Raw genomic sequence first — 55,643 nt, 5'->3', positions numbered from 1 at the left:
TTAAATATCTTTGAACCTTATATTCCATCCAATTGCCTTTCATAACGTAAAAAAACACGCATTGAATAGGGTGAAAACTTAGTAAAATGTGCGTCCAACGCATTCATAAACACCTGAAATTCTTTTAATTAACACCAACGTAGGAATAAACAATAATGTTGTTTATTCTACTTATATGTTTATTATTCTAATTTGTTGTTATTCAGTGCTATATACTGTAAATAGTGTCTTTCCTTTTTCAAATCAGTGAACAACTCTTTATCATATCTTGTAGGTTCATTTTGTTTCGTATTCCCGTGGTGGTGGTAACAATCCTTCACTCTGATAAGATGAAGGGCGTAGTGGATGTTGTGGTAAATTGTAAGAGAAACCATGTCAAATTTCATTGAAGACGTATTTTTTGATCTTACATCAAATATACATGAATTTTTTTCGTTTGAAACCACCTACTGACAAATGATAAAAAATCATGTAAAAGCGAAGCGATTCCGACTGAGAATATAAATTTTGTATTTTAATTGAACAAAATTTATGCTTTTTACAGGAGAAATATACTGAAAATAAATAGGATTGTTGCTAGGCTGTGATTGGGCCGGTACTTGGATTTACAGGAAAAGAAAAGAAGTTTGTTTGATTAAAAGCCAATCATTTTTTAAGCACCAAATGTCAAAATACAAATAACAAATAATACTCAATTTTCAATTAGCAAAAATTCAAACTTATTCTCTTAAATTAATGGTATCAATTAAGAAGACTTCTGTATTGGAAATTTAAAAGGCACGAGAGCAATTGCAATAAAACTGCAGCTTTAATCCTTCAGTAGAAAACAAATCTATAGCTTTCTGGAAACTTGCTCGGTTGTGAAACCTTCGATGATGTCGCCCACTTTAAGATCGTTGAAATTATAAACGCCAACTCCGCATTCGTAGCCAGAGGAAACTTCTTTCACATCGTCTTTAAATCGCTTGAGTGACGAAAGATCTCCCGTAAATACCACAACTCCTTCGCGCAACACACGAACCCGTGTTTTTCTTGTGATTTTACCATCAATGACCATACTTCCGGCAATGGTTCCCACCTTGGTTATTTTAAACACATCTCTAACTTCCACATTGCAAACTATTTTTTCAACCTGTGTTGGTTCAAGCATGCCTTCGATTGCGGATTTTAATTCTTCAATGGCATCGTAAATAACCGAATAATGTCGAATATCAATTTGTTCGTTCTCAGCCATTTTTCGGGCTGTTAAAGAAGGTCGTACCTGGAAGCCTAAAATAACAGCATCTGAGGCAGAGGCCAACATCACATCTGATTCTGAAATTTGACCTACTCCTTTGTGAATTACATTCACCTGAACTTCTTCACTACTCAACTTTTGCATGGAGTCGGACAGGGCCTCTACAGAACCATCCACGTCTCCCTTGATAATAATATTCAGCTCTTTAAAGCTTCCAAGGGCAATACGTCTTCCAATTTCGTCCAGTGTAACGTGTTTGGTGGCACGAATTCCCTGCTCACGAATTAAACGTTTTCGCTTGGCAGCAATTTCCTTTGCTTGTTGTTCGCTTTCGGTAACATAAAAAATATCGCCCGATGTAGGTGAGCCATCAAAACCTAATACTTCGATAGGAGTGGAGGGGCCAACGCTATCCAGTCGGCTTCTGTTTTCATCGTAAAGGGCTTTAACTTTTGCATAAAATGCTCCGGCCAAAATAGGATCTCCAACTTTTAAACAACCTTTTTGAACCAACAAGGTGGCTACAATTCCTTTTCCTTTGTCTAAAGAGGCTTCGATTACTGTTCCAATTGCTCTTTTCTTTGGATCGGCCTTTAGTTCAAGCATTTCTGCTTCCAGTAATACTTTTTCTAAAAGCTCATCTATATTAATTCCGTTTTTAGCTGAAATTTCCTGGCTCTGGTATTTACCTCCCCATTCTTCAACTAAAATATTCATTTCCGAAAGTTGTTCTCTAATCCGGTCAGGATTGGCTCCGTCTCGGTCAATTTTGTTAATGGCAAAAACAAGCGGTGCGCCTGCTGCCTGTGCGTGACTAATGGCCTCTTTTGTTTGGGGCATCACAGAATCATCAGCCGAGACAACAATAATTACAATATCGGTTACTTTGGCTCCACGTGCACGCATAGATGTAAATGCTTCATGACCTGGTGTGTCAAGAAAAACGATTTTCTTTCCGTCTTTCATCCGTACTTCATAGGCGCCAATATGCTGGGTAATACCTCCTGCTTCTTTATCGGTAATATGAGACTTGCGAATATGATCGAGTAGTGTTGTTTTACCATGATCAACATGACCCATAATGGTAACTACCGGGGCCCGCTCTTCAACAAATTCTTCATTATCTTCTTCTTCGAGTGCCGGCTCGTCTGTGCTTTCCTGCTTAAAGGTTACGTCAAAATCAAATTCATCAGCCACAAACATGATAGTTTCAGCGTCCAATCTTTGGTTGATATTAACCATCATACCCATGTTCATACAAGAGGTAATAACCTCTGTAACACCAACACTCATTAGGTTTGCTAACTCGTTAACAGTAATAAACTCAATAACTTCCAGTACTTTTTCGACTACTGTATCTTGTTCAATTTGTATTCTCTCTTTTTGATCTCTTCTTTTTTGTTTTTTAAGCTTTGAGCGTGTAACCCCTCCGGCTGTTTGTTTTCCGGTTAGCTTGGCCAGTGTTGCAGATACTTGTTCTTTAATTTTCTTGTCATCTACCTCTGGCTTTCTAGCAGCAACAGGTCTCTTTCCTTTTTGAACTCTAACGGGATCTGGTTTTCCTCCAGCGGGTTTCTCTTTTTTAAGAATCCTTTTGCGTTTTTTAGCTCGCATAGATGAAGGGTCGGTTGTTGATGCCACTGGTTTTCTTCGCTTGCTGGCATTGATAATGTCAACATCAATTTTTCCAACAATGGTAAGTCCGGGCTCTTTGGGCTTATCCCTCTCAACTACTTTCTTTATCTCTGTTTCGGCCTCTTTAACAATTGGCTGATCGGCCTTTTCAGCCTTTATTTCTATTTCGCTTTTTTCTTCAGCTTCTTTTGGCTCTGGTGTTGGTTCTTCTTTGGGCTCTTCAGGCTTTTCTTCTTTCTTTTCTTCCTCTTTCTCTTCTTTTTCTTCTTTCTTCTCTTCAGCCTCAACTGTTTCAATATTCTCCTCAACAGCTTTTTCCTCAACCACTTCGGCCTTTTCTATCACAGGTTCTTCGGCCTTTTCTTCAACTGGGGCTTCTTCCTTAATAATCTCTTTAGGAATCTCTTTGGCAAGCTCTTCCTTTTTCGGCTTATCTTTTTTGCCCAGATCTATTTTTCCGACAACTTTTAGTTCAGCTTCTTCTTTCTTTGGCTTCTCTTCTATTGGTTCAACAAGCTTTTCTTCAACTGGCTCAACCACCTTTATTTCAGGTTTCTCTATTACTTTTTCCGCTTCAGGCTCAATCGGTTTTTCTACGATCTCTTTTTTAGGCTCAGGCGCAACTTTTTTCTCTTCTACAACTTCTTCGGGCTGAGCAATAAGATTTGACTTGATAAGAATTTCTTCTTTTTCCTCCTGCTGAGGAAAATATTGAGCTCTTCGGCTAGAGTCTTCTTTTTTAGCGACCTCAATTTTTTCTTCTGTTTTTTCTTTAGACAACTTGTCTGACTGAAACTTCTCCAATAGCATATCATAGACATCGGCAGAAATCTTGGTGTTCGGATTGCTGTCGACTTCTACATTTTTGCTACCAAGGAACTCAATAATTGTTGTTGTTGCAATATTAAGTTCCTTTGCAACCTTTGATAATCTTTTAGGCGCGCTATTTGACATATTTTTCCTTATTTCTTACTCGAATTCCTTTCTTAGTATGGACACAACCTGTTCAACTGTTTCTTCTTCAAGATCAGTTCTAACAGCAATTTCTTTCTTGGTTAGTGCCAAAACTGATTTTGCAGTATCGCAACCAATTTCTTTTAGCTCATCAATAATCCAGCTATCAATTTCATCGGCAAATTCGTCCAACTCAATATCATATTCTTCATCATCCACATCGCGGAACACATCAATTTCATAACCTGTTAATCGGGCAGCCAGTTTAATGTTTAAACCGTCTTTTCCAATTGCCAAAGAAACCTGATCTGGTTTTAGATATACTGATGCTTTTTTACTTTCTCCTCCCAACGTAATTGTGCCTGTTTTTGCTGGACTCAGGGCACGCGAAATAAGAAGTGAAACATTGTCTGTATAATTTATAATATCAATATTCTCATTTCTTAACTCTCTTACAATGCCATGAATACGGCTTCCTTTCATTCCTACACAAGCACCTACAGGATCTATTCTATCGTCATACGACTCAACTGCAACTTTGGCTCTTTCGCCTGGTTCGCGAACTATTTTGCGAATACTCACCAAACCATCTGCTATTTCAGGTACTTCCAGCTCAAAAAGTCTCTCTAAAAATTCGGGAGATGTTCTGCTTAATATAACTTTAGGATTACCGCCTTTATTTTCAATAGTATGAACAACTGCTCTTACCTGGTCGCCTTTGGCAAAATAATCTTTTGGAATTTGATGATAACGGGGTAATATTAATTCATTGCCATCATCGTCCAATACAAGCATTTCTTTTTTCCAAACCCGATACACTTCACCCGTTACAATTTCATCAATCCTATCTTCATATCTTTTGATGATATCGTTTCTTTCTATTTCAAGTATTTTATTCTGTAAGCTAACCTTTGCATTCTGAATGGCTCTTCTTCCAAATGAAGCAATTTTTATTTCTTCTGATAACTCTTCTCCAACTTCAAAATCTTCTTCAATTTTTAACGCCTGCTTTAATTCCACCTCTTTCAAAGGGTTTTCAACTTCACCATCAGGAACAATGGTTCTGTTATGCCATATTTGAATATCTCCTTTTTCAGCATTAATAATAATGTCGAAGTTTTCGGTGTCCTCATGCATCTTTTCAAGTAAATCCCTAAACACTTCTTCAAGAACTTTTATCATTGTAGCTCTATCAATACTCTTGAGGTCTTTTAAACCAGCAAAGGATTCAATAATTTCGTTTCTGTCCATCTTTTTTGACTTTGTAAATCAATTAAATCTATACAAAAGTTTTACAAAAAAAGGGGACAATGTCCCCTTCCGCAGCCGCAAAGATATTATATTTTTAAATCACAAAGAAATTAATGAAAATCAATTCAGTAAAACCTCTTTTTGCTGTGAATCAAGGTTATTAACAAACCCAATTAATATTAATATTTAATATTTAATTAATAATAATTAATAGTATTAATAAGGATGTTGATAGATTGTAAAATATTAATTTGCTCAATAGATTGTTAAGAGACTATCAAATTAATTGAGAAGGATATTAACAGACCATTTAGTTTAGTATCAGACATATAGTATTAATGAACAATTAGATAGATTAATTAATTGTGGATTAGTTTGGACGAAAAAGCTGTGGGTTAAGCATTATTTAGTGTTGGTATTAATTTTATACAGCTTTAATTTTTATGGACAAACAGTAAGTTATTAAGGTAATTTTAATGAGCCGTTTTATACACATTTAATCCAGAATTTATCGGGTTTTTAGCTTTTCAATTTCATAAGGTGTAAGATATCGCCAGTCACCCCTTTTAAGCTTGGATTTTCCTATCCCAGCAAAGGATATTCTATCCAAATATCGAACCTTGTAATTAATAGATTCAAACATTCTTTTAACAATGTGATATTTGCCGGAATGAAGCACAACTTCGACTTTTTTAAGAAGTGAGCTTTCTAAAATATGAATGGAATCGAAAAAGCATTTTTCATCATCAACCATCACTCCCGACATTAGTTCTTGTAAATCTTCAGGAGAAAGTGGTTTGTCGAGCTGTGCCTGATAGGTTTTCTTAATTTGTTTAGAGGGATGGGTTAATGAATAAGAGAGGTTTCCATCATTGGTAAGAAGCAAAACACCTGTAGTGTTTCTGTCGAGCCTACCTACAGGAAAAATACGCACATCTTTTTCAAGCGAAACATAATCCATTACGGTTTTTCGGTTTTGAGGATCATGGGTTGTTGTTACGGTATCTTTGGGCTTGTTTAGAAGCACATATACTTTATATTCCGATTGTATTTTTTGATTATTAACAGAAACATTATCCTGCGTAGTTACTTTAAAACCAAGCTCTTTAATAACTTTGCCATTGACTTTTACAGATCCATTAGCAATGTGTTCATCGGCCTTACGTCTGGAGCAAATACCACAACTGGCTATATATTTGTTTAATCGAATTTCGGTGTTTGCTTTTTGTTCTTTTTTTGAATTCATTATTAAATGTAATATTAATATGAAATTATAGTTATATTGTTGTAATTGAGTTATATGAGTTTAGGCAAAATTAAATATTTTATTGTTGTAGTAATGCTGATTTCGAATATCAAATTAGCAAAGGCTATTTACATTGAAAGAGTTTGTTTAGACAAAAACAATGACATTACTATTATATGGAGCAAACCCCTTCCTCCATGCGATGCTTTTATACACTATAGAATATATGGTAGAGAAAACAGCAGCAGCGCTTTTTTATTATTGAAAGAAATTGCCGACTATAATATAACTCAACATGTAGAAGTTAATGCAGGAGCGACTTCAAATGAGTGGGACTACTATATAGAGTATAAATATAATTGTGGAGGAGAAAAGAAAGAGACATCTAAAATAGTAGGGGTTGATAAAGAGTCTCCTAAAATAATTCAGATTGATAGCCTCAGCGTAGTAAACGGATTCGCTACTATTGGATGGACAAAAAGCGGATCGACCGACACCAAGGGCTATATTGTTTATTATGTAGATGGAAATGATCAGAATATACAAATTGGTTATTTAAATAGTCGCGACAGCACTTTTTTTATTGACTCCTTAACTGGAGATTCAAAAAGCAAAACAGAGCAGTATCGAATTGTAGCGATAGATAGTTGTGATAATTTTTCTTCCATTTCGTTTGGGCATAAATCCGTTTTTTTGGATGCAAATCAGGATAGCTGTAAACGGGAGATTAGCCTGAGTTGGAGCCATTATTCAGCATGGGGAGAAGCGTTTCGAAGATACGAGATATTGCTAAGCAAAGAAGGAGGAACCTATAAAGTAGTTAGCAGCCTTCCAGGAAATGCATTAAACTTTGTTTTAACAGGATTAGAAAACGAAACCAATTATTCCATTATCATAAGAGCCAGAAACATTAATAAAAGTTTAACGGCAAGCTCTAATGCGAGAAATTTGAAAACCAATTTTGTAGAGAGCCCATCCTATGTTTACCTAAGCAATGTAAATGTTGTGGATGATAAGATTGTCATTGATTGGACTACCGAAGCCTCTAACGATATCATGGAATTCAAAATTTACAAAGGAGAGTTTAGCAGGGCTGCCAGTTTGTATAAAACGATTGCATATAATTCAAATACAGAAAGTTATGTAGATGATAATGTTGATGTAAACAAAACTGTTTATAACTATCAGGTAGCTGTAATCGACCTATGCGGAACTGAGGTTGCCAAGTCAAATACTGCGAAAAATATAGTACTCTTAAAAGACGATAACGATGACGGAAGCATATTAAGCTGGAATAGATATACAGGCTGGAATGCAGGCCTGGAAAAGCAATTATTATATGTGGAGGTTGATGAGGAGTGGAGTGTGGAAGCAGAGTTGGGTAAAGTTGTTAGTAATTTTGCCAGCGGATTAAGGGTTCAGGAAATGAAAGGTTATGAAAAATGCTTTTATATTGAGGATCATGAAAATGACGGCAACATGTATGGTTTCAAGGAAACAAGCAAGTCAAATATTGTCTGTTTAACAGGCGCCTTGCTTGCTTTTTGGCCAAATACATTTACCCCCAGTTCGGGCTATTTGGCAAATGAAATATTTGCACCAAAAGGCATGCTTATTAATTTAGCCGAATCTGAAATGACCATTTACAGTCGGTGGGGTGAAGAAATTTTTTACAGCAAAGGAATTGAGAATGGCTGGGACGGTACTATTAATGGCAACATTGCTCCGGTTGGAACCTATTATTATCATGCAATATTGATGGGAAAGAATGGAGAACATGAAAAGTTTACCTCAACAATTCAACTTTTAAGATAAATGATCAGGCTAATAGGCAAGCAAAATGAAAAGTTGCAGGACAACTTATTGGCTGTAATTAATATGATAGTTAAAAAATATAATAAAAGCTATAAGTATATAAATATCAATTTATTAGATGATGAAGAGTTGTTAAATATAAATACAAAATATTTACACAAAGATGACCTAACCGACACGATTTCTTTTAACTATTCTGAGAATCTGGATATTATTGAAGGCGATCTTTATATCAGTACCGATCGTATAAAGGAAAACGCGCGAAACATTGGAGTTGATGAGGCAAACGAGTTAAATCGCGTGATTATTCATGGTGTATTACATCTTTGCGGTGAAAATGATTATACAAGTCAAGAAAAAACAAACATGACCCATTTAGAGAACAAGTTTCTAGGAATGATGGTTTCACGTGGAACATAGAAATGCTAGATAATTACGACATAATAGTAGTAGGGGGAGGACACGCTGGCGCAGAAGCAGCAGCAGCCGCAGCAAACCTTGGGGCAAAAACGCTTTTGATTACCCTTAATATGCAGAATATTGCACAAATGTCCTGCAATCCGGCAATGGGCGGAGTGGCAAAAGGCCAAGTGGTTAGAGAAATAGATGCCCTTGGAGGGTATTCAGGGATTGTAGCTGACAAGTCTGCAATTCAGTTCAGAATGCTTAACCGCTCAAAAGGGCCAGCAATGTGGAGCCCAAGAACACAAAACGATAGAACATTGTTTACAATCGAATGGAGAAAGATTCTGGAAAGCCTTCCAAATTTGGATTTTTGGCAAGACATGGTTGTTGATGTAATTGTTAAGGGGGATAGGGTAATTGGTGTAAAAACGCAAATGGGTTTGGAAATATTTTCCAAAGCAGTTGTACTTTCCAATGGTACGTTTTTGAATGGAAAAATTCACATTGGAAGCAACCAGCAAAGTGGTGGCCGAATAGGAGAGTTTGCATCTATTGGTCTTTCTGAGAAAATTCATGACTTTGGTTTTGAAATGGGACGAATGAAAACAGGAACCCCTGTTCGTGTTGATGGAAGATCTATTGACTTTTCAAAACTGGAAGAACAGGGTGGTGACGAAAATCCGGGTAAATTTTCATATTCAAACAGCACCTCACCACTGACAAAGCAAAGAAGCTGCTTTATAGCCTATACAAACGAAGAATCACACGATGCCCTCAGAAGTGGATTTGGCGAATCCCCTATGTTTACAGACAGGATAAAAGGGGTCGGACCGCGCTACTGTCCATCAATTGAAGATAAAATTAATCGATTTACCGACAGAAACAGACACCAATTGTTTGTGGAGCCCGAAGGCTGGGATACCATTGAATACTATATTAATGGCTTTTCATCCTCCCTTCCAGACCATATACAGTTGAAAGCACTTAGGCTGGTTGAGGGTTTTGAAAATGCGAAAATATTCAGGCCAGGTTATGCCATTGAATATGACTATTTCGCCCCCACTCAGCTGAAAAACACGCTGGAGTCGAAAATAATTGAGAATTTGTACTTCACGGGGCAAATAAACGGGACAACAGGATATGAAGAAGCTGCCGCACAAGGCTTGATGGCTGGAATAAATGCCGCTTTAAAAATAAAGGATGAGGGCCCTTTTGTTTTAGGCCGGTCGGAAGCATATATTGGCGTATTGATTGATGACCTGGTTACCAAAGGAACAGAAGAGCCATACAGGCTATTTACCTCTAGGGCGGAATTCAGAATCCTACTACGTCAGGATAATGCAGACATAAGGCTAACGAAAAGATCAAATCAGATAGGGCTCGCAAGTAATGATAGCCTCGAAAGGGTTTTGAAAAAGGAAAAAAGTGTCGATAGTATAAAAGCATTTTTTACAGAGCAAGGAGCGTCTTTGGAAGAGCTTAACAGTGCAATAATTAATAGGAACGGAAGCCCACTTAAGCAGAGGGCAAAATTGTTATCAGTTTTGTTGCGCCCTGAGATTGACATTCAAGCAATGAAAGAATCAATTCCCAAGCTTGATGAGTTTTTAGAAGTGTATGATAATGAGGAGATAGCGCAATCTGAAATACAAATGAAGTACAAAACGTATATAGAGAAGGAAAGAGAGTTTGTAGAGAAAGTTGCTCGACTTGAAAATATTAATATCCCCGAAAGGGTTGATTATGAGGGGATTGCATCGTTGTCGAATGAGGCGCGTGAAAAACTAAAGAAGATTCGCCCAGGCTCAATCGGTCAAGCAACTCGAATAAGTGGTGTTTCTCCTGCGGATGTTTCTATTTTACTGGTACATTTGGGTAGATAATTAGATATGATAAAAAGCCACTTTCTATACGTTTTATTTCTTTTCCTACTTGGATCATGCGCAATTCAAAGCAATCCGGGAGGAGGACCTGTTGACAAAAGTCCACCAATCGTTTTGGAAGAAACACCTCCCAATGGTAGTATTTGGTTTACAGAAAAGGAAATAGCAGTTCGAATGAATGAGTATGTAATGCTTAAAAGCGCTGCTCAGGAGCTTATCATAAGCCCTCCTTTAGATGAAACACCTGATGTAAACCTGAAAGGAAAAACAGTGTTAATTAAATTAAAAGAGGAACTTGCCGACAGCACCACTTATACAATTCAATTCGGAAATGCTATAGCAGATATCACTGAGGGAAATGTTTTAAAGGATTATCAGTATGTTTTTTCAACAGGAGGAGAAATCGACTCCTTGGGTCTTACGGGTCACATTTTTGATTCTTATTCAAAAGAGGCAGTTGAAGATATTAAGATATTAATTTATCAGTCAGAAAATGATAGTGGGATTTTTAAAGAAAAACCAAGGTATTTTGCCCGCTCAAACAAGGCTGGTGAGTTTAGGTTTCAGAACATGCGGGCGGGTAAGTATCAGCTTTTTGGTATTGAAGACCTGAACAGAAACTATTATTACGACCCAGGAGAGCGGATTGCTTTTTGGGGACAAGACATTATTCTTCAAAGTGACACTCAAGGCTTTCAGCTACAGTTATTTACTAATAGTGCAGGCAAGCTTAAGCTGATTGGATCGGAAGGAGTAAAGCCCGGAAAGTCAGTGTTTTATTTTAACAAAACCTATAAAGATGGGGAAATTTCTTTGCTCAATCCTCAAGAGGGGGATAGCCTGTTTTTTGCAAGTAATAGTGAAAAAGACACCATTTATGCCTGGACAAACAGAGAAAATCCAGATACCAACCAATTCAGGGTTAAGGTGGGTTATGCAAAATACGACACCATTACAGTTCGATACAAAAACCTCAAAGAGAGCAGCAAGCCCAGCATTGATGTCTTCAAAAGAAACGACTATTATGGTTTAAGCAGCAAAATTTATATAAGAAGCAGCGAGCCCATCATTTTTATTGATACGAGTAGAATTATTATTTATGAGGACAGCAATGTAGTAAGCAAGCGTTTTTCTTTCAAAAGAAATGAAGACAATCCGCTACTTATTAATATTTCCGAGAATTTTGGTCCAGGAAAGAACTATCGTATTTATATCAATAAAAACAGTTTTCGTGGAACATCGGGTAGGAATAACGATTCAATTCTAATTAATTTCATGATAAGGGGCGAAACAGATCTTGGGGCAATTGCCATCAAGCTGATGCCATCAGAATTGCGGAAAGATAAAAGCCTGATTGTAGAGCTTCTTAATTCCAGAAAGAAAACGGTTAGAAGAGAAACGATATTGGGAGATGGCGAAAAAGAGGTTGGTTTTAAAAACCTAGTTCCGGGCAACTATAGCTTTCGTTTTATTCTTGATGCAAACAATAATGGACATTGGGACAGTGGAAATATTGAAGACCGCATCCAACCGGAAGGCGTTTATTATTTAAATCAAAAAGTGGAGTTGAAGGCAAACTGGGAAATTCTGGATCTTAAGTTTTACTTGCCCGAAAATTAGCGATCGGCTTTTAACAAGCGATATAATTTATCAGAAGCCCGAATTGTTTGTTCCATTTTTATGGAAAAGCGATCACCTTTTGTTACACGTGAAACACTTTTGTCGTCAAACCACAAATCCTGAACAACAAACTCGATAACCCCTGTGGTTGGTCCGGTGATAATAATCGTTTCCCCGACACTTAAGACGCCACTCTCTAAAAGAAACTCGGCTACTTTTATTTTTTTAAAGTACTTAACTCCTTTGCCTGCATATTCCTTTCTGTGTGTTGCTTTTGATCCATGGATATTTGTATTCCAATTCGACATTTTGTCTCCCAAGTAATGTCCTTCCCAGAAGCCGCGATTAAAAACCTGACCCAATCTTATCGTTAACTCTTCTGCCAGCTCCTTTGTATATGATCCTGAAGCTATCGCTTCTTCGGCTTGTCGATAGGCAGAAACAACAGTTTTAACATACTCGGGCGAACGACCCCGCCCTTCTATTTTGAGAACAGAAACACCAGCCTCAACAATCTGATCTAAAAACCCAATGGTACACAAATCTTTTGGCGACAAGATGTAATTATTTTCAAGCTTGAGCTCTTCGCCCTTGTCGTCTTTCACCTGAAATTCTCTTCGGCATACCTGATAGCATGCACCCCGATTGGCCGAAGCATGATGCATGTGTTCGCTTAGAAAGCATTTTCCAGAAACAGCCATGCATAAAGCGCCATGACCAAAAACCTCTACACGAATGTGCTTACCCGATGGCCCGCAAATATTTTGTGATGATATTTCTGAGCTGATTGTTTTTATTTGATCAAGACTTAATTCTCTCGCAAGCACAACGACCTCGGCAAAATTCGCATAAAACTTTACAGATTCAATGTTTGAAATATTAATTTGTGTAGAAAGGTGAAGGGCAATGTTTTTTCCATGAACATAATTAATCACCGCTTGATCAGATGCAATAATTGCATCTATGTGATGCGAAATAGCAGCATCGACAATTTCGCGCATAACAGCAAGATCTTCTTCATACATTACGGTATTTAATGTTATGTATGACTTAACCCCATTGTCTCGACAAATTATGGAAATTTCTGCAAGGTCGGCTAGCGTAAAATTCATGCTTGAACGCGAACGCATATTCAGCTTATCAATTCCAAAGTACACAGAATTGGCACCAGCTTGTATGGCGGCTCTTAGTGATTCATACGATCCTGCAGGTGCAAGTATATCCATTGGTGAAATTATTTAGCCCACAAAAGTAGGTGCATTTATCATAAGGATTGGCAAATGCAAAAGAACTCTTAAAGCATTAATACCTATTAATTAATACACCCGCTTGTAAATTAATACTTTAACAAGAATTTATTCGCCATCGAGTAGTTATCACTTCTTAATGTGTAAAAATATAATCCTTCAGGAAAATTGTTGTTTTGAAAAATAACTTCATTCATACCTATAAGTGTTTTAACATCTGTTGAATAAAGTTCGCCACCGTTTACATCAAAAACCCGAAAACACATTTTTTCAGAATAAATACTGCTGAACCGTATTTTGGTCTCATCCGTAAAAGGATTGGGATATGCAACAACTTGGTTGGAATTATCTCTTTCAAAAAAGCCACTTCCGCCTTCGATAATCAGCTTATAACCAGGAACCATATATGGGGCAGGTGTTCCTGCAACAACTGCAATTACTTGTATGCTTAGCGGGTAAACCCCTTTGTCGGTCGAGCTTGGAGTACCCTGAATAACAATACAGCCAGAATCTCCTCCCTTCCAATAAGAGGACGAAGTGTTGGCTGTAACGGTAAAGCCCGCAGGAAGTCCTTCAAATTTGGCAATGCCAATAGAATCGATAGGAATTCTATTTCCAAAAAATAAAGTGTCTTTTGGAACAATAGCAGTCATCACCATTTCATAATATGAACCCACAAAGGCTGTGTCTAAGTTTTGTGTAGTATCTGGAAAAATACCGGGAAATCTTTCATTGGAATCGGGAACACATTGTGCAGACAATTGGATGTTCAGCAACAGGAGTGCAAAAATTGATAAGGCGTATTTAAGATTCATCATTCTATTAGTTTTAGGCAACAATCATTTATTCGAAAATAAGAATAATATTTCAAACATTGTGTTAATTTTATATGTTCAAATGACACACATTGCCAGATTTATATTGATTCTTATCCTAATCGTGTCAAACACTTTTGTTTTTAGCCAGGAATCTGGAGTTGAAGGAACGGTTAGAGATCAACACACACATGAAACATTAACAGGAGTAAATATATATACTACGGCAGATCATGGAGTGGCTTCAAATAGCGAGGGTCATTTTTTTCTACAACTTCCGGCTGGTTCACACGTCTTGCATTTTAGCATTATTGGTTATGAAAAAGCGGAAAAAACCTTTCATGTAATTGATAATCAAAAGCTAAGAATTGAAGTGGAGCTGCAAATTCAAAGCACCTTGTTGGACGAAGTGGTTGTAAGTGCGGGCAAATATGAGCAAAAACATACCGATGTGACTGTTTCGATGGTTGTTGTAAAGCCAAAGGCCATACAAAATAACAATGCGAGTTCATTGGAGAGTGTTATTCAAAAGGTTCCGGGAGTAATGGTGGTTGACAAGCAGCTGAGCATTCGAGGAGGAAGTGGCTACAGCTATGGCGCAGGAAGCAGGGTAATGTTGCTGGTTGACGACCTGCCTATGCTTACAGGAGCATCGGGCGAAGTTGTATGGGACTATATGCCACTTGAAAGTATTGAACAAATAGAAATTATTAAAGGGGCTTCTTCTGCATTATTCGGGTCTTCAGCCCTAAACGGTGTAATTAACATTCGAACAGCATTCCCTAAACAAAAGGCATTAACAAAGCTACAAGTTTCATCTACTTTGTTTGGAAGCCCCAAAAGGAAAGAAATTCAATGGTGGGGCGATACCTTAAAATTTAAAAATAATATTCAATTGTTTCATTCCAGAAAAATTGGAAATCTGGATATGATATTTGGCGCTTATGCGCTAACCAATGATGGCTATCGGCAAAATGATAATGAAAAAAATGTCAGATTTACTTTTGGTTCTCAATATTCTTTCAAAAAAATAAAGGGACTCAAAGTAGGCGTTAAAACCTCTTATATGAGGGAAAAGGGCAATCTCTTTTTGCTATGGAGAGACGGAGATACAGGAGTGTATATGGCTTCCCCCACTTTTAATCAGAATTATCAGCTCAATCGATTTAATATCGATCCCTACTTAAGTTATTTTAACAACAAAAAAGTTAAACAGAGTTTAAAAACGCGCTTTTATCGCATTCAGAATACAAACAATAGCGGGCAAAACAATCTGGACAAGCTTTATTTTGCTGATTATAAGTTTCAGTATTATGCGAATAAAAGTTTGGTGATTACAAGTGGCGTGTCTGCCTATCACATGCAAGCTGAGTCAGAGATTTTTGGAGACACATCACATTTTGGAAATAACTTTAGCGCCTATGCGCAAGTAGACAAAAAATTTGACAGCCTAACCATTTCTTTTGGGGGAAGATGGGATTGGTATCAGATTAATGACGATGAAGCTGAATCGAAGCCTGTATTTCGGGCTGGATTGAATTATCATGTAGCCAAACACACTTTTCTTCGAGCATCTTTTGGGCAGGGCTTTCGCTACCCCACAGTGGCAGAGAAATATACAGTCACACAGGTTGGGAGCTTAAAAATATTTCCTAATGAAAATCTGCATGCCGAAACGGGCTGGTCTTCTGAAATTGGAGCGCTTCAGGCGTTTCGGATTAAAAAATGGACTGGTTTTCTTGATCTGGCCATATTCGCATCGGAGTATAAAAGCATGATTGAGTTCAATTTTGGCCAACATTACCCCGAGGGACTTGTTAATCCAACCTTATGGGATTTTGTTGACTACACTGGTTTTAAGGCATTTAACATAACAAATGCACGAATATATGGGGTGGATATTGCGATTAATGGAAAAGGAAAAATCGGAAAAATACCACTTGACATGGGTTTTGGCTATACCTATACCAATCCGATTGATCTGAACTTTGAAGAAAACATGGCCGGATACTCCAGTACGAAGAATATCTTGAAATATCGATTCTACCATAGTCTTAAAGCATCTATAAGCCTGGAATACAAAGGCTTTGCCTCGGGATTGGATGTTGATTACCATAGCTATATGATTAATATTGACAAAGCCTTCGAAGACTCTATCCGAACACCACCAAACCCAACATATCCTAATGGAATAGGTGTGGGCGTTATTCTGCCTGGGATAAAAAACTATAGAGAAAATCACAACAAAGGAGATTTTGTTTTCGATTTTTATGTGGCCTATGAATTCAAAAAGATTCACAAGCTTTTATTTGTTATAAAAAACATGCTGAATCGTGAGTATATGATACGCCCGGGGGATATTCGTGAACCAATAAATTATGGATTGCAATATTCATTAAAAATATAAAGTGAAAAAAAGGCTTTCTAAACATGTATTAACTTTTTGGGTGATTGCGTTAATAAGCCATGTCGCTTCGGCACAAACGACCACCATCTCGCCTCAACTTCGCAGCCATGTTTTACAAGGTATTGAGTCGGGGCAATATGCCTCTATGTTTATTGCTGTTCAAGATGGCGATAATGAAGAATGCCTGATGGCAAATTCTGAAAACCACTTCCTTAATCGAGAAACAAAAATTGATGTGAGCGAACTTCTTCCCGTTTGGGTTTCTCTTCAAATGGCCGACATGATGGATTTGGGGATACAGCCAGATTTATACATTAATGAATTGCTTGATAAAAATCAAAGAGCGAAGGATAAACAGTTTAAAAAGGCCAAGCTTTTTCATTTGGCCGTGCAATCCTCTGGCCTGTCGGAAGAGAATTCTCAACAGGATGACTATTGCAATAGTTATGAGGAAGAAAATTTGAGTTTCACAAAACGATCAATTGATTTTGTTCCGGGTATGGTTTATAACCAAGGATCAAATGATCTGTATTATTTGTCAAAATTGTTATTGAAAAAATATGGCCTACCATGTGAACTTTATTTCAACGACAATTTATTTCGGAAGGTTTCGCTGACAAATACATTTGTTGTCAATGGAGGAAAAATTCAAAGTGAAGGAGACAATTTCAAAAAGGGAAGCTTTGTTTCGACACCAAACGATTTAATCCAACTCATGAAGATTCAAACAGGGCTGAAGAGTATCGATTTGCAGCCTCATGTGATAGCATTAAGAAAATATCGCAAGGAAACACGTTTTAAAAATGGGCTAATTAGCGCGGGATGGCTTGTATATCAGTCAGATAGCAGCAATTATTATTATAGGTTTGCACAGGCAGAAAAAATGAACATATTTATGGCTTTTGAGCCAAATTCAAAAAAGTCGGTTGTAATTGTTTCAGAAACCAAAGAAAATCTGGCATCAATTGTCTGGCACATTATGTTAAATGAAAAACTAGTTCCAGGCAACACACACATTCCGTGTATCGATATAAGCAAATGTGTTGGCGAATATTCTGCAAATGGAGAAGAATTTATTAGCGTAATTAAGAAAAATGGAAAAATGGTGCTTTACCTTAATGGAGAGGAAGCTCATGTGTGCCACCCCTATAGTGGTACTAATTTTTTATTAAGTACTAAAGCAATCAGTCTTCAGTTTGAGGTAAATGAAAATGATGAGGTGGACGCCTTGTTTTTGAAAGGATACTCTGCAGTTAGATATGTGAGGATAAACTAATTGCTCTCAATTATTTGGAACAGCTCATCAAGCTTGGGAGTCAGGATAATTTCAATTCGCCTGTTTTTAGCCCGAGCCTCTTTGGTATCTTCAGTGGCTATTGGCAGAAACTCACCTCTTCCAGCAGGTGTCAGTCTCACAGGATCAATTTCTCCATGTTTCAACAATATCCGAATGATGGATGTGGCACGCAAAACACTCAAGTCCCAATTATCTTTAATGGAACCACTATTTGACACATAAGGAACATCATCGGTATGGCCTTCAATTAACACATTGATCTCGGTATTGGTTTGGAGCATTTCGGCAAGCTTCTTTAAAGCCTCTTCGCCTTTACTGTCAACCTTAGAGCTTCCAGTAGCAAACAATAGCTTTTCTTCCAGGCTAATATACACCTTGCCATTTTTGATTTCTATTGTAAGACCATTGTTTTCAAAACCCAATAAAGCCGCTGAAACTTTTTTCTTGAGCGCCTCAACCATTTGTTTTTGTTTGTCAAGAATGGACTGTAGTTCTTGTAAGCTTTTCTCCCTTTCAGCCAATACCAAAGCAGTTTCATTCAGTCGCTGTTCTTTTTCTTCCAATATTCTCTGGGTTTCAAGCAATTGTTTCTGAACATTGAATATTTCTGCAGTTGTGCCCTCCAGAGCCCTTTTGCTTGTTTTTTCAAGCAACAAATAAGTACTGTTTAATTGCTTGTAGCGGTCCTTAAGGCTTCGTAACGATTTTCCTTGCTGACTTGTGTCTGCTTTCAACTCCTGTATCTCGTTTTTATATTCACGGATAAGTTTGGTATCAGCTTCGTTTTGCGCTGTTTTGCCCACCAATTCCTTTTCTAACCTTTTATTATCATCATAAGCATCATAATATTTGCCCTCCAAATACAAATATTTTTTCTTTGTTACACAAGAAGTTAAAAGGATTGAAACGATAAAAAGGATACTAACGAGTCTTAAATAGCGCATAAGCTGAATGTTTTAAAGCTCAAATTTAGTTACTTAAACATGTATATGATAGAATAATAATCAACTGGATGTGAGTAATTGAAAACTTATTAGATTTGCAAAAAGAGGGTATATGAGTTTTGTCATACGAACAGCCAATAAGAAAGATATTGACACCATTGTGTTGTTTCAGATTTACATGGCCAGAGAAACTGAAGGTCTGGAGCTAAATGAAGAAATTGTAAAAGAAGGCGTAAAAAATGCTTTTAACACACCCAATCATGGACAGTATTTTATTGCCGAAGACAATGGGGTTGTTGTTGGTTCGTTATTAATTACCTACGAGTGGAGTGATTGGCGAAACGGCACAGTCTGGTGGATACAATCTGTTTATATTCGAAAGGAAAACAGAGGACAAAAAGTGTTTAAGCGGATGTTTGAATTCTTAAAAGAAAAGGTGACAAAGTCTTCAGAAATAAAAGGCCTTCGGCTCTATGTTGATAAGCGAAACACAAGCGCCATCAAGGTTTATCAGGCCATCGGAATGGATAGCAAGCATTACGATATGTTTGAGTGGTTTCCTTTTGAAATTTGTTAAACACAAAAAATGAGGGCTCGAATATTTGTAATTATTTTCTTAATAATAGTCAGCAATCTTATCGTTCAGGCACAAGAGCTACAGCCCAAAAAAATATTTGAAGAGCAAACCAAAACCCACAATGCCCATATTTGTTTTGATGGGAAATACTATTATACTGCACATGGAGGAATTGCTGATGAGGGTGTCGTTAACAAAATCGACAAAAAAGGCCATATTATTGAAAGTTTTGCCCTTGGTTTAGACATGAGGAGCCTATTGTATGATAATTCTAAAAAGTGCTTTTATGTATGCACATTCAACAGAAATATATATCAAATAAACAATTTGAAAAAAGGCAACCTCATTCTACTGCACGAACAACTTTATGAGGACGAAAACACTAGCCTTGGAATTAGCCGCAATGGGAAGTATTTTTATTGCAACTCGAGCGGTTTTGTATTTGTTTATGAGGTTCAAAGTGGAGAGCTGGTCAGTTCCATTAGCAATATTCAATGTGGACGCGAGGCCAATACTGGGGCAGTTTCTATAGCTGTTGGAAATAAATGTTTTTATACACTGGACTCTGAACAGAAAACAATATTTAAGTATAACCTGCAAGGGAGCGAAATGGGGCGTTATAAATATACGGATGGTGATTTTAGCTACTCGTTGTCATTTGCAAATAATTACGTATTTATTGCGAAAGATGGTAATTACAATACAGGTTATTGGTATGGATATAAGCTGAAATAATCTTTCTTAATGCAATAGCAGCCTCCTGCGACTTGAGCAATAAAATAATATTTGCTAACTTGCTATTATCTTTTAGATTATGAAATCATCAATAGAATTATTATGTGTGGGCGTTTTATCATAACAAAAAAAATTGATGAAATCACTGAACGGTTTCATGTGGAAATAGAGGAGGACAAGTACAAGCCAGTTTATAATGCTGCCCCTAGTCAACAACTACCCGTAATTAGCAATTCAGAGCCAGAAAGAATTCGTTTTTTTCGATGGGGTCTTGTTCCGTTTTGGGCTAAAGATCAGTCAATTGGCAACAAAATGATAAATGCAAGATCTGAAACACTTTTGGAAAAACCGGCTTTTCGCAATCTGCTAAAAAGCAAGCGATGTCTGGTAATTTCTGATGGTTTTTATGAATGGCAGAAAACCGAAAAAGGCAAAATACCAACCTGCATTCGCCTGAAAAACAATGAATTATTCTCCATGGCCGGCTTGTGGGATCAGTGGAAAGATACCGAAGGACAAACAATTCACTCGTTTAGTATTATTACCTGTGCACCTAACGAGTTGATGGCTCCAATACACAACCGAATGCCAGTAATTTTGAACAGAGATCAGGAAAAAATATGGCTGGATAATAGTCAGAAATCAGAAGAATTAGTAGACATTCTGAAACCTTATAACAAGGACGATATGAATACCTATGAAGTATCTTCATTGGTAAACTCTCCTCGTAATAATTTTGAGGAGCTAATTCTTCCTGTTTAACATATCGGGGAGATATCAATAGAAAAGAATTAACATGATAAAAACAGCTGTCATTTTTTTAGGAATAACATTCTTATTAGCCATTTCTAGTGGCATTTGGCTTAGCAAAAAAGGACGCCCACCTCATGCCATACTATTTGGAGCACACAAAATAATTTCCCTCGGAGCAATTGTTTGGGGATCTATTATGTTTTTCAGGTATTTTAACGAGACAGCTTTTCAGCTAAATGAAAACGAAATACCTTTGGTGTTAGTCGCATCTATATTGTTTGCGTTGATTTCTGGAGTCTTTCTAAGTTTCGAAAAACCTTGGATTCCTTTTTTCAGATGGACACATCGAATTGCATCATTTCTTATTATCGTATCTGTTGTGTTTCTCTTAATAGCCTAGTTTATATCTATTAGGCTATTCCAACTGCTTCTTATCACAGCAGAAAAGACCAGAGATTACTTTATAATCATCAACTTCTGTAACTTATGCAAGATATGATTAATATCATATGTGGAATTCTTAATATGTTCGACAGATATCTTTGTTAAATGTCTAAATTGCACAAATCTTTTCTAAGTGTAAAAACAACTATGAATCAAAAAGCGCATTATTTTTATATTGCAGTACTTTCTGCCATTGTTTTTTTGACCTTGATCTATTTGGTCTATATTGGAATGAGCTATTATCAAACAACTATTTCTGAAAGGTTTTTTCATTCCGACTATGAAAGTTTAAAGCCAAGTGGAATCATTGGACATGGATTGGGTATTTTTGGCTCAGTTGCAATGATAATTGGTGTTAGTATTTATATGTTGCGTAAAAGATGGCGGAAATTATCTCGTCTTGGCTTATTAAAGCATTGGCTTGAATTCCATATTTTCCTTTGCACATTAGGCCCTATTATGGTTTTGTTTCACACCTCTTTCAAGTTTGGAGGCATTGTTTCGATTAGTTTTTGGAGCATGGTGGCTGTGTTTTTAAGCGGAATAATTGGGCGATTTATATACATTCAAATACCAAGAACAATTGAAGGTCGAGAAATGAGCCTGCACGAAGTATCTGAAATGAAAAACCAAACAAGCAGTATACTGTCAGCTTCTCAGTTTTTAAATGAAGAAAGTAGTCGCATAATCGCCAATTCAACGCAAAAGAAAGTTGAAATATATCGCAAAAACATATTTGTTCGCTACTTCAGTCAAAATCGTTCAGACAGGAAAGCAAGAGCCGAAGTTAGGCGGGTGATACGAAAAAGTAAAATGCCGGCAACTGAAAGGAAAAAGATAATTAAATTGGTCAAAACAGAACTGTCGTTACATAGAAGAATTGAGCGCCTCGACACCATGAAGAACCTTTTTAAGTATTGGCATGTGGCGCACCTTCCTTTTGCACTGGTAATGCTAGCAATTATGATCGTACATGTTGCTGTTACGTTAACTTTTGGATACAGGTGGATATTTTAATAAGATGGAAATACTTTTAGAAAACCTGCTTATATATTCTTTTATTGCTGTTTTTTGTGTTGTTCTTGTTGTTTTTTATTTAAGGAAGCAAAAAAAGGATTCAAGAAAAGTAGAGGAGAAAATTAAGATTGCGAAAGAAGAAGGTTTATTTGAGCCTGTTTCTTTACACCCGGTTGTTGATCCAAACAGTTGTATTCGAACAGGAGCTTGCATTGCCGCCTGTCCGGAAAAGGATATTTTAGGTATTGTAAATGGAAAAGCAACAGTTGTAAATGCGTCCTTATGTATTGGTCACGGTGCCTGTTTCCATGCTTGCCCAACAGAAGCAATTACGCTTTGCATTGGCACTGAAAAAAGAGGTGTGGATTTACCTCATGTTAACCAAACATTTGAAACAAATGTCAAAGGAATTTATATTGCCGGAGAGCTGGGAGGTATGGGGCTTATTAAAAATGCAGTTGAGCAAGGAAAACAAGCCGTTGAAAATATTTCAAAAGCAATTAAGAAAGATCCCAATGCCGACTATGATCTTGTAATTGTTGGAGCAGGACCTGCTGGTATTTCTGCCTCATTAACGGCAAAAAAACTCAAGTTAAATTTCCTCACAATCGATCAAAATACATTGGGAGGAACAGTCTTTACCTTTCCCCGCTCAAAAGTAGTCATGACCTCTCCTATGGAATTGCCTTTGTTTGGGAAAGTAAAGTTATTTGAAACAAGCAAGACAGAATTACTTAATTTGTGGCATCAGGTATTAGAGAAAAACGAAATCAGCATTCGGGAAAATGCCAAAGTTGAGTCTATTTCAAAAGAGAATGGATTTTTCAAAATAGAAACATTAGATGGTCAACAGATCACTACAGCTAATATTTTACTTTCAATTGGGCGAAGGGGAACTCCTCGAAAATTGAATGTTCCGGGTAAAAACACTGAAAAGGTAGCTTATCGTCTTTTGGAACCTGAAGATATCAAAGATAAAGACATATTGGTTGTTGGTGGTGGCGATTCTGCTGTTGAATCAGCACTTTTATTGGCAGATCAAAACAGGGTAACTCTTTCGTATAGAAATGACACATTTAGCAGGATAAAGCCTAAAAACAGAGACCTAATAAAAGCTGCTATTGAGAACAATAAGCTTGATGTTCAATTTAAAACCAATTTAAAAGGCATTGAAAAATCTGAAATTGTACTTGCTTCAGACGATTCAGAAAAGCTTATTAAAAACGACCTGGTCTATATTTTTGCCGGAGGTGAATTGCCAACAGAGTTTTTGAAAAAAGCAGGAATAACGATCACTAAAAAATTCGGAGAGGCCCTGTTAAAGCACGAAAAAAATTAATGAAACATTTCCATTTATATAGCTTGTTATTGCTCCTTTTTGTAGGGTGTAAAATGTCAACACCTATATCCCCGGGAGAACTGGCAGAAGCTCATGCCCATCTGGAAGGAACGGGAAATTGTACAGAATGTCATACCATGGGGAAAAGGGTTTCAAACAACAAATGTCTTGACTGCCATAAAGATATTAACCAACGCATTGAGCAAAAGTCTGGTTATCATGCTTCAAAAGAGGTTACCAGTGAAAAGTGCATTAAATGTCATAGCGACCATCATGGGAAAAACTTTCAAATCATCAAGTTTGATGAAGAGAAATTTGACCACAGTTTAACTGGATATAAGCTGGAAGGTGCTCATGCAAAGAACAAATGTGTCGACTGTCATAAAAAAGAATTTGTTATTGAAGAAAAGGTAAAAGAAAAGAAGAGGAAAACATTTATGGGCTTGGGTCAGGGCTGTCTTGTGTGCCATGACGATTTCCATCAAAAAACACTAGTAGATAATTGTTTGGAATGCCATGTATTTGACGAGTTTACATCAGCTAAAAATTTCAAACACGATCAAACCGAGTTCACTCTTATTGGAAAGCACATTGATGTTGAATGTGTAAAGTGTCACGCTCTTGAAAAACGAAATGGCAAAGATTTTCAAGTATTTTCGGGAGTGGAGTTTGGAAATTGCACCAATTGCCATAAAGATCAACACGATAATAAATTTGGTCAGGATTGTAAGAAATGCCACACAGAAGAGTCTTTTCACATGATTAAAGGGGAGAATGATTTTGATCATAGCAAAACAAATTTTGCTTTACAAGGCAAGCATTTGCATGTTGATTGCAAAACATGCCACAAGGGAGCGTATACCAATCCGTTAAGACACAATTATTGTAAAGATTGCCATGCAGATGAGCATAAAGGACAGTTGGTGAAAAATGGAAAATCGCCTGATTGTAAAGACTGTCATCGTTTGGATGGCTTTCAGACAACTTACTACACCCAAGATCAACATAACAAATCAATTTTCCCTTTAAAAGGTGCGCATATAGCAACTCCTTGTCTAGAATGTCATAAAAAAGGGAAAGACTGGAGTTTCAGAAATATTGGAAAAAGTTGTGTGGACTGTCACGACAATATTCATAAAACCTACATAAGTGAAAAATATTATCCTAAACAGACCTGCACCTCTTGTCACAATGAAAACATGTGGAAAGCAGTAACCTTTGACCATACGAAAACAGAATTTGATCTTTTAGGAGCACATAAAAATCAAAGCTGCAGGGCATGTCATTTTAAGTCTTCTGGTGGAGGAAATTATAATCAACAATTTTCATCATTGTCTACGAATTGTGATCAATGCCACACAGATGTTCATTACAAACAATTTGATAAAAATGATATTACTGATTGTGCCCGTTGTCATGGCTTTGTTAATTGGCAAGCCGGAAAATTTAATCACGATAATACGGCCTTTAAGCTAGACGGGAAACACATAAATGTATCTTGTGCTAAGTGTCATAAAGATGTTCAGAATGGATCGAATACGTATACATTATATAAAATAAAGGATTACAGATGCGAAGATTGTCATTAATTACGCTAATATCAGTATTGGTAATGGTTGTTTTAATTCTAGGATTCAAAACCGAAGAACCAACTCATGGAGAGAACTTTAAAATCAGTTGTACGGTTTGTCATAGCCCTGGTGGGTGGAAGCTGGATAAGGAAATCTATTCCTTTGACCACAACACAACAGCATTGCCATTGGAAGGGCAGCATGTTGAAACTGATTGCAAGCTCTGCCATCCAACCCTGATTTTTGGCGAGGCTGGCGAGGACTGTATGGATTGCCATACAGACATGCATAATGCAAGCCTCGGAACTGATTGTGAAAGATGCCACAGTCCTTTTTCATGGATTGTTAGCAATATTTCTGAAATACACTATCAAAGCCGATTTCCTTTAATGGGAGCCCATGCACTTGCCGATTGTTATGATTGTCATAAATCAGCCTCTTTATTGGATTTTGAGCCATTGGGAATTGAATGTATGGATTGTCATCAACAGGATTATTATTCAACTTCTGAACCGAACCATACTACTGCAGGATTTTCAACTGAATGTTCAGAATGCCATCGAATTGGTGCTTTTGAATGGGGTTCTTCAGGTTTTAATCATGTGTTCTTTCCTTTAACTCAGGGGCACAATTTGCAAGATTGTAATTTGTGTCATGTGGCGGGCAATTATTCAAATATTTCAACCGATTGTTTTAGTTGTCACGAGTCTGATTTTAATGCAACCAACAATCCCAACCACTCAGGATCGGGTTTTAGTACTGATTGCTCACAATGCCATACGACAAATCCCGGATGGAAGCCGGCAACATTTGATCATGATAACAAATATTTTCCAATTTTTAGCGGCAAACATAATGGAGAGTGGAACAGCTGTGTCGACTGCCATACAAATACATCAAATTATCAGGTTTATACCTGCATTGATTGTCATGATCATAATAAATCGGAAATGGATAAAGAGCATGACGAAGAACCTGACTACCTATATAACAGCATAGCCTGTTTTGACTGTCACCCCAGAGGAACTGCCGATTAAGTTTGAAAAAGAATATTATGAAAATTATATTTTCAAGCATTTTATTTCTCCTGTTTTTTTTAGCCGTAAAAGGCCAGAACAAAATAGAATATATAGAAGGGCGCGTTTCCTATATAAGCTCACAGAATGTGTATGTAAAATTCAAAACAACGGATGGAATTTTAGTTGGAGACACTCTTTTTAAAAAAGAAGATCAAATCTTTAAAGCTGTTCTTAAAGTTAATAGTATATCCTCGATTTCATGTGTAGGAGAGTATCTGTTTTCAGGCCAATTGAATATTTCGGATTTGTTATATGCAAAAATATCCATCAAAAAAGAAGAGACCAAACCCCCTGCTGATGTAGTAGGAGACACTATTCTGGCAATTGAATCAAAAAACATACAATCAACAGATGAAAAAAGAAAGCCCAAAAGCAAAATATTGGGTCATGTGAGTGCAGCTTCCTATTCAAGTTTTTCGAGTGAGAATAATTCTGGTTTTATGCGCATGAGATATAGCCTTGCCCTCAAGAAAATGAATATTTCCAAAAGTAAACTATCAGCCGAAACCTATATCAATTTCAGTCATAAAACAGCTGAGTGGAACGAAATTAAAGACAACATTTACAATGGTTTGAAAATTTACAATTTAAACTTACGCTATGATTTTTCAAAAGAAAGCTATTTGCTAATTGGACGAAAAATCAATTCTGAATTATCGAATGTTGGCGCTATTGATGGTCTCCAAATGCAAAAGAATTTTAAAGCTGTTAATGTCGGTGGTTTTATCGGATCCCGTCCTGATTATTCAGACTATAGCTTTAATTTCAATATGATGCAATATGGTGCTTATCTGGCCTGGAAAATAGACAAACCAAAGAATACAATCCGAAACACTTTTGCATTTATTGAGCAACGGAATAATAAAGAAATCGATCGCAGATTTGCCTATCTGCAACATAGAAGTAACTTTAAAAAGTTATACGTTTTTGGCTCATTAGAAGCAGACTTGTACAAAATGCTTAACGGAGAGTCACAAAACACGGTGAGCCTCACGAGTTTTTATTTTAGAACGCGATATCGTTTTACACCAAAACTAAGCCTGTCGGCATCTTATGATGCACGAAAAAACGTGTTGTATTACGAAACATTCAAAAACCTACTCGACAGCATTATTGACTCTGAAGTGCGCCAAGGTTATCGATTAAGGCTGTATTACAGGCCAAGCCAAAAGCTTTCCATGGGTTTCAGCGGGGGTTATCGTTTTCGAAAAACAGATCCACAGCCAGCTTATAATCTGATTGCATTTTTTAATTATTACAAACTTCCACTGTGGGATTTAAACGCCAGTCTAACAGCCACCTATTTGCAAACCACATATATGAGTGCAGGCATTTATGCATTGCGACTTCAAAAAAGCCTTGCAAGCGACAAGCTGTTTTTGGCACTCAACTATCGCTACCTGAATGGTTTGTATAATCGTTATGAACAAAAATTAATTCAAAACTATGTTGAACTTAGCATAGACTGGAAAGTTTATCAAAAGATGTATTTCTCATTGAATTATGAATTAGGTATTAATACCACCTACAACGAGAATCATGTCTATTTCCGTCTGTCCAAAAAGTTTTGATACTGCAGAATTACTTATTGTAATCCTTATTTTTTTGTTCCTGTTATGGTAACCGTTCCATCAACAGGATCTGCAACTCCCGGAATTATTTCAGAATAAGTACCAGTACCCGTTAATGCATCGTCTGTGATGGTTAGCGTCACAGAAAGTGTTACCGTATTGGTATTGCCACCAACGACCACTGGAAACACAAACGCATCAACAATTAGCTTGTCTCCATCAACATCTCCTGTCAGGTTTATTACATGCACTTCAGCAGCACCACCAATATCGATAGTGGTTATAGTGGCCGTAAATGTTGTTCCCTCAACATTAATGTTTGCCGTAGCAGTTACGTCAAATTGACCACCAGAGTTTACAACTGCAGTTATATCCCAGTCACCAGTGGGATTCGTGATTGTTTTGGTGCAATTAATTAAGAAGATTGAAGAAAAGACAAGCAGCGAAAGAAATAATAAAGATTTTTTCATGTGTCTGTTTTTAGTTCTCACATCAAAACTACTTAAATGTAAACAAAATCCCTAAGCCAAATGTCCAAATTAAGCATCTTTAAGCCTAACTCGCGCAGACTTATGTATTTTTGCATGACAAAACAGATCAAATGAAATCTTTTAGAAAAGAACTCTGGTTCGATATTAAAGCAAGAAGAGAGCTAATAAACATTACCCATTATGCACAGCAGTGCATAGATGAAAGTGGTGTACAAGAAGGCTTGATATTAATTAATGCCATGCATATTACAGCCAGTGTTTTTATTAATGATGACGAAGGAGGCTTGCATCAGGATTTTGAGGTTTGGCTCGAAAAACTTGCACCTGAAATGCCCTATTCTCAGTACAAACACAATACGTATGAGGACAATGCAGATGCACATCTGAAAAGGACAATAATGGGTCGCGAAGTTGTTGTGGCCATAACCAATGGTAAGCTAGATTTTGGCCCATGGGAGCAAATATTTTACGGTGAATTTGATGGCAAAAGAAGAAAACGGGTTTTGGTTAAAATAATAGGCGAATGATGAAAGTGATAAAAGGTAAATGGTTATTTGTTTTTGTATTCGTTTACACTGTTTCGAGTGCCCAGGAAACAAAAACAGGAATATGGAAACATGTTGATCCGGGTGTGAATATTGGTTTGAATTATTCAAAATTTAAAACCGATTCTTTTAACATGGAATATGGAAGCATGCCATTAATTGGCCTCTATGCTAAAAAGGATTTGGCACCCCGCTTTGATACACGTTTAGGGTTTAATTTCTCCATGCGGAACTCAAAAGTAAGCAGCCCATATGTCAAGTATAAATACAAATATTTGGACACAGAAATTGATCTGGGATATCGATTAATTGATCCCGTGAGGCTTGAACTTGGTGTTCAGGCAGAATTCATTTTAGAAGCTCTTTTTCAAGAAGGCTCAAACCCCAACAACTCTTACATTCTTCCAGTAGAAAAATTCAAAAAAGAGTTTGAGGTTTTTGCCGGTTTGCATGTTGATGTTCAAAATGATATTTCTCTTGGTTTTCGCTATTATTATCCATTAAATGATGTGAGTTTTTCCAATTTGCAGTTTTTGCTCAGTATTCCTATACGTCAAAATCCATTCGAGAAAAGGGTCAATAAAGAGGAGCAATTGGCTGACAAACAAATTGTAGAACTGCATGAAGGAGCATTATTGGTTAGGCTAAAAACCTATCAGCAAATAATTCAAAGTCTGAAAAAGGACGGTAGACATAGCGAGGCTGAAAGCATGGAATATAAACGAGACGAAGAGAACAGAGAAATAATGGCTTCGTTCAAAAAATACTATACATTTTCGCCTGTATACTTCTTTTATAGCTACGATTCTGAAAAGGTTCGGGCTGGTTTACTTGAAAATATTTTCCTCAACGAAAGTTTTCAAGTCGACTCATCAATAAGTTGCGAGAGCAAGAATATTTATCTCGCAGAAATTGCCTCCCTTCAAGCCGATGATGTTGGAAAAACTTCCACTGGTATTGAGTCTTTACTTATTTTAGACAATCAATTCGTTCAGCTAAAACGGCCATTTCCGTTTTATGTAAAAAGGGATGAATTTTTTCTGGGAAGCCGTACTATACCGGAAATGGTGGGTATAATGAATTTCAATTTACACGAGTACCTTAAGGGAACCATAAGTGAATAGTAGCCCTCAAAATAATAAGGAATCAGGAAATGCAAGTTCAAAATTCCAGACAGCTAATGTGATTTTGGTTGCCTTTAGCCATTTGCTTCATGATATTTTCAACTCGTTTTTAGCGCCCATTGTACCATTGCTTATTACAAAATTTGACCTTAGCTATGCAAAGGTTGGATTGTTGGGCTCGTTGCAATCAATTCCCGCCTTATTAAACCCAATAATTGGGTCTTTTGCAGATAAAATTAAAATGAGGTATATCGTGATTGTAACACCGGCAATCACAGCCAGCGCTATGAGTCTTATTGGCTTAGCCCCATCTTATAACTTATTAGTTGTTTTGATTTTAACAGCTGGTTTGAGCTCAACATTCTACCATATTCCTACCCCTGTGATGATGAAAAAAGTTTCTGGAGATCGGGTAGGAAAAGGCATGAGCTATTATATGATCGGAGGAGAGCTTGCAAGAACATTAGGCCCAATGGTAATTGTTGGAGCGGTTTCATTATGGGGTTTGGAAGGAACTTACAGGCTATTACCTTTTGGAATTCTATCGTCAATATTTTTGTATTTCAGACTTGGAAAAATAAAAATCTCTCAGGACATTGGACGTGAAAAACAAACGGGTGTATTTAAAACACTTCGACCTTTGGTTCCATTCTTTATCATGCTAGCAGGTTATATGACCTGTCGGGGTGCAATGAAAACGGCACTTACGCTCTTTTTACCAACCTTTATTACGGTAAAGGGAGGTAGTTTATGGTTAAGCGGTGCAGCTCTGATGATATTGCAGGCAGGAAGTGTTTTTGGAACTTATTTTTCAGGCACATTTTCTGATAAAATTGGAAGAAAAACAACCTTGTTAATCATTGCTCTAATCAGCCCGGTGCTGATGTGGCTATTTATATGGTTTGAACACAAGCTAATTATGTTTGCCTTATTGACATTAATTGGCTTCTTTCATTTTGCAACAACACCTGTGTTATTGGCTATGGTGCAAGATATTCCCGGCAAACGGCCAGCATTCCTGAATAGCATTTTTATGGCCATTTCTTTTGGAATTGCAGCATCAGCAGCCTTTTTTGTTGGTTTATTAGCAGATAGTATTGGCCTTGAAAACACCTATCGATTTACTGCTTATTTAGCATTGGGGGGAATACCTTTTGTGTTTTTTCTGAAAATACCTAAAAAAATAAGCGGACAAAAGGTTTCCTAAAAAACGCTTATTTTCGTTTTAAATAATAAAGTCTTTGTTCATGAAGAGATTCCTTCCTGTTATATTTCTGATATTGATTACGAACTCAATATCAGCACAAAATGTAAGCAAAAAACCACTTGATCACAGCGTATATAAAAGCTGGGAAAATGTTACCAAGAGTACTATCTCAAATAACGGAGTCTTCGTCTCCTGGGAGGTGAATCCTCAAAAAGGTGATGGAAACTTGTTTTTATATCACATTTCAACAGACAGAACACTTGTTTTTCCCAGAGGAAAGGCGGCTAAATTTGCCTATGCAAATGATTTTTTTGCCTTCAGCATCAAACCCCAAACGGATACTTTACGGCAAATGAAATTTGATAAAGTGAAAAAGGAAAAGTTGCCAAAGGATTCATTAGGTATTTTTCTGTTTGGAAAAGATAGCTTAATTAAAATTGCCGATGTTAAATCATTCAAAATAGCTGAAGAAGGCCCCTCAAGAATTGCATATTTACTAGAAAAACAAATTCCTGAAGAAGTAAAATCTATAAAGGCAGATAGCCTTGTAAGCAAAGAAGAAAAGGACTCGCTAAAGAAAGTAAACAAGAAACTTAAAAAACAGCTAAATACCCACCTTCACATTCTAAATCCTATTTCAGGCGAAGAAGTTGTTTTTGAAAATGTGTCTGAATATTCTATATCAAAAAACGGAGAATTATTTGTAATAAAATCAGTCATTAAGGACTCTCTGGATTCAACATCTATTTGGGTGTTTAACCCACTTACGCTTGAAAGAAAGGAGCTTTTCCGGACAACAGGAGAGATGAAAAATTTTGGAATTGATGAGGTTGGAACACAGATAGCCTTTGTTGTTTCTGAAGATACGGGGAAGCACAAATTATATGATTTATACTATGGTTTGGTTTGGAAAAAAAAGAAACCCAAATTAATAATTGATAATACAAGTGAGAATATGCTTGAAGGCTGGAGTGTTAGCGAGTATAGTAGCATAAGTTTTTCAAAGGCCGGAAACCGTATTTTCTTTGGAAACGCCCCTATTCTAGAGCCAGAACCAGAAGATACCTTATTAGATGAAGAGAAATACAAACTAGATATTTGGAATTGGCAAGATACAAGATTGCAAACTCAACAAAACAAAAGCCTGAGTGCAGATTTGAAGAAGAATTATAAGGCTGTTTATTTGATTGATGAAAAGAAAATGCGACAGTTAGCCACAGAAGAAATGCCGAGGGTTCGTTTTTACAATCGGGGAAATGGTCGCTATGCACTTGGTTTTGCACAGGAAAAATATCAAAAAGCATATTCCTGGAGCGGAAGTAGGTTTTTTGATGCTTTTTTAATTGACCTTAAAACAGGTGAAAAGTCGATGATTCTGGAAAAAGAAGAATCAAGTGTTTCTGTTTCTCCTGCCGGAAAATATGTTTATTGGTACGCAGCAAAGGATAGTTCATGGTATATTAAAACCACCAAAGGAAAAGAGGTGCGCAAGATATCTGGAGCTATCCCCTTTCCTTTGTATCAGGAAGAGCACGATGTTCCTTCAAACCCACGTCCATATGGGGTTGCTGCCTGGACAGCCGATGACGAATTTGTTTTAATTTATGATCGTTATGATTTGTGGAAAATCGATCCTGCTAATCCTCAAAATACAGTAAACCTGACTAACTCATATGGGCGGAAAAATGAAATACGGTTAAAATATGTAAGGCTCAATCCTGAAGAAGAATTTCTTTCACCAAATCAAGACTTGGTTTTGTCAGCTTTTGGGGAAGAAAATAAAAAATCGGGCTATTTCCGCTTAAGGGGAGTTGAAAAATCGGATCCTACAGCGCTTTTGTTTGATGATTACAGCATCAAATATTTGAAGAAATCGAAAGATGGAGAAGTATACAGCTATTATAAAAGCTCATTCACCGATTGCCCTGATCTTTATGTAAGCTATGATGATTTTAAAACATCAAACAAGTTGAGCGATGCTAATCCCCAGCAAAAAGAGTATTTATGGGGAAGTGTGGAAGAAATAAGCTGGACAATGGAGAATGGAAAAGAAAACAAAGGACTGCTGTATAAACCTGAGAATTTCGATCCCAGCAAAAAGTATCCAATGATTGTTTATTACTATGAACGCTATACTGATGGCCTTCATCAGTATTATGTGCCCAAACCAAGTCATTCTGTTATTTCGTTTCCACTGTTTACGAGCAATGGCTATTTAATTTTTATTCCAGACATCTATTATGACAAAGGGCATCCGGGAAAGTCGGCTTTAAACACGGTGGTGAGCGGTACTAATTATTTGATTGAACAAGGATTTGTCGATCAGGAGAGAATGGGCTTACAAGGACAAAGTTGGGGAGGATACCAAACCGCTTATATTATTACACAAACCGATATGTTTAAATGTGCCATGGGGGGTGCTGTTGTTAGCAATATGACCAGTGCTTTTGGAGGCATTCGTTGGGAATCTGGTATGAGCCGAATGTTTCAATACGAAGCAGGGCAAAGTCGAATTGGTGCTACCTTATGGGAAAATCTGGATCTATACATTGAAAACTCGCCCTTGTTTTTTGCAGATCAGGTAAAAACACCACTTTTATTAATGCACAATGATAAAGATGGAGCTGTCCCCTGGTATCAGGGAATCGAGTTTTTTATGGCATTACGAAGGCTTGAAAAGCCTGTGTGGATGCTAACCTATAATGGAGAGGCACATAATTTGAAACAATGGCCCAATAGAATGGACTTAAGTATTCGCATGAGTCAGTTTTTTGATCATTATTTACTAGACAAGCCTGCCCCTGTTTGGATGACAGATGGTATTCCTGCTTTAAAAAAAGGAAAAGAGTCGGGTTATGAACTTATCAAAAAAGGAAAATGAAATATTTATTAGTAGCTTTTATTGCATTATTTGTATTCACCTCAAATGCCCAAAACAAAGTATTGGTAAAGCATGTTAAAGATGCCGGAAAATACTCAAAGGATGTGCTAACCTATGCTGAAAATCTCTACGAAAATATTGAAGATGCCCTAGATGCTGTTAATTACGAAGAGGCACGGTTTTATGTCGAGCAAAGTGTTTATGAGCTAGAAAACCTGCAAGCATCAACAACTTATGTGCAGGATGAATTATTAGAAATAAGCAAAATAGATGACGATAATGGAGGTGTTGATATTAAACTCAAGTCCGGTAAGGTGGAAGATAAATGTCTGCTAATTCAAACATACTCCAATACCCTTTTCACGTATTTGAATAATGCATTGCTAACAGCTACGATTGCAGACTTACTCATGCAGTTTGGTGCGGCAAAAAACACCTGTGACAATATTATTTCAGAAACCCAAAGGGTTATACAGCTTGAGGACGAGCTTCTTAAGATGATTGTTCCCCCAAAATGATCTTAGTTTAGCAGAACCAACTGTTGATAATAATGCTTATCGCTTTGTATCTTGAGGAAATAAACACCCTTTCCGAATTGGGAAACATCAACTGAAAAAGAAGTGTTCTGTTGGATTTCCTGATATATAATTTGACCATCAGCTCTGAAAAGCTGAAGCAGCGTGTTTGTGTTTTGAAAATCCGATGCAATCCGAATAAATATTTTTGAGCTTGCTGGCTGTGGGTAAACAACTGCCTCCATATTAGTCTTGTTTTCAAGAACTGTATTTGATGGGCAATTCTTTATTTTTTCCCAGACCTCATTTCGTATTTGATTAAACTGGCTGTAAAAGATATCGCCTGGGCAGATGGTTGCACAACCGTCTTGATGGCCACAAATAACGGGAAGATAATCGTTGCCTCCTCGTGGATGAATGCTGCTGTCTAATGGATTTAATTGATCCTTGTGCAACTTCCATGATAAAAGCCAAACAAGCGCGCTGACTGCTGTGTCAGGGGGTAATTCGTTGGTATAGGTTCCCAGAATTGATACGCCCATGGTGTTAGAATTTTTACCACAGAAATGGGCTCCTTTCACAAAGTCTTCTTCAACCAGATTATGCCCTTCCCTTGCATCGTAAATTGTACCATCACGAGCAATAACATAATTGTATCCAATATCATCCCATCCATTGGTTTGCGTATGGTATATATAAATTGTTCGGATTGCTGACAAATGATCTGTGTTTAGGTTTGAACCAGCTGAATGATGAACAACAACATGGTCTGTTTGGGTAAAAGCAGGATTTTCAGTAGGAGCAGGCAAACCATCTCTCCAAACTGACTGATCAATTGTTTTTGGTTTTGAACAAGCCAATGAATCAGCATCGCCTCTCGTAGGAGACTTTGATATATCAATGACTCCAGCATGATATAAATGAAAAACTATTTTTCCTGAAAGAAGACTGGAATATAATTGAATGGATTTGCAATTCGGCTCAATGAGTATTAGTTCAGACACCTTAAAACGTCCTTCATAGGCGGTTTCTTTATCGTGGGTGTTGGCAATAATATCGATTTTTTCTTCAGCGCAAATTATGTAGCTCCCGACAAAAGTCTCGTGTAGATCAATTTGAAATGACACTCCTGTAGCGGATACGGGCAGATTTATTGTTGAAAGCCTTCCTTTGTCAACAGAAAGGGTGTAAACATGAAAATAATCTCCACGAGATTCGATGTGGTTAAGATTTTGAGAAAAAGAATAAAATGGAAAAAGAAGAATGAAAAAAAATGTCAGCCTCCGCATTTGTTTTTGAATTGAATTAATCACGAAGCAGATTCCTCACCTTCTTTTGCCCCAAATACCTTCCAGCCTTGTGCTTTCAGTTCGTGCTCATAGCCAGATTTGGAAATCATTTTACAGCCAAAATCCAAGTCAGTCATATGACCAATAGGTGTAAAATCAGGATGGTCTTTTAATTTTTCAAACTCTTCTGCAGAAACGGTAAAAAGCAATTCGTAATCTTCGCCTCCACTTAATGCACAAGTAGTGGGGTCCAGATTTAGCTCACGAGCTGTATTGTAAGTAGTGGGGTCTATAGGGATCTTTTCTTCAAAAAGCTTGCATCCCAATTTTGATTGTTTTGAAATATGGAGAATTTCAGAACTCAATCCATCTGAAATATCTATCATGGATGTAGGAACAACTCCCAAGGCTTTTAATTCCTTTACCACGTCTATTCTGGCCTCTGGCCTTAATTGTCGTTTTAACACATAGTCGTAGCCTTCCAACTTAGGTTGCATTTGCTTATCGGCTAAAAAAACCTGTTTCTCTCTTTCAAGAATTAACAAGCCGACATAAGATGCTCCTAAATCTCCTGAAACACATAGGATGTCGTTTTTCTTAGCCCCATCTCTATACACGATTTCTTTTTTCGCAGCATGCCCCATGGCTGTTACGTTTATGACCAAGCCAGTATCAATTGTTGTAGTGTCTCCACCCACAAAATCGACCTTATATTGCTCACAAGCTGTTAGCATACCACTAAATAGCAAATCCAACATTTCAATAGAAAACTGATTGCTAATAGCAATTGATACAACAACTTGTTCGGCCATTCCGTTCATAGCATAAATATCTGAAATACCTGCTATGATGGATTTGTATCCAAGATGTTGCAAAGGAGTGTAAAGTAAGTCGAAATGCACATTGCTTACCAGCATATCTGTTGAAACAAGCGTTTGCTTATTCTTGTAATCGATAACTGCACAATCGTCTCCACCAGCTTTAATACTGGAGGCATTCTGGATTTGAATTTGTTCTGTAAGCCTATCAATCAGGCCAAATTCCCCTAATTCGTTGATTGGGGTAAAAGTAATTTCACTCAAAATAATAATTTTTGCAAAGATACAAAATCAGCTTTGTGAAAACCAGCATCTTTAAAATGGGATCAGATAAAAGTTGTAATTATGATGACGAGGTCTGTTTTGGGTTCTAAATTAACCGATTTAGTCTAGGATATTAACCATTTAATGGCATTTGTTTCATAAGAGAATATCTTCATCTCATATCTATTGTCTGGAATATTCTTGGCTGCAATTTCGGATAGAGCTGTTTCATAAGGTGAGCTGTGAAGCATGGCCTCTTTTATTGATTCAATCAACACAAAGTGTTGTTCCATCAGGCTCCATAACTCACCCATATCTTTAGGTACAAATGATGCATGCGCTTTACGATAATCTGACAATACTAATAGGTTCTTTGGAAATGGTTTCGTGGAGTTAACCTCGACAAGAGTCTTAAACAAATGAGAATAATCCTCAATATTAATTTCGCCCGTATAGGTTATACGAATTACTTCCGCTTTCTCATCAAATACAAATTGGATCATGAATTATATTTTTTTAACCACAAGACGTGACTTGCAAAGCATTATATGCTACGAGGTTTGCTTCACGACAGCAGGCCAAATAATTGTAAAAACCTTTAGGGCAAACTTAGTTTAAAGGCGTCATAACTTAAAGAGTCCCAGTCACCTGCAACAGATCCAAGTTCCATCCACTTATTGTTAATGTTTTCGATGCGTGATGCATCTGATGGATGAGTGCTTAAAAAAGGAATACTCAAGCCACTGCTATCGCCTTCATGTAATTTTTCAAAAAATCCTCCAACTCCACGAGCATCATAATGAGAAGGGTTAAGATAAACAACGGAATAAGCATCTGCATCATTTTCATGACTTCTGCTAAAGGCCAAAACCAATAATGAGGAGGTTATTTGAGCTAAAACACCGGGGTCATTTCCAACGATAACTGAAAGTAGCACCGAAATTCCATAAGCCTTTGTAAGCTGACTCGTTGAGTGCCTACGAGCAGCGTGTGCCATTTCGTGTCCAAGAACTCCGGCAAACTGTGCTTCGTTGTCGAGGTATTTAATTAAGCCTGTATAAACATAAATATAACCACCGGGTGCGCAAAATGCATTTAACACATCCTCGTCAACCAGTTTGCATTCCCAGCTAAAATCATCGGCATATCCTACTTGTCCGGATGCCAGAATGGTATCGCGTATTCTTCTAAGATGCTGGTATGCTTCGGGATATTGAGCCTCGTCAAGCAAGGGATATGTTGCCGGATCATTTTCAATTTCATCTTTCACCTGAAGACCCAATTCTTTATCGTCTTCAACGGTAAAAATATTAATGGGTTCGTCCTTACAACTTGCAAAAAATAATATAGCAGCAAACAGTATGGGACTAATTCTTAAAACTCTTTTCATTATAAATTTTTTATTGGTTTTAGTCAATTAAAATGCCAAAAATTCTATATATCTAAATTCGTCAATAAACTAAAATAAATAGCTTTCTATGGGTTTTTCTTGAAATATTCTTGTATAACCTCTGTTTTTTGTTTTCCCACCAATGAAACTAATTCTTCAAAATTGGAATTTTTAACTCCTTGGATTGATTTGAAATGCCTGAGAAGTTTTTCAGCCGTAAGCTTTCCAACTCCCTTAATGTCGTTCAGTTCTGTCACCAGGCTTCCTCGTATTCTGCGAGACCGGTGATGGGTGATACCAAAGCGATGTGCCTCATTTCTCAATTGTTGTATAAGTCGGTTGGTCGGAGATTTTTTGTCAATACCCAAAGGAAGTGTATCGCCAACCTTATATATCTCTTCAAAGCGCTTGGCAATACCAACCATTTCAACTTGTCCTTCAATTCCTAATGAACACAAACTCTTATAAGCCGAACTTACCTGACCCTTGCCACCGTCTACCACAATTAAGTCAGGAAGCTTTTCCCCTTCTTCCAGCAATCGTCTGTATCTTCGATAGATAACCTCCTCCATTGATGCAAAATCATCGGGCCCTTCGACATTTTTTATATTGTAATGCCTGTATTCGCGTTTAAATGGTTTAGCATTTTTAAAAACAACAAGTGCTGCAACAGGATAAGAACCTTGCATGTTTGAGTTGTCGAAACACTCAATTACCATGGGTAGTTTTTTTAATACAAGATCTTTTTGAACCTGTTTTAATAAACTTAATGAGCGCTGACCCTTATCTTGTTGAAGATTTTTTCTTTCTTGCAGATCTTTGAAATAAAACCATGCATTTTTATAGGATAGTTCGAGCAATTTTTTCTTATCTCCTGTTTTTGGGATGGTATATTTTACAGTGCTATCGGTAAAATCAAGCTTTATTGGCACAACAATTTGTTTCGTACCACTACCAAATCGTTCGCGAAACTCGGTTATGGCCAACATCAAAATGTCAGAATCGCTTTCATCAAGAGATTTTTTAATCTCAACCGTATCGGTCTGAATAATAGCACCATTGGTAATTCTAAGATAATTAACTATAGCAATTTTATCAGTTGAATAAATTGAAAAAACATCGATATCAGATAATTTGGGATTCACAACAGTTGACTTGGCTTCATATGTTTGAAGTGCATCGAGTGTTTGCTTTAATTCGTTTGCTTTTTCAAATTCAAGATTTGTTGCAGCCGTTGCCATTTGAGCTTTAACATAGTTGATTACGCTGGCTGTTTTTCCCTTTAGTATTTTGCGAACATGATCAATATTGGTCATATAATCTTGCTCTGTTTGCAAGGATTCACAAGGGCCTTTACACAAATTAATATGATAGCTTAGGCAAACTTTATACTTCTTGGCCTTAATTGGTTCTTCTGATAGGTTGAACTTGCATGTTCGCAGGAAGAAATGTTTTTGCAATAAATCTAGTAGCATGTTTTTGTTTAAACCTGAAACAAAAGGGCCATAATACTCACTCCCATCCTTTATCATGCTTCGAGTGGAAAATACCCGTGGAAATGCTTCTTTTTTTATAGCAATAAATGGAAATGTTTTTCCATCTTTGAGCAGTACATTGTATTTGGGTTGGTATTTTTTTATTAATGAATTTTCAAGCAAAAGGGCTTCTTGCTCGCTTTCAACAACAGTATAGTTAATCTGGACAACATGGGAAACCATGATTTTGGTACGAGCACCAACCCCTTCCTTTTTAGAAAAATAAGACGACACCCTTTTTTTTAGGTTTTTTGCCTTACCAATGTAAATGATGTCGTTTTGCTTGTTTGAAAACTTGTAAATACCGGGCTTATTGGGCAATAAACTTAGCTGTTGCGTAAAATCAAGCATTTATTCCTGCAATGCGTTTGGTTCAACATCAGCTTCATAATTCGAACAATCGAGCTCAACTGGAAGCTTTTCTTCAGGTATTTCAAAATCGCTTTGCTTATATCCAAGCGTGGAATCGGCATACACTTTTTTCATAAAATAGGCCCATATTGGCAAGGCCATACTAGCACCTTGTCCATAGTCAGTTCTTCTGAAATGAACGGATCGGTCTTCAGCTCCAACCCAGCAGCCAGCTGTTATTTCAGGAGTTGTTCCAATAAACCATCCATCCGAGTTGTTTTGAGTTGTACCTGTTTTTCCTCCTATTTGATTGGTAAAATTGTAGCGATATCGCAGTCGAGTGGCAGTTCCCCAGCCTCGGGTTACAGATTGAAGCATGTCTAGCATCACAAAGTTGTGGGTGTTTTTTAAAACAGGAACTTCGCGGGCAACATACTCTTTGATTGTATTGCCATTTTTGTCTTCAATTCGGCTAATAAAAGTAGGCTCTACCCATACACCATTGTTACCATAGGTATTAAAAGCTCCCACCATTTCAAAAACGGATACATCCGGAGTTCCCAGGCAAATTGATGGATAAGGGTCCATATCGCTGGTGTCGATTCCCATTTTTGCAACCAAATCCAAAACGGCTTCTGGGCCAACTTGCTTCATCACCCATGCAGTCATGCAGTTTACAGATTTTGACATGCCTTCATTTAGGGTCATAATTTCGCCATATTCTCCGTCCGAGTTTCGGGGCCTCCAATTATTGAAGTCAGGAAAAATTACAGGTACATTGGGCACTTTCAAACATGGAGAATAACCCTCCATTATTCCAACAGTATAAACAAAAGGTTTGAAGGTTGACCCTACCTGCCTTTTCGCTCTTTTGTTTACATGATCATATTTAAAGTATTTGTAATCAATCCCCCCAACCCAAGCCTTAATTTGGCCGCTTTTGGTATCCATGGCCATAAAACCAGGATGCAAGAAGTATTTGTAATAATAGACAGAATCGTAAGGTGACATTTCTTTTTCAATGTCGCCTTTATAGGAAAACAATTTCATTTTCCTTTTAATTTGGAAATCTTCCTGTATTTCTTCCCAGCTTTTGCCACCCCTTTTCAAGGCTCTGTAGCGATCGCTGTTTTTAACTGCACGCGTCATGATTGACTCAATTTGCTTTTCGCTTATTTTGCTGAATGGTGCATTCTTTCGTCCGTCCCAATGCTTGAAAAAGAGCTCCTGAAGTTCGGTCAGATGTTCCCGAGTGGCTGCTTCAGCATATGTTTGCATTCGGCTATCAATAGTGGTGTGAATTTTCAATCCACTGGCATATAAATCGATATTTTCACTTTTACTCCATTCATTAAGCTCCATTCGCAAAAACTCCCTGAAGTATCGCGCCATCCCCTGATTATGACTTTCTACTTTATAATCAAGTTTAATGGGAAGAGCAACTAACGAGTCGAACTCCTCTTGTGTTTTGATATAGCCGTATTTATACATTTGGCCCAAAACCACATTTCTCCTATTTAATGAGCGTTCGGGATTCAGATAAGGATTATAGGCAGTAACAGCTTTCAAGACTCCAATTATTGTTGCAGATTCTTGTACGTTAAGCGCATCTGGTAATTTATTAAAATATGTTTTTGATGCAGCCTTAATACCCCAGGAATTACTACCAAAATCAACCTTGTTGAGGTACATATTTATTATTTCCTGCTTAGTATAATAGCGTTCCAGTCGAATGGCGATAATCCATTCCTTGAGTTTTTGAATGATTTTTTTCGGTAGAGTATTAAATTGATTTCGACCAAACAGGTTTTTAGCCAATTGTTGCGAAATTGTGCTGGCACCTTTCTTTTTGCCACGTATAATGTAATAGGGTATAGCCAATGTTCCCCGAGGATCGATACCTGAATGATCTTCAAAGCGAACATCTTCAGTTGCAATTAAGGCATTATAAACATTAGGGCTAATTTCATCATAGGCTACTTTCGACCTGTTTTCATTGAAAAACTTACCGAGCAATACCCCATCAGAAGAGTAGATCTCTGTAGCCAATGTTGTTTCTGGGTTTTCCAATTGACGAGCATCGGGCAACTTTTTGAATACACCCGCGATAATGCCGATTATTAATAAAACAAAAAGTGTGAACACCAAGACAACAGAACCCCAAAACCATTTAAGGAAGGTTTTGTAATTGCCTTTTTTATTCTTTTTTGCTGATTTCATCTGTGTTGTTGCATTTATATATTCCGATGTACAAAATTACTTTAAAAATAATGTATGCTTAAGGAATATTATTAACTGCCAGATATTGAGGCAAAAAAAGGGCGATTTTTACTTGTAAAACTTTTTAAAATAATCAATATAAGCAGCTGCATCCTTTTCCTTCAGCAAGACACCAAAATTTTCCTGATGAATAACCGCAATTTGAGGTTTTCTGTTTTTGATTTTTTCGAGAAAATCCTGATCGCTTTGAATGCTTTTGTAATACTTTTGAGCAGAGCTGCCATTTTCAAATTGTTGTACCAGTAAAAGCATTATATTTTTATCAAAAACAACAGTATTAATATTCAACTTTTCCAAGCTATAATACTGGGTATTGTAATCGGAAAAAGCTGTTTTTAAGTTTTCAGTATTAACCTTTCTGCTATCGAAAAACAAAACAAAATAATGAGGGCTCTGTGGTCCTTGTTTGTAAGGTGTTTTTATCAGGAAGGAGTCAATAACAACTTTCTTTTCTGTAGAAACTTCTGCTTTCTCTATGTGTTCAAATTCTCCATTTAAATATTTAACCAAATTGTTTGCATGTTCTTTTAACTCATCGTTTTTGCTATTGTTCTGAAAATCAATTAAGTTTTGGATAAAGTCTTTTTTGGGTTTGTTCTTACCTGAACAAAGTACACCAAGATATTCAAAATGATCGTTTTTTGAATTTCCAGGATAATTTTTATTGCTACTGCTAACGTTTTGCGCTAACAAATCACAATCTCCATCTAAATAGTACTGGTAGCTTTGGTCGTATAGTAGGGTGATTTCCTTGTTTTTAATGGTAGCCATGCGTGTGAAATAGGTAGGATCTTTAACCAATATAGCATAATCGCTATTCGGATATTTTGTTAAAATGGAATCCTTATGAGCTTGTTTTTTATTTGACTGAGTGCTTGGGTTATAAATGTTGAAAAGGGTGTAATGGGTTTGAGCATCATATTTAGAACTCGGATATCTTCCTAAAAGCTTTTCATAAGATGCAGACGAATTTGAAGTGTCGGACAGCTGTTCTAAATAAATATCACCAATTTTTTTCAATGCCTCCACAATTCGCTTATGCGATGCAACTACCTGGCTCTCAGTAAACGGAATGTCCATGTAGTATTTTTGTTTTGGCTTGGGAATGTTTTTTAACTGCTCGCTAATAAACTTCTTTTCATCTTCAGAAAGTACCGCTTCAATAACCTCTTCTGTGGCAGCCGAGTCTTGAGCTAAGCCCTCTTCTGAAATTGAGCCTAGTTTCTTTTTCCTACGCCAGTTGTCTTCAAGCTTTCTCTTTCCCCATTTAACAGCAAACTCCGACTTGCCAAGTTCAATGGATGAGTTGTTATAGAAATACCACTTGTTGGAAGCAGAAAGGCTACCAGGAACTCCCGGTGGTTGCATTAGCCCTCGATTTTGCCCCATCATCACATCTCTGTTGTAGCGCATCTCTTGTTCCTCAGCAACTTTTTTCTGCTGTTCTGCAAGCTCAATGTCTCGCTTGGCTTGCTCTTCTGCTTGCCATACAATATCAATCAAGCTGTCTCTTGACTTTGTTGGAAGGCCTGCCAGATAAAGCAGACTATCTTCTGTTTCAACAATAACCAGGTGTTTTACCAGTTCACTAAGAACAATGCTGGTTACTTTCAGCTCAGCGTAGCCAGCAAAGTCTTCGCTCAAAAATGTGGATGAACTGTCGTAATATGCTTTTGAGAGCAAATAGTTTGGCTTATCAAAATAAAATTCAGCTAATTTCAGATAGGCAAATGCTTTTTGGTTATCGTTGCTTTTGTTATACCTAAGACTTAGTTTTAAATTTTCTTCAGCTTCTTTTGTATTGCCAATTTTTAAATCAACCAGTGCAATTTCGAAATATATTTGATCCAGATATTGAATGTTTTTATCATCTTTCAACATTTTATATAAGCGAGCCTTAATGGAGCGAGCTGTTCGCTCATCAACCACCTCATGACAACGTGAAACCTCAATTTTGGCATTGAAAGCCATGTCGTATGGTGGGTTCTTATTGATTACTTTTTCATAAAAAGAAATGGCAGGTTCAAAATTGTTAGAGTATTGATACAGTTGAGCAAGTATGAAAGTATATCTTGTTTTATAATCTTTCTTGTTTTCAATAGAAATTGCTTCTTCGAGATTTTTTATGGCTGATAAATAATCTTTCTGATTAATATTTAAATAGGCTTCCAACAAACGAAGTTCTTTTGTGAGCTTTCCGGGAAGCCCTTGCATACTTTTTATTTGTGAAACCAAAGCAGTTGATTGATCAAACTTGCCCAGTTGATAATTGCACTTGGCCAACCACACCATGGATTCGAAGGCAAGATTGGAGTTTTCGTATTCGCTTATTATATACTGAAATGTTTCAATGGCGGTAAAATAATCTCCTTTGTAAAAATAAGCTCGGGCAATGAGGTAATAACTGTCATCAATCCAATTGCTTATTTTATGTTTATCCAATATTTTAGAACACTTCCGTATAATTTCATCGGCATCAGACGCATTTGACTTCGACATTGCATCATCGGGAAAGCGGTAAACATTTAAAATTAGATTGTAATCGTCAATGTAATTTTCCTCAGTTTGTTCAACAACAGTCAAATAACGCTCGTGGGCGTTAAAATAGATATTGTATCGGGCTGTTACATTGTGAAAAAATCTGGCGGCTCCTGTATCCTGTATGGCAAGACAACTGCTAAGTAGAATTGCAATAATTGGCAATGACAGAAATAATATTTTTTTTAATCGAACTGGCACAATTTGATTTATGTTAATAGTAACTAACTTTGAAACCACAAAAATATTTCAATTTTAGCAAAAAAACATCGAAAAGTAAAGATGAATAAGCGAGACAAGCAAAGTTTAGTTCAAAAACTGAAGAGAAAATACAGGCTTGTTGTTCTTTCTGAAGAGAGTTTAGAAGAGCGCGGGTCGATTAGTCTTTCCAGAGTAAATGTTATGTTGGCAATCAGTTTGTTAGTCCTGCTTGTTACAATAGGCGTTTATTTTTTAATTGCCTATACATCGCTTCGGGAATATATTCCGGGTTATGCCGATTTTGACACACGTATGGAGTTTGCAGAAAACGCAACAAAAATTGATTCGCTGGAAAGTTCAATTCGTCAACAATATGAAAAAATCCAAATACAGAACAATATACTTTCTGGCAATGTTGACGAATACTCAAAAGATCACTATCGACTGAAAGACTCTATTAAAATTGCCAAACACTCAAATATTCCTATAAAATCAAAAGAAGATTCTTTGCTACGAGCAGAGTTTGAAAAAGACGAATCATTTAATGTGTTTTTTGACGAAGAAGGAAAAGTCAATAAAAACATAAGGAATATTTTGTTTTTTCCTCCGGTTCGTGGTATAATCACTGAAAAGTTCAACGCTCTTGCTGGTCACCCGGCTATTGACATTGCCTCTACACCGAGTGCAGGAATAAAGGCAGTTCTGGAAGGAACTGTAATTTATGCTGATTGGAGTGTAAACACAGGATATACCGTAGTTATCCAACACAAGAAAAATCTAATATCAGTTTATAAACACAATTCTGTGTTATTGAAAAAAATTGGTAATTTTGTTCAAGCAGGGGAAACAATAGCCATTATCGGAGAATCCGGTGAGCTTAGTCATGGCCCTCACTTGCATTTTGAGTTATGGTTTGATGGTAATCCCGTTGATCCTGAAAAATATATAGCATTTTAAATAAGAAAAATAATATTGTCAGATGAAAAAAAATGTTGAAGTAAATACAAATTCATTTAGTACGATAAATGCATCGACAAAAATTGTAGGTGAAATTCATTCTGACTCAGATTTGAGAATAGATGGAAATGTGGAGGGTAACGTTCAGTCGAAGGCCAAGGTTGTACTTGGTGCCAGTGCATATATTAATGGAAACATCAGTTCACAAAACGCAGACGTGTCTTGCACGGTTATTGGGAATATTTACATTGAAGACCTCTTAAAACTTAATGCAACAGCAAATATTAAAGGGGATATTTTTGCAAACAAGTTAATTGTTGAAAGCGGTGCTTCATTTACAGGTCGTTGCGAAATGGGCGGAGATGTCAAAATGAAAGATCATCCCAGAAGCGAAAATACACTGTTTGCCAAAGCTCCTGAAAAAATTGAAGAAGAATAGCAACAATCCTCCTGCTTATTTTCGTTTCATTTCTCTGGGCTTTCAAATCCTTGCAACAGTGTTGGCTGGAGTTCTTGTTGGGCAATGGCTCGACAATAAATTCGAAAGTGAAAACAGCGTTTTTACAATCATTTTATCGGTAGTGATGATTGTTGTGTCAATGATATATGTTGTTCGTACTTTTCTAAAATAATTCACCAAAATGTATAAAAACTTTCTAAAAAATTATGTTATTTTTTGCCTGATAATTTTGGTTGTCGGTGGAACTTTAACAACATTGCTTGCTGATCCTGAGGTTCAACTGGGTGTTTTGGGCAACTTTCTCATCTTTTTTGTCTTAACTCTTCTTTCCACAGTATTGCTGATTAATGTTTTAAGTAAGAACAGCGACAACTTCCAATTATTCACCTTGGCATCGCTTTTTGTCAAAATGATCTTTGCCGTTATTTATTTTTATTTCGTTTTTAGAACGTTTAAAAATAATCTTTTAATTTTTGTTGGGAGTTTCTTTCTCAGTTATCTGTTATTCACTATTTTCGAGGTCTCTTTTTTAGTGCGTTTTTTGCGAAAAAAGACAGATAATTGACAAGAAATTTAAATATGTACATTCGTTTAAGGCAAATATTGCTAATCCTGATACTAATAAATCCGTTTATTCTTGTTGCTTCAGAAGGAGAAAAAGAAGAAGAAGGGTTTAATCTGGTTGATTTTGCATTGCACCATATTGCAGATTCTTATTCTTGGGACTTTTATCATAAGAAGGATGGAACAGCTGTAGGAATAAAATTACCAAGAATTCTTGTTGATCTAAAAAACATTAATGTAAAGTTTTATCTTTCAACGCAGAAAGCTTTAGAAAATGGATGTGAGTTTGAACATGAGTTTAATCACAACGCAAGTCATGGAACATTGCTCTTTCCAAATACGGGACCTAGGTACCTTGAATTAAAAAAAGCAATTGAGGAAAAAAGTACAATATCCCAGCCTGACAAAATCCAACAGAAAGAAATTAAATCGTTAAAGAGACAGCTTAGGATGCTTAAGCCTTTGGATTTTTCCATTACAAAAAATGTATTGTTCATGCTCTTTGCAGGCATACTGCTTTTATGGGTTTTCATAAGTATTGCAAATAAGTACAAACGAAATCCAAATGTGGCTCCTTCGGGACTTCAAAGTGCATTGGAACCAATCATTGTATTTGTTAGAGATGATATTGCCAAAACATACATACCACATAAATACGAGCGCTTTTTGCCTTTGCTGCTTAATTTCTTTTTCTTCATTTGGTTTCTGAACATGATGGGTCTGGTTCCTTTTTCAGGAAATGTGACCGGTAATATTGCCGTAACAGCTTCATTGGCATTAATTACATTTTTTGCGACTAATATTAATGGTAAAAAGAATTACTGGCAGCATATTTTTTGGTATCCTGGCGTACCCATACCTGTGAAATTTATTTTATTGGTTGTTGAGTTTGTCAGTATTTTCACAAAGCCATTTGCACTGGCCATTCGATTATTTGCAAACATAACAGCAGGTCACTTGGTTATACTTGCTTTTATATCTTTGATCTTTATGTTTGGAAAGTCTGGAGAGGCTCTGTGGGCAGGGGTTGGGACCTCTTTCTTGTCAGTAGGTTTTGCTCTTTTCATTGATATGATAGAAATTTTAATTGCATTATTGCAAGCTTATATATTTACAACTTTATCGGCCTTGTTTATCGGACAAGCCGTTGAAACAGAACATTAAAAAATTTAAATAAGAAAAAATGTTACTTTTAGATTTAGGATTAGGATTAGGAGCAGGTTTAGCTGCAGGTTTAGGTGTGTTAGGTGCTGGTATAGGAATTGGCCAAATTGGTGGAAATGCTGCACAGGCAATTGCTCGTCAACCTGAAGCCGCTGGTAAAATAAATTCAGCTATGATTATTACAGCTGCTATGATTGAAGGTGCTGCACTATTTGCAATAGTTGTTGGTATCATTATGATTAGCTAACATAGCTTTAAAAACTTGAACTCATCGAATAACTGGAATAATCAATTATTCTGTTATTTGATGAATTTGATTAAATGTATATCAAATGGTAATACTTAATGCATTACTAAGCCCCAACATCGGCTTGATGTTTTGGACAATATTGATTTTTTTAATCTTATTGTTCTTATTACGGAAGTTTGCCTGGAAGCCAATAACAGAGATGCTTAAGGAGCGTGAAGCAAGCATTGATGAGGCTCTAAAGCAAGCTGAAAAAGCACGTGAAGAAGTGAATTCATTAACTGAAAAAAACTTCGAACTGATTGTTGAAGGTCAGTCACAGCGCGATGCGATCATTAAAGAAGCAAAGGAGCGCAGTGACGAGATAGTGAAAGAGGCAAGAGAAGATGCCAAAAAAGAAGGTAAGCGGATTATTGATGATGCCAGAGACATGATTCATCAAGAACGTGAGCAAACAATTCGTGAAATTAAGAGCGATATTAGTGCACTGGTTATCGATACGGCATCCAAAGTAATTAGGCGTGAACTATCCTTAAAAGATGAGCATCAGGCACTAATAGAAAGTAAAATTAAAGAACTCCAATAGATGACACAAAGCAGAGCCATATCTCGCTATGCAGAAGCTTTTTTCATGTATGCACAAAGTGAGTCCTTTTTAGACAAAGCATATCAGGATTCAAAATTGATTCTTGATAGCTGCCATGAAAATCGTGATTTCAAAGTTTTTTTGAGTAATCCGGTTATCAGAGGCGACAAAAAAGCAAATGTCATCAGGAAAGCCTTCGAAGGCAATATTTCGAAAAAAACGCTTGATTTTATTCAATTAATTATTGACAATAGACGAGAGACTTTTTTGCCGGAAATGCTCAAGCGCTTTAACAAACTATATTTAGAGCATAACAATATTGTTGATGCAGAAATTGTAACTGCTGCTCCACTGAAAGAGGAGGTCATGCAGAAACTAAAAGCCTTTGTTGCCAAGTTAAGCGGATACAAGCATGTTGAGCTTAACAATGTTGTTAAGGAGGAAATCATTGGAGGTTTTGCATTAAAATATAACGACAAGCTTTTAGATGCGAGCGTATCTCACGAGCTAAGTCGAATAAGAAAAGAAATATCTAATTATTAAAAAAAAATCATTTATGGCTGATATAAATCCAAGTGAAATTTCATCGATACTGAGGAAAGAGCTTTCAGGATTTGATTCTAAAACAGAGCTGGAAGAAGTTGGTTATATACTCGAAATAGGAGATGGAATTTCCCGGGTATACGGGTTAAATTCTGTTGCAGCTGGCGAATTAGTTGAATTTGCCACTGGAGTAAAAGGTGTTGTTTTGAATCTTGACGAAGATAATGTTGGGGTTGTAATGATGGGATCTTCAGATGGTATTCGCGAAGGAGATGTCGTTCGAAGAACAGAACGTATTGCTTCAGTTTTGGTGAGTGAGCAAATGCTTGGACGTGTTGTAAACTCCTTAGGCGAGCCTATTGATAATAAAGGCCCAATTGGTGGCGAGAAGTTTGAAATGCCACTGGAAAGAAAAGCACCTGGTGTTATTTTCAGACAACCTGTATCCGAACCTTTACAAACAGGAATTAAAGCCATTGATGCAATGATTCCAATTGGAAGAGGGCAGCGTGAGCTTATTATTGGAGACCGTCAAACTGGAAAGTCAACAATTGCCATTGATGCCATTATAAACCAAAAAGAGAATTACGACAAAGGCGAGCCCGTATTTTGTATTTATGTTGCTATTGGTCAAAAAGAGGCCAATGTCGCTAAATTAGTTAAAACACTGGAAGATTTTGGTGCAATGGCTTATACTGTTATTGTATCCGCTTCAGCAGCAGAGCCTGCTCCATTGCAGTTTTATGCACCTTATGCCGGTTGTTCCATTGGAGAGTATTTTCGTGATACAGGAAGACCAGCATTGGTTATTTATGATGATTTATCAAAGCAAGCCGTTTCCTACAGAGAGGTGTCTTTATTATTAAGAAGACCTCCCGGACGAGAAGCTTATCCTGGTGATGTATTTTACTTACATAGCCGATTACTTGAAAGAGCTTGTAAGGTAATTGCCTCTGACGAAGTAGCAGCCAAAATGAATGATATTCCAGATTCATTAAAAGGAAAAATTAAGGGAGGAGGATCACTGACAGCACTGCCCATTATTGAAACACAGGCAGGAGACGTATCAGCATATATCCCAACCAATGTTATTTCAATTACTGACGGACAGATTTTTCTTGAATCGAATTTGTTTAACTCGGGTGTAAGACCAGCGATCAATGTGGGTATTTCAGTATCACGTGTTGGAGGAAATGCGCAAATTAAGGCCATGAAAAAAGTGGCTGGAACCTTGAAACTTGATCAAGCCCAGTATCGTGAATTGGAAACATTTGCCAAGTTTGGTTCTGATTTGGATGCTTCAACAAAATCTGTAATTGCCAAAGGTGAACGAAATGTTGAAATTTTAAAACAAAATCGCTATAGTCCGGTTTCAATTGAACATCAGATTGCTATTATTTTCTTGGGAACAAGTGGTTTATTAAGTAAAATACAGGTGAAGGATGTTGTTCAGTTCGAAGAAGAATATTTAGATGTACTGACGAGCAAACACAAAGACGTCCTTGAATTATTGAAGCAAGGGAAAATTGATGACCGCACACGCGACCTTCTCAGAGATGTGGCCAAAAGCTTAGAGCCTAAATATTTGAAATAATATAATGCTGAATTAGCTCATGGGAAACCTGAAAGAAATACGAACAAGGATAGGGTCTGTTAAGTCGACACAACAGATTACCCGTGCCATGAAAATGGTTTCTGCCTCTAAATTTAGAAAGGCTCAGGATGCCATTTTGAAAATCCGTCCTTATGCGAATAAAATAAATGAAGTAATAATTCCAATTGCAGAAGGAATGGAAGACCTTTCGTTTAATCCTTATTTTCAGGAAAGAGAGGTAAAACGTGTATTGGTTATTCCAATAACTTCTGATAAGGGATTGTGTGGCTCTTTTAACAGTACTGTTATTCGCGAAGCTGTCAATCTTATTAATTCATATGAAGCCTCTGTTGATTTAATTTGTTTTGGTAAAAAAAGTTTTGACTTCTTTTCAAGGTCAAAAAAGGGATATAATATTATCGAAAAATATTTTGACCTCACGTCTAATATTAGCTTCAGCGAGATTGAAGAAGTGGCAAATAGAATATTAAAATCATTTGCTGATAAAGAGTATGATGAAATTCGTTTTGTTTACAATGCTTTTACCAATCCTGCTGTTTATACAACAACCAATACAAAATTTCTTCCTCTGGAATCCATAGCTGAGCAAGATCTTCAAAGTGATCAGGCTAAGCATATGAATCATAATTTCATATTCGAGCCATCAGAAAATGAGATCATTAATGAGCTTATCCCAACTTCATTAAAAATTAAATTCTTCAGATCACTTCTTGAGTCTAACGCCTCAGAACATGGAGCTCGTATGACAGCCATGGACAAAGCCACTGAAAATGCGGAAGAATTATTAGGTGAATTAAAACTAAAATATAACAAAGAAAGGCAGGCTACAATTACCAAAGAAATTCTGGAAATTGTGGGAGGTACAACTGCGTAATTATAAATTAAATATCTTTTTGAGGTTTTTCCAAAGGATATTTTTCTTGTCCTTATCCATGGCAATTTCTGTCAACCCCCATGCTAAACATAAATAAGATTGGTCATTTTTAATATCAACCTCATTTGTGTTAAAATCCCGAACTAAATGGGAGGGCAAGCCCAATGAAATTATTGTGCTGTCGGATAGCTTATTCCCAACCTGTAGAATGCTTTTGTAGGATGTATTGTGCAGATTGATCAGGGCAATTGAATTAAGACTTAAGCCAACAGCACCTAGTATTTTTTCAAGAAATAATCGATCTTTTCCCGTAATCCATTCTTCATTTTCATAATGGACACAAAAAACCACTTTCGAACTATTGCTTCCGTGATACAGTATATCTGCAACATAAACCTCTTCGGGCTGCTCAACCTTTGCTAATGGAGCTGTTTCAGAAACTTTTTGATATTGTGTATTACTATTTTCAATGATAACACCTTCATTTAAAAAGCTGGCCAAAAAGTTCAGATCAGTGTACATTAATCAGAGATTTATTAACATTAATTTAAAATGTGAACACAAACGAAGTTATAGTTAATTCAATTAAATTTGTTAAAATGTTTAAAAATGTGCAATTCCAACAGGCATTGTAATTCAAATGTTTACGCAAATGACAAGCAAGATTAAGGTACATGACAAAGAATTCGAAATTTTCATCGATCAGGAAACAATATTGGATCGAGTAGCCGAATTAGCGAATCAAATAAACAAGGATTATAAAAACAGAGAGGTGCTTTTCCTTTCCATTTTAAATGGAAGTTTTTTCTTTACATCCGATTTATTGAAAAAAATTAAACTACCCTGTGAAGTGTCATTTGTTAAGCTGGCCTCATATCAAGGTCTGAAATCAAGTGGAAAAATAAAAGTATTGATAGGCCTGATGAAAAGCTTGAAAGACAAGCATGTTGTAATTCTCGAAGACATAGTCGATTCAGGAAAAACCATGACACAAATGTTAAGCTCCTTGTCGGAGCACGAGCCTGAAAGCATAAAAATTGCCACCTTACTATTTAAAAAAGAGGCATTGGTTGAGGATATAAAGCCCGATTATGTTGGATTTGAGGTGCCCGACAAATTTCTTGTCGGATATGGTCTTGATTATAATGAACATGGAAGAAACCACCCTGCTTTGTATACCCTGATTGGATAAACTATTTTAGTATTGACAAGCAACGAAATGCGTAAAATCTCTCTAACTTTAATTCTCAGGGCATTGCAGCCAATTAATATTTCTATAAATATTTTGAGAATATGAATAAATGACTAATTTTGAGCTCAATTAAGTACATGTTAAAAACAAAAATGTAATTTGTATTCTGACAGTTTTTTCTGTGTAAACAGATAAACGAAAGAATACTCAAATAAAAAGATTAAAAAATAAACTTATGAAAAAATTGACCCTATTATTAACACTGTCGTTGTTTTGTGTAAGCATATTTGCACAAACACCGATTGTACAAAAGCAATTCAAGGGAGACATTATTGAGAACCAAAAGGTAATCAAAGGAACCGAATGGACTTCGCCAACCACTGTTTATCGTGAAGATATTAAAGAATCATGGTTCTCTTTTACTTCAGCTCTCGATTATTATCTGGGTGGTACTATGCAGTATTACACCAACCTTATTTTTCCTGACACTCAACTCGTTAGAGTTGCAACTGATGGTGCTGTAAGTTCTGTTCGCTGGCATTCAATGGGAATGGCTTTGGATCCAAGATCTGAAATTTTCAAATTCTTCCAAGATGAACAAACACTAAGAAGACAACCTTATAAAGTCGACTCAATTGCATTTCGCTATCTGTATGAAAAATACAATGATGCAGCATTGAAAGATGAAATAGTTATTCAGGTTTACAATGCTGATAAAGTAGACAGATATTCATGGACATCTTCACAAGAGCCTTGGGCAACTGTTGAGTTTGATTCAGTAACCTTAAATGGTCTTGATTATTCTCAGGAAATCAGATATGAGCTTAGCTATGATGATACTGCAAACTGGTCAGGTGGCGCTTATAAGTGGTTACAGTTTCCTGTTAATATGAATGTTGAAAAAGCTGAACAGCCTGCTATTGCAGTAACTTTCAGATTCGAACCAGCTTATTCTTATCAGCTAGGTGATACTTTATATGGATCGGATGCTTATGAGCCATATAAGAAGCATAATAACTTCTGGCACCAGATGTTTTATGATATGGATGGAACTCAGCTTGAAGATTATAACAATGGCTTAATCATGAATTATGAAATTCGCTATGCTCCTATTTTAGGCCCAAGTTTTGGTTATCGCTACTTACCTGGTAATGCTTTTTCAGTAAGTTATTATCCTTACATGATTTTTAAGGTTACTTATGATGCTGATTGGGTAGATGCAATTTCTGAAGAAAATGTTAGCTTCAAGGTTGGAGAAGTATATCCTAATCCTTCAGTTGGAGAATCCAAAGTGACTGTTAAGCTTGAAAATGCTGCCAATGTAAGCGTTGATCTTATCAATCCATTAGGAAAAACAATCAGTGCTATTGAGAGTGGCAGACTCCACGCTGGTGAGCATCACTTAGAATTGAACACAAACAATCTGGATGCAGGTGTTTACTTTGTAAAAGTAAATGTTGGAGATTATTCCAGTACACAAAGATTGTTGGTTCAGTAAATTGAATTAATCATTTTAAAAAATAACAGCTCTGTTGGATTTCCAGCAGGGCTGTTTTTATTTCAGCATGTTTGGATAAATGCAAATACATACTTCATCCGATATTTGAATCAAAATGAATCATGACAGCACGTACCAAAACACAGAATGATTATTTTGAGCGGATCAATAAAGTGCTACTTTATATTCATAATCATTTAGATGAAAAACTTGAATTGGAGCATTTGGCCTCCATATCCAATTTCTCAAGTTTCCATTTTCAGCGAATTATGAAAGCCTATTTGAAAGAATCACTTGGCTCCTATATTACCAGGGCTCGCTTAGATAGGGCTGCAAGCACTTTAATAACATCCTCGAAAGCTATTAGTGATATAGCATTGAACTGTGGTTACGAATCTCATGCGTCATTTTCTAAAGCATTTAAGAAAAGATTTACTTGTTCTCCACTTAAGTTTCGCGAAGAATCAGGAGCGGTTAAAATGGAGACAACTTATGTTCAATTAAATACAAGACCGTTGCAAAACCAATTATTCTTTAATGTTTAAAATTTTATCCGTTTTTTTTGTGTTTTTTTCTTGATTCCATCCAATTTTTTCTTTTTTTCACAGAATAGGTGGGTGTTTTTATGATATTTCTCGGGAGTGTAAATCAAACTCTGTCTGGTTATAATTT

At 36.7% G+C, this 55,643-nt stretch carries 48 protein-coding genes; 32 read left to right on the top strand and 16 right to left on the bottom strand.

What is annotated here, in order from left to right:
• Positions 1 to 832 precede the first annotated feature (832 nt).
• From infB to HOG71_15710, 3 genes are all read right to left on the bottom strand, one after another.
• Complete coding sequence (gene infB, locus HOG71_15720) at positions 833 to 3,826, bottom strand: translation initiation factor IF-2 (protein MBT5992296.1); 2,994 nt, start codon at positions 3,824 to 3,826, stop codon at positions 833 to 835.
• A 15-nt stretch (positions 3,827 to 3,841) separates the two neighbouring features.
• On the bottom strand, positions 3,842 to 5,077 hold the full coding sequence (gene nusA, locus HOG71_15715) for a transcription termination/antitermination protein NusA (GenBank protein ID MBT5992295.1): 1,236 nt from the start codon (positions 5,075 to 5,077) through the stop codon (positions 3,842 to 3,844).
• 508 nt (positions 5,078 to 5,585) lie between these two features.
• A complete protein-coding gene (locus HOG71_15710; GenBank protein MBT5992294.1) occupies positions 5,586 to 6,323 on the bottom strand; it encodes an rRNA pseudouridine synthase in 738 nt (245 codons plus the stop codon).
• Between the two features lie 54 nt (positions 6,324 to 6,377).
• Between HOG71_15710 and HOG71_15705 the strand changes: the two genes are divergently transcribed.
• Genes HOG71_15705 through HOG71_15690 form a run of 4 tightly spaced genes read left to right on the top strand, consistent with a single transcriptional unit; the run spans position 6,378 to position 12,046 of the window.
• Positions 6,378 to 8,138: a T9SS type B sorting domain-containing protein gene (locus tag HOG71_15705; GenBank protein ID MBT5992293.1), complete on the top strand. Its 1,761-nt coding sequence runs from the start codon at positions 6,378 to 6,380 to the stop codon at positions 8,136 to 8,138.
• Entirely contained in the window at positions 8,139 to 8,558 is a 420-nt protein-coding gene (gene ybeY, locus HOG71_15700; GenBank protein MBT5992292.1) for an rRNA maturation RNase YbeY, read from the top strand.
• Positions 8,559 to 8,560: 2 nt separating this feature from the next.
• Positions 8,561 to 10,426, top strand: a complete 1,866-nt coding sequence (gene mnmG / locus HOG71_15695; protein ID MBT5992291.1) for a tRNA uridine-5-carboxymethylaminomethyl(34) synthesis enzyme MnmG — start codon at positions 8,561 to 8,563, stop codon at positions 10,424 to 10,426.
• A gap of 6 nt (positions 10,427 to 10,432) precedes the next feature.
• Positions 10,433 to 12,046, top strand: a complete 1,614-nt coding sequence (locus HOG71_15690; GenBank protein ID MBT5992290.1) for an Ig-like domain-containing protein — start codon at positions 10,433 to 10,435, stop codon at positions 12,044 to 12,046.
• On the opposite strand, the gene HOG71_15685 is transcribed toward HOG71_15690, so the two are convergent.
• From HOG71_15685 to HOG71_15675, 3 genes are all read right to left on the bottom strand, one after another.
• Positions 12,043 to 13,272: a U32 family peptidase gene (locus HOG71_15685; protein MBT5992289.1), complete on the bottom strand. Its 1,230-nt coding sequence runs from the start codon at positions 13,270 to 13,272 to the stop codon at positions 12,043 to 12,045. The two genes, HOG71_15690 and HOG71_15685, sit on opposite strands and share 4 nt — an antisense overlap.
• Positions 13,273 to 13,382: 110 nt before the next feature.
• On the bottom strand, positions 13,383 to 13,559 hold the full coding sequence (locus HOG71_15680) for a hypothetical protein (protein ID MBT5992288.1): 177 nt from the start codon (positions 13,557 to 13,559) through the stop codon (positions 13,383 to 13,385).
• Positions 13,535 to 13,651 carry a hypothetical protein gene (locus HOG71_15675; protein MBT5992287.1) on the bottom strand — a complete coding sequence of 39 codons (117 nt, stop codon included), beginning with the start codon at positions 13,649 to 13,651 and terminating at the stop codon, positions 13,535 to 13,537. The genes HOG71_15680 and HOG71_15675 overlap by 25 nt, the downstream gene beginning before the upstream one ends.
• Before the next feature lie 326 nt (positions 13,652 to 13,977).
• Between HOG71_15675 and HOG71_15670 the strand changes: the two genes are divergently transcribed.
• Both HOG71_15670 and HOG71_15665 read left to right on the top strand, forming a co-directional pair.
• Positions 13,978 to 16,515, top strand: coding sequence for a TonB-dependent receptor (locus HOG71_15670; protein MBT5992286.1), 2,538 nt, complete (start codon positions 13,978 to 13,980; stop codon positions 16,513 to 16,515).
• Position 16,516: 1 nt separating this feature from the next.
• Positions 16,517 to 17,791, top strand: coding sequence for a hypothetical protein (locus HOG71_15665; protein ID MBT5992285.1), 1,275 nt, complete (start codon positions 16,517 to 16,519; stop codon positions 17,789 to 17,791).
• Here HOG71_15665 and HOG71_15660 read toward each other — a convergent pair.
• Positions 17,788 to 18,756: an OmpA family protein gene (locus HOG71_15660; GenBank protein ID MBT5992284.1), complete on the bottom strand. Its 969-nt coding sequence runs from the start codon at positions 18,754 to 18,756 to the stop codon at positions 17,788 to 17,790. The two genes, HOG71_15665 and HOG71_15660, sit on opposite strands and share 4 nt — an antisense overlap.
• A 112-nt stretch (positions 18,757 to 18,868) precedes the next feature.
• Here HOG71_15660 and HOG71_15655 point away from each other — a divergent pair, with 112 nt between their 5' ends.
• The 9 genes from HOG71_15655 (at position 18,869) to HOG71_15615 (ending at position 27,842) form a co-directional block, all read left to right on the top strand.
• Entirely contained in the window at positions 18,869 to 19,333 is a 465-nt protein-coding gene (locus HOG71_15655) for a GNAT family N-acetyltransferase (protein MBT5992283.1), read from the top strand.
• Between the two features lie 9 nt (positions 19,334 to 19,342).
• A complete protein-coding gene (locus HOG71_15650) occupies positions 19,343 to 20,068 on the top strand; it encodes a hypothetical protein (protein MBT5992282.1) in 726 nt (241 codons plus the stop codon).
• Positions 20,069 to 20,170: 102 nt separating this feature from the next.
• Complete coding sequence (locus HOG71_15645) at positions 20,171 to 20,830, top strand: SOS response-associated peptidase (protein ID MBT5992281.1); 660 nt, start codon at positions 20,171 to 20,173, stop codon at positions 20,828 to 20,830.
• 34 nt (positions 20,831 to 20,864) lie between these two features.
• Complete coding sequence (locus tag HOG71_15640) at positions 20,865 to 21,221, top strand: hypothetical protein (GenBank protein ID MBT5992280.1); 357 nt, start codon at positions 20,865 to 20,867, stop codon at positions 21,219 to 21,221.
• Between the two features lie 191 nt (positions 21,222 to 21,412).
• Positions 21,413 to 22,282, top strand: coding sequence for a hypothetical protein (locus tag HOG71_15635; GenBank protein MBT5992279.1), 870 nt, complete (start codon positions 21,413 to 21,415; stop codon positions 22,280 to 22,282).
• A 4-nt stretch (positions 22,283 to 22,286) separates the two neighbouring features.
• The gene (locus HOG71_15630) at positions 22,287 to 23,621 is read left to right on the top strand and encodes an NAD(P)-binding domain-containing protein (protein MBT5992278.1); all 1,335 of its coding nucleotides are present in this window, start codon (positions 22,287 to 22,289) and stop codon (positions 23,619 to 23,621) included.
• Entirely contained in the window at positions 23,621 to 25,210 is a 1,590-nt protein-coding gene (locus HOG71_15625; GenBank protein ID MBT5992277.1) for a cytochrome C, read from the top strand. Before HOG71_15630 ends, HOG71_15625 begins: the two co-directional genes overlap by 1 nt.
• Positions 25,192 to 26,229: a hypothetical protein gene (locus HOG71_15620; protein ID MBT5992276.1), complete on the top strand. Its 1,038-nt coding sequence runs from the start codon at positions 25,192 to 25,194 to the stop codon at positions 26,227 to 26,229. The genes HOG71_15625 and HOG71_15620 overlap by 19 nt, the downstream gene beginning before the upstream one ends.
• A gap of 17 nt (positions 26,230 to 26,246) precedes the next feature.
• Complete coding sequence (locus tag HOG71_15615) at positions 26,247 to 27,842, top strand: hypothetical protein (protein MBT5992275.1); 1,596 nt, start codon at positions 26,247 to 26,249, stop codon at positions 27,840 to 27,842.
• 26 nt (positions 27,843 to 27,868) lie between these two features.
• Here HOG71_15615 and HOG71_15610 read toward each other — a convergent pair whose 3' ends face one another.
• Positions 27,869 to 28,312 carry a hypothetical protein gene (locus HOG71_15610; GenBank protein ID MBT5992274.1) on the bottom strand — a complete coding sequence of 148 codons (444 nt, stop codon included), beginning with the start codon at positions 28,310 to 28,312 and terminating at the stop codon, positions 27,869 to 27,871.
• A gap of 131 nt (positions 28,313 to 28,443) precedes the next feature.
• Between HOG71_15610 and HOG71_15605 the strand changes: the two genes are divergently transcribed.
• From HOG71_15605 to HOG71_15585, 5 genes are read left to right on the top strand one after another with little or no spacing between them, the layout of a single operon-like run.
• Complete coding sequence (locus HOG71_15605) at positions 28,444 to 28,860, top strand: YjbQ family protein (GenBank protein ID MBT5992273.1); 417 nt, start codon at positions 28,444 to 28,446, stop codon at positions 28,858 to 28,860.
• Positions 28,860 to 30,002, top strand: a complete 1,143-nt coding sequence (locus HOG71_15600) for an outer membrane beta-barrel protein (GenBank protein ID MBT5992272.1) — start codon at positions 28,860 to 28,862, stop codon at positions 30,000 to 30,002. Before HOG71_15605 ends, HOG71_15600 begins: the two co-directional genes overlap by 1 nt.
• On the top strand, positions 29,995 to 31,209 hold the full coding sequence (locus HOG71_15595) for an MFS transporter (GenBank protein ID MBT5992271.1): 1,215 nt from the start codon (positions 29,995 to 29,997) through the stop codon (positions 31,207 to 31,209). The genes HOG71_15600 and HOG71_15595 overlap by 8 nt, the downstream gene beginning before the upstream one ends.
• 40 nt (positions 31,210 to 31,249) lie before the next feature.
• Entirely contained in the window at positions 31,250 to 34,090 is a 2,841-nt protein-coding gene (locus HOG71_15590; GenBank protein MBT5992270.1) for a S9 family peptidase, read from the top strand.
• The gene (locus tag HOG71_15585; GenBank protein ID MBT5992269.1) at positions 34,087 to 34,608 is read left to right on the top strand and encodes a hypothetical protein; all 522 of its coding nucleotides are present in this window, start codon (positions 34,087 to 34,089) and stop codon (positions 34,606 to 34,608) included. The genes HOG71_15590 and HOG71_15585 overlap by 4 nt, the downstream gene beginning before the upstream one ends.
• 2 nt (positions 34,609 to 34,610) lie before the next feature.
• On the opposite strand, the gene HOG71_15580 is transcribed toward HOG71_15585, so the two are convergent.
• The 7 genes from HOG71_15580 to HOG71_15550 form a co-directional block, all read right to left on the bottom strand.
• Positions 34,611 to 35,894: a T9SS type A sorting domain-containing protein gene (locus HOG71_15580; GenBank protein ID MBT5992268.1), complete on the bottom strand. Its 1,284-nt coding sequence runs from the start codon at positions 35,892 to 35,894 to the stop codon at positions 34,611 to 34,613.
• A gap of 20 nt (positions 35,895 to 35,914) precedes the next feature.
• The gene (gene thiL, locus HOG71_15575) at positions 35,915 to 36,979 is read right to left on the bottom strand and encodes a thiamine-phosphate kinase (protein MBT5992267.1); all 1,065 of its coding nucleotides are present in this window, start codon (positions 36,977 to 36,979) and stop codon (positions 35,915 to 35,917) included.
• A gap of 122 nt (positions 36,980 to 37,101) precedes the next feature.
• On the bottom strand, positions 37,102 to 37,479 hold the full coding sequence (locus tag HOG71_15570) for a hypothetical protein (protein ID MBT5992266.1): 378 nt from the start codon (positions 37,477 to 37,479) through the stop codon (positions 37,102 to 37,104).
• A gap of 95 nt (positions 37,480 to 37,574) precedes the next feature.
• Positions 37,575 to 38,366 (bottom strand): M48 family metalloprotease, encoded by a 792-nt coding sequence (locus HOG71_15565; protein MBT5992265.1) that lies wholly within the window; start codon positions 38,364 to 38,366, stop codon positions 37,575 to 37,577.
• A gap of 86 nt (positions 38,367 to 38,452) precedes the next feature.
• Entirely contained in the window at positions 38,453 to 40,252 is a 1,800-nt protein-coding gene (locus tag HOG71_15560; protein MBT5992264.1) for an excinuclease ABC subunit C, read from the bottom strand.
• Positions 40,253 to 42,472 (bottom strand): penicillin-binding protein, encoded by a 2,220-nt coding sequence (locus HOG71_15555; protein MBT5992263.1) that lies wholly within the window; start codon positions 42,470 to 42,472, stop codon positions 40,253 to 40,255. It lies immediately after the preceding gene.
• Positions 42,473 to 42,580: 108 nt separating this feature from the next.
• Complete coding sequence (locus HOG71_15550; protein MBT5992262.1) at positions 42,581 to 45,271, bottom strand: tetratricopeptide repeat protein; 2,691 nt, start codon at positions 45,269 to 45,271, stop codon at positions 42,581 to 42,583.
• An 81-nt stretch (positions 45,272 to 45,352) separates the two neighbouring features.
• Between HOG71_15550 and HOG71_15545 the strand changes: the two genes are divergently transcribed.
• The 9 genes from HOG71_15545 to atpG all read left to right on the top strand — a co-directional run bounded on the left by HOG71_15545 (position 45,353) and on the right by atpG (position 52,281).
• Positions 45,353 to 46,228, top strand: coding sequence for a peptidoglycan DD-metalloendopeptidase family protein (locus HOG71_15545; protein MBT5992261.1), 876 nt, complete (start codon positions 45,353 to 45,355; stop codon positions 46,226 to 46,228).
• Positions 46,229 to 46,250: 22 nt separating this feature from the next.
• On the top strand, positions 46,251 to 46,667 hold the full coding sequence (locus HOG71_15540; protein MBT5992260.1) for a polymer-forming cytoskeletal protein: 417 nt from the start codon (positions 46,251 to 46,253) through the stop codon (positions 46,665 to 46,667).
• Positions 46,654 to 46,860: an AtpZ/AtpI family protein gene (locus HOG71_15535; protein MBT5992259.1), complete on the top strand. Its 207-nt coding sequence runs from the start codon at positions 46,654 to 46,656 to the stop codon at positions 46,858 to 46,860. Before HOG71_15540 ends, HOG71_15535 begins: the two co-directional genes overlap by 14 nt.
• Positions 46,861 to 47,249: 389 nt before the next feature.
• The gene (gene atpB, locus HOG71_15530) at positions 47,250 to 48,416 is read left to right on the top strand and encodes a F0F1 ATP synthase subunit A (GenBank protein MBT5992258.1); all 1,167 of its coding nucleotides are present in this window, start codon (positions 47,250 to 47,252) and stop codon (positions 48,414 to 48,416) included.
• A 19-nt stretch (positions 48,417 to 48,435) separates the two neighbouring features.
• Entirely contained in the window at positions 48,436 to 48,663 is a 228-nt protein-coding gene (locus tag HOG71_15525) for an ATP synthase F0 subunit C (GenBank protein ID MBT5992257.1), read from the top strand.
• A gap of 85 nt (positions 48,664 to 48,748) precedes the next feature.
• Positions 48,749 to 49,249 carry a F0F1 ATP synthase subunit B gene (atpF, locus tag HOG71_15520; protein ID MBT5992256.1) on the top strand — a complete coding sequence of 167 codons (501 nt, stop codon included), beginning with the start codon at positions 48,749 to 48,751 and terminating at the stop codon, positions 49,247 to 49,249.
• The gene (atpH, locus tag HOG71_15515) at positions 49,250 to 49,792 is read left to right on the top strand and encodes an ATP synthase F1 subunit delta (GenBank protein ID MBT5992255.1); all 543 of its coding nucleotides are present in this window, start codon (positions 49,250 to 49,252) and stop codon (positions 49,790 to 49,792) included.
• A gap of 13 nt (positions 49,793 to 49,805) precedes the next feature.
• Positions 49,806 to 51,386, top strand: coding sequence for a F0F1 ATP synthase subunit alpha (locus HOG71_15510; protein MBT5992254.1), 1,581 nt, complete (start codon positions 49,806 to 49,808; stop codon positions 51,384 to 51,386).
• Positions 51,387 to 51,405: 19 nt separating this feature from the next.
• Positions 51,406 to 52,281 carry an ATP synthase F1 subunit gamma gene (gene atpG, locus HOG71_15505; protein ID MBT5992253.1) on the top strand — a complete coding sequence of 292 codons (876 nt, stop codon included), beginning with the start codon at positions 51,406 to 51,408 and terminating at the stop codon, positions 52,279 to 52,281.
• On the opposite strand, the gene HOG71_15500 is transcribed toward atpG, so the two are convergent.
• Entirely contained in the window at positions 52,282 to 52,803 is a 522-nt protein-coding gene (locus HOG71_15500) for a hypothetical protein (GenBank protein MBT5992252.1), read from the bottom strand.
• 130 nt (positions 52,804 to 52,933) lie between these two features.
• Between HOG71_15500 and hpt the strand changes: the two genes are divergently transcribed.
• The 3 genes from hpt (at position 52,934) to HOG71_15485 (ending at position 55,516) form a co-directional block, all read left to right on the top strand.
• Positions 52,934 to 53,473 carry a hypoxanthine phosphoribosyltransferase gene (gene hpt, locus HOG71_15495; GenBank protein ID MBT5992251.1) on the top strand — a complete coding sequence of 180 codons (540 nt, stop codon included), beginning with the start codon at positions 52,934 to 52,936 and terminating at the stop codon, positions 53,471 to 53,473.
• A 235-nt stretch (positions 53,474 to 53,708) separates the two neighbouring features.
• The gene (locus HOG71_15490) at positions 53,709 to 54,971 is read left to right on the top strand and encodes a T9SS type A sorting domain-containing protein (GenBank protein ID MBT5992250.1); all 1,263 of its coding nucleotides are present in this window, start codon (positions 53,709 to 53,711) and stop codon (positions 54,969 to 54,971) included.
• 122 nt (positions 54,972 to 55,093) lie between these two features.
• Positions 55,094 to 55,516: a helix-turn-helix transcriptional regulator gene (locus HOG71_15485; protein ID MBT5992249.1), complete on the top strand. Its 423-nt coding sequence runs from the start codon at positions 55,094 to 55,096 to the stop codon at positions 55,514 to 55,516.
• Positions 55,517 to 55,643: the final 127 nt, after the last annotated feature.

This window comes from Bacteroidota bacterium, assembly GCA_018698135.1.
In the GTDB taxonomy this organism is placed as follows: Bacteria; Bacteroidota; Bacteroidia; order CAILMK01; family JAAYUY01; genus JABINZ01.
Note: the sequence above shows the minus strand (reverse complement) of the source record. Positions and strands in the feature narration are given on the sequence as shown.

Coding starts and splice junctions, on each gene's coding strand:
- HOG71_15580 (MBT5992268.1), bottom strand. CDS start 35,894: ATGCGGAGGCTGACATTTTTTTTCATTCTTCTTTTTCCATTTTATTCT.
- HOG71_15510 (MBT5992254.1), top strand. CDS start 49,806: ATGGCTGATATAAATCCAAGTGAAATTTCATCGATACTGAGGAAAGAG.
- HOG71_15545 (MBT5992261.1), top strand. CDS start 45,353: ATGAATAAGCGAGACAAGCAAAGTTTAGTTCAAAAACTGAAGAGAAAA.
- HOG71_15630 (MBT5992278.1), top strand. CDS start 22,287: ATGGAAATACTTTTAGAAAACCTGCTTATATATTCTTTTATTGCTGTT.
- HOG71_15485 (MBT5992249.1), top strand. CDS start 55,094: ATGACAGCACGTACCAAAACACAGAATGATTATTTTGAGCGGATCAAT.
- infB (MBT5992296.1), bottom strand. CDS start 3,826: ATGTCAAATAGCGCGCCTAAAAGATTATCAAAGGTTGCAAAGGAACTT.
- HOG71_15490 (MBT5992250.1), top strand. CDS start 53,709: ATGAAAAAATTGACCCTATTATTAACACTGTCGTTGTTTTGTGTAAGC.
- HOG71_15610 (MBT5992274.1), bottom strand. CDS start 28,312: ATGAAAAAATCTTTATTATTTCTTTCGCTGCTTGTCTTTTCTTCAATC.
- HOG71_15560 (MBT5992264.1), bottom strand. CDS start 40,252: ATGCTTGATTTTACGCAACAGCTAAGTTTATTGCCCAATAAGCCCGGT.
- HOG71_15660 (MBT5992284.1), bottom strand. CDS start 18,756: ATGCGCTATTTAAGACTCGTTAGTATCCTTTTTATCGTTTCAATCCTT.
- HOG71_15500 (MBT5992252.1), bottom strand. CDS start 52,803: ATGTACACTGATCTGAACTTTTTGGCCAGCTTTTTAAATGAAGGTGTT.
- HOG71_15645 (MBT5992281.1), top strand. CDS start 20,171: ATGTGTGGGCGTTTTATCATAACAAAAAAAATTGATGAAATCACTGAA.
- hpt (MBT5992251.1), top strand. CDS start 52,934: ATGACAAGCAAGATTAAGGTACATGACAAAGAATTCGAAATTTTCATC.
- HOG71_15635 (MBT5992279.1), top strand. CDS start 21,413: ATGAATCAAAAAGCGCATTATTTTTATATTGCAGTACTTTCTGCCATT.
- HOG71_15600 (MBT5992272.1), top strand. CDS start 28,860: ATGAAAGTGATAAAAGGTAAATGGTTATTTGTTTTTGTATTCGTTTAC.
- HOG71_15590 (MBT5992270.1), top strand. CDS start 31,250: ATGAAGAGATTCCTTCCTGTTATATTTCTGATATTGATTACGAACTCA.
- atpG (MBT5992253.1), top strand. CDS start 51,406: ATGGGAAACCTGAAAGAAATACGAACAAGGATAGGGTCTGTTAAGTCG.
- HOG71_15655 (MBT5992283.1), top strand. CDS start 18,869: ATGAGTTTTGTCATACGAACAGCCAATAAGAAAGATATTGACACCATT.
- HOG71_15640 (MBT5992280.1), top strand. CDS start 20,865: ATGATAAAAACAGCTGTCATTTTTTTAGGAATAACATTCTTATTAGCC.
- HOG71_15565 (MBT5992265.1), bottom strand. CDS start 38,366: ATGAAAAGAGTTTTAAGAATTAGTCCCATACTGTTTGCTGCTATATTA.
- HOG71_15605 (MBT5992273.1), top strand. CDS start 28,444: ATGAAATCTTTTAGAAAAGAACTCTGGTTCGATATTAAAGCAAGAAGA.
- HOG71_15685 (MBT5992289.1), bottom strand. CDS start 13,272: ATGGATATACTTGCACCTGCAGGATCGTATGAATCACTAAGAGCCGCC.
- ybeY (MBT5992292.1), top strand. CDS start 8,139: ATGATCAGGCTAATAGGCAAGCAAAATGAAAAGTTGCAGGACAACTTA.
- HOG71_15540 (MBT5992260.1), top strand. CDS start 46,251: ATGAAAAAAAATGTTGAAGTAAATACAAATTCATTTAGTACGATAAAT.
- atpF (MBT5992256.1), top strand. CDS start 48,749: ATGGTAATACTTAATGCATTACTAAGCCCCAACATCGGCTTGATGTTT.
- HOG71_15555 (MBT5992263.1), bottom strand. CDS start 42,472: ATGAAATCAGCAAAAAAGAATAAAAAAGGCAATTACAAAACCTTCCTT.
- HOG71_15710 (MBT5992294.1), bottom strand. CDS start 6,323: ATGAATTCAAAAAAAGAACAAAAAGCAAACACCGAAATTCGATTAAAC.
- mnmG (MBT5992291.1), top strand. CDS start 8,561: ATGCTAGATAATTACGACATAATAGTAGTAGGGGGAGGACACGCTGGC.
- HOG71_15705 (MBT5992293.1), top strand. CDS start 6,378: ATGAGTTTAGGCAAAATTAAATATTTTATTGTTGTAGTAATGCTGATT.
- atpH (MBT5992255.1), top strand. CDS start 49,250: ATGACACAAAGCAGAGCCATATCTCGCTATGCAGAAGCTTTTTTCATG.
- HOG71_15615 (MBT5992275.1), top strand. CDS start 26,247: ATGAAAATTATATTTTCAAGCATTTTATTTCTCCTGTTTTTTTTAGCC.
- HOG71_15650 (MBT5992282.1), top strand. CDS start 19,343: ATGAGGGCTCGAATATTTGTAATTATTTTCTTAATAATAGTCAGCAAT.
- HOG71_15570 (MBT5992266.1), bottom strand. CDS start 37,479: ATGATCCAATTTGTATTTGATGAGAAAGCGGAAGTAATTCGTATAACC.
- nusA (MBT5992295.1), bottom strand. CDS start 5,077: ATGGACAGAAACGAAATTATTGAATCCTTTGCTGGTTTAAAAGACCTC.
- HOG71_15690 (MBT5992290.1), top strand. CDS start 10,433: ATGATAAAAAGCCACTTTCTATACGTTTTATTTCTTTTCCTACTTGGA.
- HOG71_15625 (MBT5992277.1), top strand. CDS start 23,621: ATGAAACATTTCCATTTATATAGCTTGTTATTGCTCCTTTTTGTAGGG.
- HOG71_15585 (MBT5992269.1), top strand. CDS start 34,087: ATGAAATATTTATTAGTAGCTTTTATTGCATTATTTGTATTCACCTCA.
- HOG71_15680 (MBT5992288.1), bottom strand. CDS start 13,559: ATGTGTTTTCGGGTTTTTGATGTAAACGGTGGCGAACTTTATTCAACA.
- HOG71_15620 (MBT5992276.1), top strand. CDS start 25,192: ATGCGAAGATTGTCATTAATTACGCTAATATCAGTATTGGTAATGGTT.
- HOG71_15525 (MBT5992257.1), top strand. CDS start 48,436: ATGTTACTTTTAGATTTAGGATTAGGATTAGGAGCAGGTTTAGCTGCA.